49 protein-coding genes and 1 pseudogene (2 of these 50 cut by a window edge) are annotated in these 57,671 nt (G+C 74.1%); 14 read left to right on the plus strand and 36 right to left on the minus strand.

Features of this window, described 5'->3' with window-relative positions; translation table 11 throughout:
• The 6 genes from dapB to truB all read right to left on the minus strand — a co-directional run.
• A protein-coding gene (gene dapB, locus HCJ94_RS06950; protein ID WP_168000136.1) for a 4-hydroxy-tetrahydrodipicolinate reductase crosses the window boundary here: on the minus strand, positions 1–241 show its 5' end (the start). The gene continues 533 nt to the left of window position 1, outside the view; 241 of the gene's 774 nt are visible here — the first part of the coding sequence; it begins with the start codon at positions 239–241; its stop codon lies off the left edge, out of view.
• 54 nt (positions 242–295) lie between these two features.
• Positions 296–1,690, minus strand: a complete 1,395-nt coding sequence (locus HCJ94_RS06955; RefSeq protein WP_168000137.1) for a M16 family metallopeptidase — start codon at positions 1,688–1,690, stop codon at positions 296–298.
• A gap of 47 nt (positions 1,691–1,737) precedes the next feature.
• Positions 1,738–4,116, minus strand: coding sequence for a polyribonucleotide nucleotidyltransferase (locus tag HCJ94_RS06960; protein WP_168000138.1), 2,379 nt, complete (start codon positions 4,114–4,116; stop codon positions 1,738–1,740).
• A 237-nt stretch (positions 4,117–4,353) separates the two neighbouring features.
• The gene (rpsO, locus tag HCJ94_RS06965; RefSeq protein WP_155333538.1) at positions 4,354–4,623 is read right to left on the minus strand and encodes a 30S ribosomal protein S15; all 270 of its coding nucleotides are present in this window, start codon (positions 4,621–4,623) and stop codon (positions 4,354–4,356) included.
• Positions 4,624–4,878: 255 nt separating this feature from the next.
• Positions 4,879–5,808, minus strand: a complete 930-nt coding sequence (locus tag HCJ94_RS06970; protein ID WP_168000139.1) for a bifunctional riboflavin kinase/FAD synthetase — start codon at positions 5,806–5,808, stop codon at positions 4,879–4,881.
• A gap of 89 nt (positions 5,809–5,897) precedes the next feature.
• Positions 5,898–6,782: a tRNA pseudouridine(55) synthase TruB gene (gene truB, locus HCJ94_RS06975; protein WP_168000140.1), complete on the minus strand. Its 885-nt coding sequence runs from the start codon at positions 6,780–6,782 to the stop codon at positions 5,898–5,900.
• A 146-nt stretch (positions 6,783–6,928) separates the two neighbouring features.
• Here truB and HCJ94_RS06980 point away from each other — a divergent pair, with 146 nt between their 5' ends.
• The gene (locus tag HCJ94_RS06980; protein ID WP_373684202.1) at positions 6,929–7,252 is read left to right on the plus strand and encodes a hypothetical protein; all 324 of its coding nucleotides are present in this window, start codon (positions 6,929–6,931) and stop codon (positions 7,250–7,252) included.
• Positions 7,253–7,369: 117 nt separating this feature from the next.
• On the opposite strand, the gene HCJ94_RS06985 is transcribed toward HCJ94_RS06980, so the two are convergent.
• The 10 genes and pseudogenes from HCJ94_RS06985 to rimP all read right to left on the minus strand — a co-directional run bounded on the left by HCJ94_RS06985 (position 7,370) and on the right by rimP (position 17,204).
• The gene (locus HCJ94_RS06985) at positions 7,370–8,698 is read right to left on the minus strand and encodes an MATE family efflux transporter (protein WP_168000141.1); all 1,329 of its coding nucleotides are present in this window, start codon (positions 8,696–8,698) and stop codon (positions 7,370–7,372) included.
• A gap of 506 nt (positions 8,699–9,204) precedes the next feature.
• Positions 9,205–9,414, minus strand: a complete 210-nt coding sequence (locus HCJ94_RS06990) for a DUF6186 family protein (RefSeq protein ID WP_205800853.1) — start codon at positions 9,412–9,414, stop codon at positions 9,205–9,207.
• Complete coding sequence (locus HCJ94_RS06995) at positions 9,414–9,821, minus strand: hypothetical protein (RefSeq protein WP_168000143.1); 408 nt, start codon at positions 9,819–9,821, stop codon at positions 9,414–9,416. The genes HCJ94_RS06990 and HCJ94_RS06995 overlap by 1 nt, the downstream gene beginning before the upstream one ends.
• Positions 9,822–9,945: 124 nt before the next feature.
• Positions 9,946–11,010: a DHH family phosphoesterase gene (locus HCJ94_RS07000; protein WP_168000212.1), complete on the minus strand. Its 1,065-nt coding sequence runs from the start codon at positions 11,008–11,010 to the stop codon at positions 9,946–9,948.
• Positions 11,011–11,042: 32 nt separating this feature from the next.
• Entirely contained in the window at positions 11,043–11,516 is a 474-nt protein-coding gene (gene rbfA, locus HCJ94_RS07005; RefSeq protein ID WP_168000144.1) for a 30S ribosome-binding factor RbfA, read from the minus strand.
• 167 nt (positions 11,517–11,683) lie between these two features.
• Positions 11,684–11,977, minus strand: a complete 294-nt coding sequence (locus HCJ94_RS07010) for a DUF503 domain-containing protein (RefSeq protein WP_168000145.1) — start codon at positions 11,975–11,977, stop codon at positions 11,684–11,686.
• 87 nt (positions 11,978–12,064) lie between these two features.
• Positions 12,065–15,061: a translation initiation factor IF-2 gene (gene infB, locus HCJ94_RS07015; RefSeq protein ID WP_168000146.1), complete on the minus strand. Its 2,997-nt coding sequence runs from the start codon at positions 15,059–15,061 to the stop codon at positions 12,065–12,067.
• A 93-nt stretch (positions 15,062–15,154) separates the two neighbouring features.
• A pseudogene (locus HCJ94_RS07020) lies at positions 15,155–15,488 on the minus strand (YlxR family protein).
• Between the two features lie 16 nt (positions 15,489–15,504).
• Positions 15,505–16,548, minus strand: coding sequence for a transcription termination factor NusA (gene nusA / locus HCJ94_RS07025; RefSeq protein WP_168000148.1), 1,044 nt, complete (start codon positions 16,546–16,548; stop codon positions 15,505–15,507).
• Positions 16,545–17,204 carry a ribosome maturation factor RimP gene (rimP, locus tag HCJ94_RS07030; RefSeq protein WP_168000149.1) on the minus strand — a complete coding sequence of 220 codons (660 nt, stop codon included), beginning with the start codon at positions 17,202–17,204 and terminating at the stop codon, positions 16,545–16,547. Before rimP ends, nusA begins: the two co-directional genes overlap by 4 nt.
• A 268-nt stretch (positions 17,205–17,472) precedes the next feature.
• On the opposite strand from rimP, the gene HCJ94_RS07035 reads away from it, so the two are divergent.
• From HCJ94_RS07035 to HCJ94_RS07065, 7 genes are all read left to right on the plus strand, one after another.
• Entirely contained in the window at positions 17,473–17,886 is a 414-nt protein-coding gene (locus HCJ94_RS07035) for a hypothetical protein (RefSeq protein WP_168000213.1), read from the plus strand.
• Complete coding sequence (locus HCJ94_RS07040) at positions 17,883–18,332, plus strand: ferritin-like domain-containing protein (protein ID WP_168000150.1); 450 nt, start codon at positions 17,883–17,885, stop codon at positions 18,330–18,332. Before HCJ94_RS07035 ends, HCJ94_RS07040 begins: the two co-directional genes overlap by 4 nt.
• Before the next feature lie 88 nt (positions 18,333–18,420).
• Positions 18,421–19,008, plus strand: coding sequence for a PadR family transcriptional regulator (locus HCJ94_RS07045; protein WP_155333552.1), 588 nt, complete (start codon positions 18,421–18,423; stop codon positions 19,006–19,008).
• Positions 19,005–19,751 (plus strand): ABC transporter ATP-binding protein, encoded by a 747-nt coding sequence (locus HCJ94_RS07050; RefSeq protein WP_309227171.1) that lies wholly within the window; start codon positions 19,005–19,007, stop codon positions 19,749–19,751. Before HCJ94_RS07045 ends, HCJ94_RS07050 begins: the two co-directional genes overlap by 4 nt.
• A complete protein-coding gene (locus tag HCJ94_RS07055; RefSeq protein WP_168000151.1) occupies positions 19,748–22,507 on the plus strand; it encodes an FtsX-like permease family protein in 2,760 nt (919 codons plus the stop codon). Before HCJ94_RS07050 ends, HCJ94_RS07055 begins: the two co-directional genes overlap by 4 nt.
• A gap of 88 nt (positions 22,508–22,595) precedes the next feature.
• Complete coding sequence (locus HCJ94_RS07060; protein WP_168000152.1) at positions 22,596–23,087, plus strand: nitroreductase family deazaflavin-dependent oxidoreductase; 492 nt, start codon at positions 22,596–22,598, stop codon at positions 23,085–23,087.
• 138 nt (positions 23,088–23,225) lie between these two features.
• Entirely contained in the window at positions 23,226–23,948 is a 723-nt protein-coding gene (locus HCJ94_RS07065; protein WP_168000153.1) for a nucleotidyltransferase domain-containing protein, read from the plus strand.
• 14 nt (positions 23,949–23,962) lie between these two features.
• On the opposite strand, the gene HCJ94_RS07070 is transcribed toward HCJ94_RS07065, so the two are convergent.
• Positions 23,963–24,676, minus strand: a complete 714-nt coding sequence (locus HCJ94_RS07070) for a VIT1/CCC1 transporter family protein (RefSeq protein ID WP_168000154.1) — start codon at positions 24,674–24,676, stop codon at positions 23,963–23,965.
• Positions 24,673–25,530, minus strand: coding sequence for a type I methionyl aminopeptidase (gene map, locus HCJ94_RS07075; RefSeq protein ID WP_168000155.1), 858 nt, complete (start codon positions 25,528–25,530; stop codon positions 24,673–24,675). Before map ends, HCJ94_RS07070 begins: the two co-directional genes overlap by 4 nt.
• A 95-nt stretch (positions 25,531–25,625) precedes the next feature.
• Between map and HCJ94_RS07080 the strand changes: the two genes are divergently transcribed.
• The gene (locus HCJ94_RS07080) at positions 25,626–25,940 is read left to right on the plus strand and encodes an STAS domain-containing protein (RefSeq protein ID WP_168000156.1); all 315 of its coding nucleotides are present in this window, start codon (positions 25,626–25,628) and stop codon (positions 25,938–25,940) included.
• A 38-nt stretch (positions 25,941–25,978) separates the two neighbouring features.
• Here HCJ94_RS07080 and HCJ94_RS07085 read toward each other — a convergent pair whose 3' ends face one another.
• The 11 genes from HCJ94_RS07085 to pcaF form a co-directional block, all read right to left on the minus strand.
• Positions 25,979–29,602 carry a SpoIIE family protein phosphatase gene (locus HCJ94_RS07085; protein ID WP_373684203.1) on the minus strand — a complete coding sequence of 1,208 codons (3,624 nt, stop codon included), beginning with the start codon at positions 29,600–29,602 and terminating at the stop codon, positions 25,979–25,981.
• A 273-nt stretch (positions 29,603–29,875) separates the two neighbouring features.
• Positions 29,876–30,589 (minus strand): gamma-glutamyl-gamma-aminobutyrate hydrolase family protein, encoded by a 714-nt coding sequence (locus tag HCJ94_RS07090; RefSeq protein ID WP_168000158.1) that lies wholly within the window; start codon positions 30,587–30,589, stop codon positions 29,876–29,878.
• Complete coding sequence (locus tag HCJ94_RS07095) at positions 30,586–31,353, minus strand: 3-oxoacyl-ACP reductase (protein WP_168000159.1); 768 nt, start codon at positions 31,351–31,353, stop codon at positions 30,586–30,588. Before HCJ94_RS07095 ends, HCJ94_RS07090 begins: the two co-directional genes overlap by 4 nt.
• 4 nt (positions 31,354–31,357) lie before the next feature.
• Positions 31,358–32,704: an aldehyde dehydrogenase family protein gene (locus HCJ94_RS07100; RefSeq protein ID WP_373684209.1), complete on the minus strand. Its 1,347-nt coding sequence runs from the start codon at positions 32,702–32,704 to the stop codon at positions 31,358–31,360.
• A gap of 120 nt (positions 32,705–32,824) precedes the next feature.
• Complete coding sequence (locus HCJ94_RS07105; protein ID WP_168000161.1) at positions 32,825–34,189, minus strand: glutamine synthetase family protein; 1,365 nt, start codon at positions 34,187–34,189, stop codon at positions 32,825–32,827.
• Between the two features lie 62 nt (positions 34,190–34,251).
• Positions 34,252–35,046 carry a FadR/GntR family transcriptional regulator gene (locus HCJ94_RS07110; RefSeq protein ID WP_168000162.1) on the minus strand — a complete coding sequence of 265 codons (795 nt, stop codon included), beginning with the start codon at positions 35,044–35,046 and terminating at the stop codon, positions 34,252–34,254.
• A gap of 68 nt (positions 35,047–35,114) precedes the next feature.
• Positions 35,115–36,677 carry an amino acid permease gene (locus tag HCJ94_RS07115; protein WP_168000163.1) on the minus strand — a complete coding sequence of 521 codons (1,563 nt, stop codon included), beginning with the start codon at positions 36,675–36,677 and terminating at the stop codon, positions 35,115–35,117.
• A gap of 354 nt (positions 36,678–37,031) precedes the next feature.
• Positions 37,032–37,532, minus strand: coding sequence for a DUF456 domain-containing protein (locus HCJ94_RS07120; RefSeq protein WP_168000164.1), 501 nt, complete (start codon positions 37,530–37,532; stop codon positions 37,032–37,034).
• Positions 37,533–37,653: 121 nt separating this feature from the next.
• A complete protein-coding gene (locus HCJ94_RS07125; protein WP_168000165.1) occupies positions 37,654–39,816 on the minus strand; it encodes a putative bifunctional diguanylate cyclase/phosphodiesterase in 2,163 nt (720 codons plus the stop codon).
• Between the two features lie 5 nt (positions 39,817–39,821).
• The gene (locus HCJ94_RS07130; RefSeq protein ID WP_168000166.1) at positions 39,822–40,640 is read right to left on the minus strand and encodes an SAM-dependent methyltransferase; all 819 of its coding nucleotides are present in this window, start codon (positions 40,638–40,640) and stop codon (positions 39,822–39,824) included.
• Positions 40,641–40,905: 265 nt separating this feature from the next.
• Positions 40,906–42,111: a 3-oxoadipyl-CoA thiolase gene (gene pcaF / locus HCJ94_RS07135; RefSeq protein ID WP_168000167.1), complete on the minus strand. Its 1,206-nt coding sequence runs from the start codon at positions 42,109–42,111 to the stop codon at positions 40,906–40,908.
• A gap of 105 nt (positions 42,112–42,216) precedes the next feature.
• On the opposite strand from pcaF, the gene HCJ94_RS07140 reads away from it, so the two are divergent.
• From HCJ94_RS07140 to HCJ94_RS07155, 4 genes are all read left to right on the plus strand, one after another.
• The gene (locus HCJ94_RS07140) at positions 42,217–43,182 is read left to right on the plus strand and encodes a glutathione S-transferase family protein (RefSeq protein ID WP_168000168.1); all 966 of its coding nucleotides are present in this window, start codon (positions 42,217–42,219) and stop codon (positions 43,180–43,182) included.
• 288 nt (positions 43,183–43,470) lie between these two features.
• On the plus strand, positions 43,471–43,839 hold the full coding sequence (locus HCJ94_RS07145; RefSeq protein WP_240944028.1) for a DUF998 domain-containing protein: 369 nt from the start codon (positions 43,471–43,473) through the stop codon (positions 43,837–43,839).
• Positions 43,840–44,047: 208 nt separating this feature from the next.
• Positions 44,048–45,340, plus strand: coding sequence for a dicarboxylate/amino acid:cation symporter (locus HCJ94_RS07150; protein WP_168000169.1), 1,293 nt, complete (start codon positions 44,048–44,050; stop codon positions 45,338–45,340).
• Positions 45,341–45,406: 66 nt separating this feature from the next.
• Positions 45,407–46,474: an NADH:flavin oxidoreductase/NADH oxidase gene (locus HCJ94_RS07155; RefSeq protein ID WP_168000170.1), complete on the plus strand. Its 1,068-nt coding sequence runs from the start codon at positions 45,407–45,409 to the stop codon at positions 46,472–46,474.
• A gap of 139 nt (positions 46,475–46,613) precedes the next feature.
• Here HCJ94_RS07155 and HCJ94_RS07160 read toward each other — a convergent pair whose 3' ends face one another.
• From HCJ94_RS07160 to HCJ94_RS07180, 5 genes are all read right to left on the minus strand, one after another.
• On the minus strand, positions 46,614–50,129 hold the full coding sequence (locus HCJ94_RS07160) for an ATP-binding cassette domain-containing protein (protein ID WP_168000171.1): 3,516 nt from the start codon (positions 50,127–50,129) through the stop codon (positions 46,614–46,616).
• A gap of 164 nt (positions 50,130–50,293) precedes the next feature.
• The gene (locus tag HCJ94_RS07165; RefSeq protein ID WP_309227172.1) at positions 50,294–50,827 is read right to left on the minus strand and encodes a TetR/AcrR family transcriptional regulator; all 534 of its coding nucleotides are present in this window, start codon (positions 50,825–50,827) and stop codon (positions 50,294–50,296) included.
• 97 nt (positions 50,828–50,924) lie between these two features.
• Positions 50,925–53,159: a YhgE/Pip family protein gene (locus HCJ94_RS07170; RefSeq protein WP_168000173.1), complete on the minus strand. Its 2,235-nt coding sequence runs from the start codon at positions 53,157–53,159 to the stop codon at positions 50,925–50,927.
• Positions 53,156–54,046, minus strand: a complete 891-nt coding sequence (locus HCJ94_RS30895) for an ABC transporter ATP-binding protein (protein WP_309227173.1) — start codon at positions 54,044–54,046, stop codon at positions 53,156–53,158. Before HCJ94_RS30895 ends, HCJ94_RS07170 begins: the two co-directional genes overlap by 4 nt.
• A gap of 145 nt (positions 54,047–54,191) precedes the next feature.
• Entirely contained in the window at positions 54,192–55,031 is an 840-nt protein-coding gene (locus HCJ94_RS07180; protein ID WP_168000174.1) for a GNAT family N-acetyltransferase, read from the minus strand.
• A gap of 172 nt (positions 55,032–55,203) precedes the next feature.
• Between HCJ94_RS07180 and HCJ94_RS07185 the strand changes: the two genes are divergently transcribed.
• Positions 55,204–55,773, plus strand: a complete 570-nt coding sequence (locus HCJ94_RS07185; RefSeq protein ID WP_168000175.1) for a PadR family transcriptional regulator — start codon at positions 55,204–55,206, stop codon at positions 55,771–55,773.
• A 153-nt stretch (positions 55,774–55,926) separates the two neighbouring features.
• Here HCJ94_RS07185 and ispG read toward each other — a convergent pair whose 3' ends face one another.
• Together ispG and HCJ94_RS07195 are read right to left on the minus strand one after the other, a co-directional pair.
• Positions 55,927–57,099, minus strand: a complete 1,173-nt coding sequence (gene ispG / locus HCJ94_RS07190; RefSeq protein ID WP_168000176.1) for a flavodoxin-dependent (E)-4-hydroxy-3-methylbut-2-enyl-diphosphate synthase — start codon at positions 57,097–57,099, stop codon at positions 55,927–55,929.
• A 9-nt stretch (positions 57,100–57,108) separates the two neighbouring features.
• A protein-coding gene (locus HCJ94_RS07195) for a M50 family metallopeptidase (RefSeq protein WP_168000177.1) crosses the window boundary here: on the minus strand, positions 57,109–57,671 show its end. The gene runs 688 nt beyond the window's last position; the window shows 563 of its 1,251 coding nt (coding positions 689–1,251); its start codon lies beyond the right edge, outside the window — the gene reads right to left on this strand; the stop codon is at positions 57,109–57,111.

Below are 57,671 nucleotides of genomic sequence, written 5' to 3' on the forward strand. Positions count from 1 at the left end.
CCTGGTCGATGCACCAGTGCAGGTTGTCCATGACGACATCGGGGGTGGTGAAGTCGACGACCACCTCGGCCCCGGCGTCGGAGGCGTTGAACAGCCAGTCGCCCTGGTCGATCATGGCGACCAGCTCCATGTCGGGCGCCGCGTCCACGGCCCGGCACACCTCGACGCCCATCCGGCCCCGGGCACCCAGCACGCCGACCCGGATCGGCTCGTCCGCGCTCTTGTCCTGCTCGTCAGTCACGGGGCACAACCTATCCCAATCGGGACGCCGGCACCGCCGGGGTGGGGTGGTCGCTCAGGCGGCGAAGTCGGACTCGCCGAACGGGCCGACCACGGCCAGTGACATCGGCCGCCCGAGCAGCTCGGCGGCGAGGCCGTTGACGTCGTCGACCGTGACCGCGTCGACCCGGGCGAGCAGCTCGTCGACGGGCATCAGGTCGCCGTAGAGCAGTTCGCCCTTGGCCAGGCGGCTCATCCGGGAGCCGGTGTCCTCCAGACCCAGCACGAACGAGCCCTTGCTCATCCCCTTGCCCCGGGCCACCTCCGCCTCGGTCAGCCCGTCGGCGGCCACCCGCGCCAGCTCGGTGCGGGTCAGGTCCAGCACCTCGTCCACCTTGCCCGGAGCGCAGCCGGCGTAGACGGCGAACAGGCCGCTGTCGGCGTACTGGCTGGCGTACGAGTAGACCGAGTACGCGAGGCCGCGCTGCTCGCGGATCTCCTGGAACAGCCGGCTGGACATGCCGCCGCCGAGGACGTTGTTGAGGACGCCGAGGGCGAAGCGGCGGTCGTCCAGCCGGTCGATGCCGGGACAGCCGAGCACGACGTGCGCCTGCTCGGTCTCCTTCGGCTCGACGAGCGTCGTGGCGGGCTTCATGCGTACCGCCGGGGTGGCGGCCCGGAACGGCGCCGGCACCGCCGGGTCGGTGTCCAGCGGGGTGCCGCGCAGCGCCTGGCGGACCAGCTTGACCACCGCGGCGTGGTCGAGGTTGCCGGCCGCGGCGATGACGATGCGCGGGGCGGTGTAGTGCCGCCGGTAGAAGTTCTGGATCTGCCGCCGGGTCATCGGCGTGACCGTCTCCTCGGTGCCGGAGATCAGCCGGCCCAGCGGGTGGTCGCCGTAGACGGCCCGGGTGAAGAGGTCGTGGACCTCGTCGCCGGGCTCGTCGTCGTGCATGGCGATCTCTTCGAGGATCACGCCCCGCTCGGTCTCCACGTCGGCCGGGGTGAGCACCGAGTCGGCGACGAGGTCGCACATCACGTCGATGGCGAGCGGCAGGTCCTCGTCGAGCACCCGCGCGTAGTAGCAGGTGTACTCCTTCGTGGTGAAGGCGTTGGTCTCGCCGCCGACCGCCTCGATCGCCGAGGAGATCTCCAGCGCGCTCCGCTTGTGGGTGCCCTTGAACAGCAGGTGCTCCAGGAAGTGGGCGGCACCGGCCTGCGGGCCGGTCTCGTCCCGCGACCCGACGGACACCCAGATGCCGAAGGAGACGCTGCGCATCGTCGGGATCGCCTCGGTGAGCACGCGCAGGCCGCTGGGCAGGACCGTCCGGCGGACGGTCCCGCCCAGCGGGTCGTCGGTGAGCGTCCGGGTCACCGCGCGGGCGCCGCCGGCACGGCCCCCGGTCGTGCCCCGGAACGCCGCCACCCCCCGTCGATCCGGCGTAAACGGCGCGCTGGCGGCCCGACTCACGTGGTGCTCCCGGTTCGACGAGGGGTGGGTGGTGCGGTGGTTACCGGTCAGGTGTGCCGGGTGCGACGGCGCGGACGCGACTCGCCGCCGCCCTCGCCGCCCTCGCCACGGTCACCGCGCTCCGGGCCACGGCCGCCGCGCTCACCGCCACGCTCCCGGTCACCGCGGTCGCGCGGACCCCGGTCGCCACGGTCACGGCCGGCCGGCCGCTCGGCGCCCGCCTCGGCCGGGGCCGGGGCCTCGGCGCCCTCCGGGCGGACCTTGTCCAGGTAGATCTTGCCGCGCTGGTCGATGTCGGCGATCTCCACCTCGACCTTGTCGCCGACGTTGAGGAAGTCCTCGACCTTCTCGACCCGCTTGCCGTCGCCCACCTTGGAGATGTGCAGCAGGCCGTCGCGGCCCGGGAGCAGCGAGACGAACGCGCCGAACGCGGCGGTCTTCACCACGGTGCCGAGGAACCGGTCGCCGACCTTGGGCAGCGTCGGGTTGGCGATGGCGTTGATCCGCTCCACCGCCGCCTGCGCCGACGGGCCGTTGGTGGCGCCGACGTAGATCGTGCCGTCGTCCTCGATGGAGATCTCGGCGCCGGTCTCGTCCTGGATGGCGTTGATCGTCTGGCCCTTGGGGCCGATCACCATGCCGATCTTCTCGACCGGGATCTTGACGGTGGTGACCCGCGGCGCGTAGTCCGACATCGGGGCCGGGGCCTCGATCGCCCGCTGCATCACGTCGAGGATCGTCTGCCGGGCCTCGTGCGCCTGCTGGAGCGCGGCGGCCAGCACGTCCGACGGGATGCCGTCGAGCTTGGTGTCGAGCTGGAGCGCGGTCACGAAGTCCCGGGTGCCGGCGACCTTGAAGTCCATGTCGCCGAAGGCGTCCTCGGCGCCGAGGATGTCGGTCAGCGTCACGTACTGCGTCTTGCCGTCGACCTCGTCGGAGATGAGGCCCATGGCGATGCCGGCGACCGGCGCCTTGAGCGGCACACCGGCGCTGAGCAGGCCGAGCGTCGACGCGCAGACCGAGCCCATCGAGGTGGAGCCGTTGGAGCCGAGGGCCTCGGAGACCTGCCGGATGGCGTACGGGAACTCCTCGCGCGACGGCAGCACCGGGATCAGCGCCCGCTCGGCGAGCGCGCCGTGGCCGATCTCGCGGCGCTTCGGCGAGCCGACCCGGCCGGTCTCACCGGTCGAGTACGGCGGGAAGTTGTAGTTGTGCATGTAGCGCTTGGACTTCTCCGGGGAGAGGGTGTCCAGCGCCTGCTCCATGCGCAGCATGTTCAGCGTGGTGACGCCCAGGATCTGGGTCTCGCCGCGCTCGAACAGCGCCGAGCCGTGCACCCGGGGCAGCACGCCGACCTCGGCGGTCAGCGGGCGGATGTCCCGCGGGCCGCGCCCGTCGATGCGGACCTGCTCGCGCAGCACCCGGCTGCGGACCTCGGACTTGGTCAGCGACCGCAGGGCGGCGGTCAGCTCCTTCTCCCGGCCCTCGAAGCGCGGGCCGACCTCCTCCAGCATCCGCACCTTGATCGCGTCCAGGGCCTCCTCACGGACCGCCTTGCCAGCGATCTGGAGGGCCTCGGCGACGTCGGCCCGGGCGAACTCCGCCACCGCCTCGTACGCGTCGTCCTGGTAGTCCAGGAACACCGGGTACTCGAGGACCGGCTTGGCGGCCACGTCGGCCAGCTCGCTCTGCGCCCGGCACAGCTCGCGGATGGCCGGCTTGGCGGCCTCCAGACCGCTCGCCACGACCTCCTCGGTCGGGGCCGGGGCACCGTCGGCGACCAGCTTCACGGTGTGCTCGGTGGCCTCGGCCTCGACCATCATGATCGCGACGTCGCCGTCCGGCAGGGCACGGCCGGCGACCACCATGTCGAAGGTGGCCCGGGCCAGCTCCTCGTGGGTCGGGAAGGTGACCCACTGGCCGTCGACGTGCGCCATCCGGGTGGCGCCGATCGGGCCGGAGAACGGCAGGCCGGAGAGCTTGGTCGACATCGAGGCGGCGTTGATCGCCACGACGTCGTACGGGTGCTGCGGGTCGAGCGCGAGGACGGTCTCGACGACCTGGACCTCGTTGCGCAGGCCCTTGACGAACGACGGGCGCAGCGGCCGGTCGATCAGGCGGCAGGTGAGGATCGCGTCCTCGCTGGGACGCCCCTCACGACGGAAGAACGAGCCGGGGATCCGGCCGGCGGCGTACATCCGCTCCTCGACGTCGACGGTCAGCGGGAAGAAGTCGAACTGTTCCTTCGGCTGCTTGCCGGCGGTGGTGGCGGAGAGGACGACCGTCTCGCCGAGCTGGGCGATGACGGAGCCGGCGGCCTGACGGGCCAGCCGGCCGGTGGAGAAGGTGATCTGACGGGTGCCGAAGGACCCGTTGTCGATCACGGCGGTGCGGGACTCGGTGCCGAGGTTACTGCTCTCGGTCATCTGCGGTTGTGCTCCTTCGCGTGAACGGACCCGCGACGCAGAGCTGCTCAGACGGCCGGTCTTCGATCGAAGCGCCCGGGCGGTCGGCGTCGTGCCGTTTGCCCGGGGGCCACTACCGGAGACCGGTACGCTGACCGGCTCCCTGGGTGTCGGGTGGTCGCGCGGCCCTGGTTGTTCGGTGTTCCTGGTGGTGAACCGAAGCGGGGGAGCGGCCTCGTCGGCCACTCCCCCGTCACGTCACCGGCGCAGACCGAGCCGCTCGATGAGCGACCGGTAGCGGTTGATGTCCTTCTTCTGGACGTAGTTGAGCAGCCGACGGCGACGGCCGACCAGCAGCAGCAGCCCGCGGCGGCTGTGGTGGTCGTGCTTGTGCACCTTCAGGTGCTCGGTCAGGTCCGCGATCCGCTTGGTGAGGACCGCGACCTGCACCTCGGGCGAACCGGTGTCGCCCTCGACGGTCGCGTACTCCGCGCGGATCTGGGCCTTGGCTTCCTGGTCGAGCGCCATGTTCTCCCTGTTTCGATGGGTTGTTCGGCGATGTCCGTCGTGTCGGGTCTCGCCGAACGGAAACGGACGGTCCTCGCACCCGCGGCGTCGTGCAGGCACGCGAGGCCCCACGTCGGTCAGCCGACGTCTCCGTCAGCCTACCAGCAACCGGTCGGGCGGGCCGGTCAAGGGCCGCAGGCCGCTGCCGCGGCGCCCGGTCGTCCGCCGGAACGGACCGCCCGCGGACGGCCCCGCCGCCCCGCCGCCCGGCCCGCCTCAGGCCAGCGCCCGCCGGGTCCGCTCGACGTCCTCGGTGATCTGGGCCACCAGCGGCTCCACCGAGTCGTACCGGACCTGCCCCCGCAGGTGCGCCACGAAGTCCAGGGCCAGCCGCTCGCCGTACAGGTCGCCGGCGAAGTCGAGCACGTACGCCTCGACCCGCCGCTCCCGCCCGGAGAAGGTCGGGTTCGTGCCGACCGACACGGCGGCCATCAGCGGCTCCCGGTGGCCCCGTCGCACCAGCCGGGCGGCGTAGACGCCGTCGGCGGGGACCGCCGCGTACCGGTGGCAGAGCAGGTTGGCCGTGGGGAAGCCCAGCTCCCGGCCACGCTGGTCGCCGCGCACCACCACCCCTTCGAGCCGGTGCGGCCGGCCCAGCGCGGCGGCCGCGGCGACCACGTCACCGGCGTCGACGCACGAACGGATGTACGTGGAGGAGAAGACGGTCCCCGCCTCCGACACCAACGGCGCGCCCTCGACGGCGAAGCCGAAGGTGCGCCCGAGGCGTTCCAGCAGCGCCACGTCACCGGCCGCCTTGTGCCCGAACCGGAAGTTGGCACCCACCACGACCCGGGTGGCGTGCAGGTGCTCGACCAGCACGTCGTGCACGAACGCCTCGGCCGGCAGCCGGGAGAACTCCGGTGTGAACGGGACCACGCAGAGGACGTCCACGCCGAGCGCCTCGATCAGCTCCGCCTTGCGGGCGGGCTCGGTGAGCACGGCCGGGTGCGAGCCCGGACGCACCACCTCCGCCGGATGCGGGTCGAAGGTGACCACCACCGACTTGACGCCCAGCTCCCGGGCCCGTGCCACGGCGTGACCGATGGTCGCCTGGTGCCCCTTGTGGACGCCGTCGAAGACGCCGATCGTGACGACCGACCGCCCCCAGCCACCGGGCGCCGCGTCGTACCCCCGCCACCGCTGCATGCTGCTCCTCCCCTGCCGCTGGCCGACCGCCGGCCCACCGAGACTGTCCGGACACCTCGCGGCGGCTGCGGGGTCTCCCGGACAGTTTCTCAGGCCGGGGCCAGCACGATCTCCGCGCGGGCCCGACCGTCCCGCTCGCTGACGATAGCGATCAACTCCCCGGCCGGGCCGAAGACCGCGTACGGGCCGGCGATCCCGACCGGGTCCAGCGGGCCGCCGTGGGAGAGCACGCGCTGCTCGTCGGCGGTGGCGTCCCGGCGCGGGAAGAACCGCTCGGCCGCGGCGGCGAGCGGCAGGTTGACCACGTCGGGCGCGCGCTGCTCCAGCTCGTCGAGGGTGGCCGCCTCGGCCAGGGTGAAACCGCCGACGGCGGTCCGGCGCAACGCGGTCAGGTGCCCGCCGACCCCGAGGGCCAGCCCCGCGTCCCGGGCGATCGCCCGGACGTACGTGCCGGACGAGCAGGTGACGTCCACGTCCACGTCCACCACGTCGGGCTGGTCCCGCCGCACGGCGAGGACGTCCAGCCGGGAGATGGTGACCCGGCGGGCCGGGAGCTCGACGCTCTCCCCCTCCCGCACCCGCTTGTACGCCCGCTGCCCGTCGATCTTGATGGCGCTGACCGCGCTGGGCACCTGGTCGATCTCACCGGTGAGCGCCGCGAGGGCGGCCCGGATCGCGTCGTCGGTCACCTGCCCGGCCGGGGTGGTCGCGATCACGTCGCCCTCGGCGTCGTCGGTGACCGTCGCCTGCCCGAGGCGGATCGTGGCGGTGTAGCTCTTGCCGGCCCCGATCACGTAGGTCAGCAGCCGGGTGGCCCGGCCGACGCCGATCACCAGCACACCGGTGGCCATCGGGTCGAGCGTGCCGCCGTGCCCGACGCGCCGCGTCCGGGCCAGCCGCCGCACGCGCGCCACCACGTCGTGCGACGTCATGCCGCCCGGCTTGTCGACCACGATCAGTCCGTCTGCGCTCACGACCGCCAAGCCTGCCAGATGGGACGGTGCGGACCGGCAACGGGACGCCGGCCCGAAAAGGGACTGTGTCGTTCGCCTCTTCCTGCCACGATGTCCGCAGTGACGCCCGTCGGCCCGTCCGGGCGTCCGGACCACGGGGAGATTCGATGGCCACTCCGAACGAGAGCCGGACCGGCCCGGCCGCCGCCGACGACCGGCGGATGCTCCGCACTCCGCAGCAGCCGTCCTCCTTGCCGGAATGGATGCTCAACCCGCCGCCTCCGCGCCGCACGGTCGGCGACCGGTTGGCCGGCGCGGTCACCGCGCTGCCGGGCGCGGCCCGGCTCCGGCGGCGCTGGTGGGCCTGGCAGGGCCGGCGGCGGCTCCACCAGCGCTATCCGAACGCGGTGAAGGTGGCCACCTTCTTCCTCTGTTTCGCGGTGGCCCTGGCTCTGGTGCTGGCCGCCAACGCCCTCTTCGGGATGGCCTGACGCACGATCGGGCGGACGCCGCCCGCACGCCGGGCCACCCGGGTCGCCGGCCGTCCACGCATGCCGACGTCGGCTCGGCGGCCGGCCACGCGGACCGGCGGCCGTGCCCGTCGCCGGTCAGGCGCGCACCGCGCCGACCACCGCCCAGCCGCCGGAGCGCAGCCGGAGCAGCAGGGCGACCAGCCGGAGCACGACGAAGAGCGTGAGCCCGGCCCAGATCCCGCCGAGCCCCAGGTCGAGCCCGTACGCCAGCCAGATCGCCGGCAGGAAGCCGCCGAGCGCCGCCACGATGGTCAGGTTGCGCAGGTAGCGGACGTCCCCGGCGCCGATCAGCACACCGTCGAGGGCGAAGACGACACCGGCGAGGGGCTGCATCGCCACGAACCAGGGCCAGGCCACCATCGCCTGGTCGCGTACCTCCGGATCGGAGCTGAACCACCCGGGGACCACGCCGGCGCCGGCGGCGATGAGCACGGCGAACGCCACGCCGCAGACCCCGCCGAGCACGCCGATCCGGCGGGCCAGGCCGCGCGCCCCGGCGGCGTCCCCGGCACCCAGCGCCGCGCCGACCAGCGCCTGGGCGGCGATGGCGAGCGCGTCGAGCACCAGCGCCGTGAAGAACCACAGTTGCAGGGCGATCTGGTGGGCCCCGACGGCGGCCGCGCCGAAGCGGGCGGCCACCGCGGTCGCGGACAGGAAGCTCGCCTGGAAGGCGAGACCGCGGATCAGCAGGTCCCGGCTGAGCACGAGCTGCTGGGCGATCATCCGGGGGTGCGGGCGCAGGGACACCCGCTCGGCGACCAGCGCCCCGACGAAGAGCGCACCCGAGATCGTCTGGGCGACCGCGTTGGCCACCGCCGAGCCGACCAGGCCGAGCCCGGCCGGGTAGACCAGCAGCGGGCAGAGCAGCGCGGAGAGCAGGTTCGGGCCGAGCACGAACCACAGCGGGCGGCGGGTGTCCTGGATGCCGCGCAGCCAGCCGTTACCGGCGGCGGCGAGCAGCAGGCCCGGAGCGCCGAGCGCCGCGACGCGCAGCCACTGCGCGGCGGCGTCGGCCACGTCGCCGTCGGCCCCGGCGAGGGTACGGGCGAGCGCGCCGCCGCCGATCTGCATGCCGACCGCGACCGACACGCCCACCCCGAGGGCGAGCCAGGACGCCTGGGTGCCCTCGGCCACGGCGGCGGCCCGGTCACCGGCGCCGAACCGGCGGGCGGACCGGCCGGTGGTGCCGTACGCGACGACCGTGCCGAGCCAGGCGATGAGGGTGAGGACGGTGCCGCCGACGGCCAGCGCGGCGAGCGGGACGCGGCCCAGGTGCCCCACGACCGCGGTGTCGACCAGGACGTAGAGGGGCTCGGCGGCCAGCACCACGAGTGCGGGCAGGGCGAGCGCCGCGATCCGTCGTGGCGACGCGGTCTCGGGGGCGGTGGCGACCGGCTGGCTCATCGCCGCCGATCCTGACACGTGCGAGGTAAGGGCTGCAACCTCGTACGTCACTTACCAGACGGTCCATCCGTCCTGGATGGTCGATGCCCGGCGAGGCGGAGCGGGACGCCGCCGGGCATCAACCGATCCGCGCCAGCGTCACTGGCGGGTGTCCATCGAGGTCTGCAGGGCGCGGCGCATCTGCTCGCGGGCCTCGTCCGTGGTCTCGGGCTTGGGCTTGTTCGACATGAGTGGCGATCCCTTCCAGGGCGCGAGCCACCGGCACGACGGTGAAACTCACGGGCGGTCTGTGCGCCCTCAGCTCATCCGGGGTCACCGGAGCGGCTGCTGGGGCAGCGAGCCCGGGTCGGTCGGACCCTGGAGGGAGGCGGCGCCGGGTGCGGCCCCACCGCCCACGACCAGCGCCGTCGCACGGCGCCGGTCGTTTCCCAAGCTATCGTTCAGGTCCACATGCTGCGCGGTGTTCCCGGAATCTGGACAGCCGTGACGCCGGACGGACCGCTCCCTCAGCGGGCCAGGAAGTGCCAGCCGAGCCACCACCAGAAGCCGAAGACACCGATCCGGCCGACCGGCACCGACCCCACCTCGTAGCGCATCACGTACGCGCAGACCTCGCCCAGGGTGGGGATCCGGGATCCCTCGCGCCGGGCCGCCCACTCGACGACGGCGAAGAGGGCCAACGAGACCAGGAAGCCGCCGATCGCCAGCGCCCGCATCATCGCCGCACCAGCCCCCAGAACGCGGACAGCCACGCCAGCCAGGTCGCGGAGCGGACCAGCCGGTCCTCCAGCAACGGATCGGCGAGTCGGGAGAAGGTGGGGAAGCCGTCGCCGGCGGCGGCCACGAAGGTCGCGCCCTCGAACACCACGAACACCACGACCGGCAGCGTCCACCACACGGCGCCCGACTCCAGCCGGTGCGGCGCGGGCCGGCGGGGCACCCGGTTGTTCAGTCCGAGCCAGATCAGCACGCCGCCGGTGCCGAGCGTCCAGAGGTTGGCCTCGACCGAGAAGGACGGGAACCGGCCACCGACGAGCGACAGGCAGACGAGCACCGGCACGGCGACGGCGGGACGGTCCCAGGCGCGGGGCGCCTCGACGGTGAGGTCGTGGGGCTGCTCCATCCCGCAATTCTGCCCACCGTCACCGACGGCGGAAAGATGGACACTCCCCGGAGCAGACCCTGATCTTTCCCCGGCCGTCGCCCGCACCGGCACCGGGCAGCCGGTACCGGCGACCCCTCACCTTTCAGCGGCGAACGTCGATCAGCGCCGCGTCCAGCTGGTCCCGGATGGCGTCGACCACCTGCTCGGCGCCGCCCCGCCCGGTGAAGCCGGCCGCGAAGCGGTGCCCGCCACCGCCCAGCGCCACCGCCACCCGGCTGACATCCACCGCACCCTTGCTGCGCAGCGAGACCGCCCACTCGTCGGGAGACGTCTGCTTCACGACACAGCTCACGTCGGCCTCCGCGGTGCACCGTACGGAGTCGATGAGCGCCTCCAGCACGTACGGCCGCTGCCCGTGCCGCGCCAGGTCGTCCAGCGTCGCGTACGTCCAGACCAGACCCCGCCCGCCGGCCGCGGCCGGCTCCAGCCGCGCCCGGCCCAGCACCTCGCCGAAGAGCCGGACCGCGCCGAACGGCCGGGTGTCGAAGATCCGGCGGGAGATGTCGCCCGGCCGGATGCCGGTGGCGAGCAGCCGGGCCGCGAGGTGGTGCACCGCCGGGGTGGTGGCCTCGAACCGGAACGAGCCGGTGTCGGTGGTCAGCGCCACGTACAGGCACTCCGCGATCCCCGCGTCGAGCGGCACCCCGAGACGGGTCAGCAGCTCGTCGACGACCACCGAGGTGGCCGCCGCGCACGGGTCGACCAGGTTGACCGCGCCGAACCGGGTGTTCGACGCGTGGTGGTCGAGCACGAGGGCGGTGCCGGCGGTCGCCAGCCGGTCGACGAGCTCACCCAGCCGGGACTCGCTCGCCGCGTCGAAGCAGACCACCAGGTCCGGATCCGGGTACGCCTCCGCCGCCGGCACCAGCAGCTCCTCACCCGGCAGCCCGCGGAGCGTGTCGGGCACCTCCGGCGGGCCGGGGAACGTGGCCTGAAGCCGACGCACGCCGAGCCGCCGAAGGGCGAGGCCGAACCCGAGCATGCTGCCGAGCGCGTCGCCGTCCGGGTTGACGTGGCAGATCAGCAGCACCCGCCCGTCCGCCGGCACGGAGCGTACGGCGGCGACGGCGGCCGCCCACTCGGCCTCGACCGGGCCGGCCGCCGCCGGGCTGGCCTCGGTGGACGTCTCGACGGCGCCGTCGGGCACCACGTCGGTCGGGGCGCCGCCGGACGGATCGGTCACTGCCGGTCCCCGCTCCGGGGCTCGTCGGCGTCCTCGGTCTCCTCGTCCGCCTCGTCGTCCAGCCGGTACGGCTGGGCCTCGCCCGCGTACTCGGCCTTGGCCGCGAGGCGCTGCACCTCGGCATCCGCGTGGCGGGCCTGGGCCAGCAGGTCGTCGATGTGCTTGACCTGGTCCTGCACGTCGTCGAGGACGAAGGTCAGCGTCGGCGAGTGGCGGAGCCCGAGGGCCTTGCCCACCGTGCTGCGGAGCATGCCCTTGGCGCTCTCCAGCGCCGCCGCCGTGCCCGACTGGGCCGCCGCGTCACCGAGCACGGTGTAGAAGACCGTCGCGTCCCGCAGGTCGGCGGTGATCCGGGCGTCGGTGATGGTGATCATGCCGAGCCGGGGGTCCTTGATCTGGCTGCGAACCACCGACGCGACCAGTTCACGCACCCGCTCCGCGTGCCGGCGTACCTTGGCCGGATCCGACATCTCCCCACCTCCACGGCGTCCCGCTCCCGGCCGCCGCCGGGGGACGCGGAACGTCACCCGGGCCGGCCGGCCAACACCTCGAACACTACCCGCGCCACCACCGCCGCCGTGCGCCGCCGGCGGTGGTACCGGACACCCGGTGTCGGACCGGCCCGAGGGCGTGTGTCCTAGTCGTCCTCGCCGTGCAGCCGCCGGCGCACCGACAGCAGCTCGACCTCCGGCCGGGTGGCCACCAGGCGCTCGCACGAATCCAGCACCTCGCGCACGTGGGCCGGCTCGGCGGCCACCACGGCCACGCCGATCTGCGCGCGACCGTGCAGGTCGAGCGCACCCACCTCGGCAGCCGACACCTCGAAGCGGCGCAGCGCCGCCACGATCGGCCGTACGTAGGATCTCTTGGCCTTGAGCGACCGGGAGTCGCCCGGCAGCAGCAGGTCGAAGACCGCGGTTCCGGTGAACATCGCCTCGGACGATACCCGGACACACCCACACATGATCAAGGGGTTTACGCCTTTCGGCGTAAACCCCTTGATCAGTGTCTCAGCGGGTCAGGCGCGTGCCTTCTCCCGCATCTCGAAGGTCTCGATCACGTCGCCGACCTGGACGTTGTTGTAACCACCCAGGGTCAGACCGCACTCGAAGCCCTCGCGCACCTCGGTCGCGTCGTCCTTGAACCGCTTGAGCGAGCTGATGGTGAGGTTGTCCGCCACCACCGTGCCGTCGCGCAGGAGACGGGCCTTGGCGTTGCGCCGGATGAGGCCCGACCGGACGATGCACCCGGAGATGTTGCCGATCTTGGACGAGCGGAAGACCTCGCGGACCTCCGCGGTGCCGAGCTCGACCTCCTCGTACTCCGGCTTGAGCAGGCCCTTGAGCGCCGCCTCGATCTCCTCGATGGCCTGGTAGATGACGGTGTAGTACCGGATCTCCACGCCCTCGCGGTCGGCAATCTCGCGGACCTTGTTGGCGGCCCGCACGTTGAAGCCGATGATCGTGACCGCCTCGGACGAGGCGCTCGCGAGCATGACGTCGCTCTCGGTGATCGCGCCGACACCCCGGTGGATGATCCTGAGCTGGACCTCCTCGGGGATGTCGAGGTTGAACAGCGCGTCCTCGAGCGCCTCCACCGAACCGGAGACGTCGCCCTTGAGCACCAGGTTGAGCGAGGTCTTCTCGCCCTCCTTGAGCTGCTCCATGAGCGTCTCGAGGGTGGCCCGGCCCCGGGAGTTGGCGAATGCCGCCGCCCGCCGCCGTGCCTGCCGCTGCTCGGCGATCTGCCGCACCGTGCGGTCGTCCTCGGCCGCCAGGAACGTGTCGCCGGCCCCCGGCACCGCGGTCAGACCGAGCACCAGCACCGGACGTGCCGGACCGGCCTCGGCGACCTGGTTGCCGTTCTCGTCGAGCATCGCGCGAACGCGTCCGTGCGCCCCGCCGGCGACGATCGAGTCGCCCGCCCGCAGGGTGCCCTTCTGCACCAGCACCGTCGCCACCGCACCGCGGCCCTTGTCCAGGTGCGCCTCGATCGCCACACCCTGCGCCGGCCCGTCGATCGGAGCGGTCAGCTCCAGCGACGCGTCGGCGGTCAGCAGGACGGCCTCGAGCAGGTCCTCGATGCCGATGCCCGGCTTGGCGGCCACGTTGACGAACATGGTGTCGCCGCCGTACTCCTCGGCGACCAGGCCGTACTCGGTCAGCTGCTGGCGGACCTTGTCCGGGTTGGCCTCCGGCTTGTCGACCTTGTTGACCGCGACCACGATCGGCACGTCGGCCGCCTTGGCGTGGTTCAACGCCTCGATGGTCTGCGGCATGACGCCGTCGTCGGCCGCGACCACCAGGATCACGATGTCCGTGACCTGGGCACCACGGGCACGCATGGCGGTGAACGCCTCGTGACCCGGGGTGTCGATGAAGGTGATCGCCCGATCCTCGCCCTCGTGCGGGACGTGGACCTGGTACGCGCCGATGTGCTGGGTGATGCCACCCGCCTCACCGGCCACGACGTTCGCCTTCCGGATCGCGTCGAGCAGCTTGGTCTTACCGTGGTCGACGTGACCCATGACGGTCACCACCGGCGGACGGCTGACCAGGCGGTCCTCCGCCACCTCGGCGTCGAGGTCGATGTTGAACTGCGCGAGCAGCTCACGGTCCTCGTCCTCCGGGCTGACGATCTGCACGTTGAAGCCGAGGTGCTCACCCAGCAGCAGCAGGGTGTCGTCGGAGCACGACTGGGTCGCCGTCACCATCTCGCCCAGGTTGAACATCTCCTGGACCAGCGAACCGGGGTTGGCGTTGATCTTGTCGGCGAAGTCCGACAGCGAGGCGCCACGGGACAGCCGGACGACCTGACCCTGACCGCGGGGAGCACCCGAGGACATGGTCGGGGCCGACAGGTTGTCGAACTCCTGTCTGCGCTGCTTCTTGGACTTGCGACCGCGGGTCGGCTTGCCACCCGGGCGCCCGAAGGCACCCGCGGCGCCACCGCCGCGACCACGACCGCCACCACCCGGACGACCGGCACCACCGGCCGGAGCGCCCGGACGGAAACCGCCGCCGGCACCACCGCCGCCACCACCGGGACCGCCGCGGTAGCCACCGCCACCGCCGGCGCCACCACCGGGACCGCCGCGGTAGCCACCGCCACCGCCGGCGCCACCACCGGGACCGCCGCGGAAGCCGCCACCGCCGCCGGGACGACCGGCGCCGCCGCCGGGACGACCGGCACCGGGGCCGCCGGGGCGACCCGGACGCTGGCTCGGCATGGAAGCCGGGCTCGGCCGCGGCGGCATGGAAGCCGGGCTGGGCCGCGGCGGCATCGACGCCGGGCTCGGGCGGGGACCGCCCGCACCGGCGGCCGGCGGCCGCTGCTGCTGCCCGCCCTGGATGCCGAACGGGTTGTTACCGGCGCCACGCGCCGGCGGACGGCCACCAGGCCGACCACCCGGGCCCGGGGTGGGCCCACCGGGACGACCGGCGGCCGGGGCCCCCGGCCGGGGCGGCATGGCACCCGGACCCGGACGCGGGCCGGGGCGCGGGCCACCCTCCGTCGGCGGTTCCCGACGGACGTTCTCCCGCTGCTGCTGCCGGGCAGCCTGCGCGGCCTTGACCGCGGCCTCCTGCTCGGCCTTCAGTGCGGCGGCACGCGCCTCGGCGGCCGCCACCTCGATGTCGTGGGCGCTCGCCGGCTTCGCGACCGGTGCCGCAGGCTGCGGCGGGCCCGGAACCGGTCCCTTGGGCTTCGGCCCAGGGGTCGGCGCACCCGGCCGCCGGGGCGGCATCGGCTTGGCCGAGACGCGGGGCGCACCCGGGGCCGGCGACGGGGTCGGGGTCGACGGCGGAGCCGACGGAGCGGCCGCCTGCGGGGCGGCCGGCGCCGGGGCACCGCCGTTGTTGACGAATGCGCCACGCAGCCGTCGGGCGACGGGCGCCTCGACGGTGCTGGACGCGGACTTGACGAACTCGCCCATCTCCTTGAGCTTGGCGAGAACGGTCTTGCTTTCGACCCCGAGCTCTTTTGCAAGCTCGTGTACGCGGGCCTTTCCTGCCACTGCACTCCTCACTCCGAGGTCGTGCGGGCAGCACCCGCAGCGACCTCACTCGTGCACTTGAAGCCTGGTCATTTCAGGGACTTCATCGTGTGCTCATGTCGGTCGTCCTACCTTGCTAGCGACCCGCGCCCGGTCGGGTTTGACCGGACGTCGTGGTTGGCGCATCGAGATGCGCCGCGAGCTCACCGGGGTCGAGGACCCCGGTGACGCGCAGCGCCCGCCCGAAGGCGCGACGCCGCACCGCCTGCGCGAAGCAGGCCGGATCCGGGTGCACGTGTGCCCCCCGACCCGGCAGCCTGCGGGCCGGATCGGGCCGGAGGCTGTGTCCAGCCTCGTCACCGATCGCGACGATCCGCAGCAGATCACTGGCCGGCGCACGGCGCCGGCAACCCACACAGGTGCGCTCGGGCTGCGCGCGTCGTGCCACCGGGGAAAGTCTACCCCTAGCTCCCGGAGATCGCGCCGCCCGGCTCCGGGACCTGATCGACTCCCCCGCGCCCGGCCGGGCCGGTCTGCTCGGCGTCGGATCGAATGTCGATCCGCCAACCGGTCAACCGGGCCGCAAGTCGGGCATTCTGCCCCTCACGGCCGATGGCGAGCGACAACTGGAAGTCCGGCACGGTCACCCGGGCCGTACGGGTGGCCAGGTCGACCACGTCCACCCGCAGCGCCTTGGCCGGCGACAACGCGTTGCCGACGAAGGTCGCCGGGTCGTCCGACCAGTCGATGATGTCGATCTTCTCACCGTGCAGTTCGCTCATGACGGCCCGCACCCGCTGCCCCATCGGCCCGATGCACGCCCCCTTGGCGTTCACGCCGGGCGCGGTGGAGCGGACGGCGATCTTCGTACGGTGACCTGCCTCACGCGCGATGGCGCTGATCTCGACCGTCCCGTCGGCGATCTCCGGCACCTCCAGGGCGAAGAGCTTCTTCACCAGCGCCGGGTGCGATCGGGACAACGTGATCTGGGGACCGCGCATTCCCTTGGCCACGTGCACCACGACGCAGCGGATCCGCTCGCCGTGCACGTACCGCTCGCCGGGCACCTGCTCCGACTGGGGCAGGACGCCCTCCAGCTTGCCCAGGTCGACGGTGACGATGCCCTTCTCGGCGCGCGCCTCGTGCGCCTGGACCACACCGGTGACCAGGTCGCCGTCGCGGCCCACGTACTCGCCGAAGTGGGCCTCGTCGGTGGCCTCCCGCAGCCGCTGGAGGATCACCTGCTTGGCCGTCATGGCCGCGATCCGGCCGAAGTCGTGCGGGGTGTCGTCCCACTCCCGCACCACGCTGCCCTCGGAGTCCACCTCCTGCGCGTACACCAGGGCCGCGCCGGTCTTGCGGTCGATCTCCACCCGAGCGTGCGGCTCCGCACCCTCGGTGTGCCGGTACGCGGTCAGCAGCGCGGTCTCGATCGCCGCGAGGATCGTGTCGAACGGGATCTCCCGCTCGCGCTCCAGTGCGCGCAGCGCCGCGAGGTCGATGTTCACCTCTCCTCGTCCTCCACATCGTCGTCGTCGAAGTCGTCGGTGTCACCGAACTCGTCGGCCTCGTCCACCTCGTCGAGGCGCGTGAACTCGACCTGCACCCGCCCGGGGCCCAGGTCGGCGTACGTCCATTCCGCGCGGCCGGCGTCGGTCTCCAGGACCACCCGCTCGTCGTCGGCCTCGACCACCCGCCCGGTGACCTGGCGGTCGCCGGCGCCCTCGCCGCCGCGCACGGTCACCTTGACGAGCCGGCCGGTGTTGCGCCGCCAGTGCCGGGGAAGGGTCAGCGGCCGGTCCACGCCGGGCGAGCTGACCTCCAGCTGGTACTCCCCGGCCACGATGTCCCCGCCCGCCTCCTCGGCGGCGTCGAGGGCGGCGGAGACGGCCCGCGAGACGTCCGCGACGGCGTCCAGGTTGATCCCGCCGTCGGCGTCCACGATCACCCGCACCACGTGCCGCCGGCCGGCCCGGGACACCGACAGGTCCTCCAGGTCGTACCCGGTGTCGGTGACGACCGGCTCGATGACCTCGCGCAGGCGGGCGCGCCGCGCGGCGAGGTCGCCGCCGCGGGCGGCGCCGTCGGTGCCCCGCGGGCCGGCCGCGCGCCGCGGTCGCCCCGTCGGCCCCGTCGGCCGGGTGGCACGGCCACGCTGGGTCATCTGGCGCCCCTTCTGCTGGTCGCGGCGCCCGGTCCGGTCGCCACGACGGTACGCCACCGGGGCGGACGCACCGGTGGTTGCGCAGAGCGTAACGCGCCGTCCGCCCGCCGGCCCGGCCGGCGCACCGAGGCCAATGACCACGCCGCCGGCGAGGATGGTGTTGACTTGGCCGGTGGCGACGGGCAGAACGACAGAGCGCGACGGGACAACCGGGCATTCCCGGCGAAACGTGATCCGGGCGGGTGCCCTCCTGGCGCTCGGCAGTGCCCTGGCACCGCTCACCGGCTGTGATCCATTCGACCGCGACGGTGAGCCGGCCCCGGGGCCCGACCCGCTCGCGCCGCTGGTCGACGAGGCGCTCGCGCTCGCCGCGGCGTACCGGGAGGCGGCCGCCGCCCACCCCACGCTGGCCGAGCGGCTGACGCCGATCGCCGAGGCGCACGCCACCCACGCGGCGGAACTTGCCCGGGTCGCCCGGATGACCCTGCCGTCGGCCACCGCCACCGGGGCACCCGCCGAGCCGACCAGCGACCCCGACGCCGCACTCGCCACGCTGCGCGAGCGCGAGAAGACGGCCCGTGAGGCGGCGACCCGCGCCTGCGCGGAGGCACCGGCCGACCGGGCCGCGCTGCTCGCGTCCGTCACCGCCGCCCGCGCCGCGCATCTGGAGGCACTCCGGTGACCACACCGACCCCCACCGCCGGCCCCGCCGCCGCGCTCGGCGCCGCGCTCACCGCCGAGTACGCCGCCATCTGGGCCTACGGCCCGATCGGGGTACGCCTCACCGGCGCCGCCCGGAAGGCGGCCCGCGACGCCGAGGCGGCGCACCGCCGACGCCGCGACGACCTCGTGCTCCACCTCAGCACCGCCGGCGGCGCCGTCCCCGCCGACCGGGCTGGTTACGCCCTGCCCTTCCCGGTGACCGACGCGGCGAATGCACTGCGACTCGCCGTCGAGGTGGAGGAACGGACGGGGGCGTTCTGGCGGGCGGCGGTGGCCGCCACCACGGGCACCGACCGGGAACGCGCGCTCGCCGCGCTGGTCGACTGCGCCGTCCGGGCCACCCGGTGGCGCCGGACGGCCGGGATCACGCCGCTGACGGTGCCGTTTCCGGGCCGGCCCGCCTGACGGACCGCCCGGAATCCGGCAGCGACCGCGGCGGCCCGGCCGGCGCTCCGGTTGCCGGCGACATACCAGGTATGCATACTCCGGAACCATGTCCATCCGTCACGGGCTGCTCGCCCTGCTCGAACGCGGCCAGATGTACGGCTACCAGCTGCGCTCGGCGTTCGAGGAGTCGACCGGGTCGACCTGGCCGCTGAACATCGGGCAGGTCTACACCACGCTCTCCCGGCTGGAACGGGACGGGCTGGTGCGGTCGCTCCCGGAGAGCGAGGCCGGGCAGCGCCCGTACGAGATCACCGACGCCGGGCGGGCGGACCTGGCGCTCTGGTTCGCCACCCCGATCAGCCGTGCCGACCGGCCCCGCGACGAGCTCGCCATCAAGCTCGCCCTCGCGCTCACCACGCCCGGCGTCGACGTGCGGTCGGTGGTGCAGACCCAGCGCGCCGCCACCATACGGACCCTCCAGGAACTGACCCGGCTCAAGTACGCGAGCGACCGGCCGGAGGACCTGCCCTGGCGTCTGGTGCTGGACGCGATGGTCTTCCAGGCCGAGGCCGAGGTCCGCTGGCTGGACCACTGCGAGAGCAGCCTGGTGCGGCACCGGCCGGCGGCACCGGCGGCCGGGCACGACCCCGCCGCCGAGGCGGTGGAGCGGACCGACGAGAGGGCCCGGCGGTGAGCCCGGCGGGGGACGAGGCGCGCGTCCCCGTGCTCGACGTCCGCGACGTGCACCGCACCCACGGCAGCGGCCCGGCCGCCGTCCACGCTCTGCGGGGGGTGAGCCTCACCGTCCACGCCGGGGAACTCGTCGCGGTGATGGGTCCGTCCGGGTCGGGCAAGTCCACGCTGCTCGCCCTCGCCGGTGGGCTGGACGGCCCGACCGCCGGGGACGTCCACGTCGAGGGTCAGCGGCTCGGCGGGCTTGATCGGCGGCGCCTGGCCCAGCTGCGGCGGCGCCGCATCGGCTACATCTTCCAGGACCTCAACCTGCTCGGCAGCCTCACCGCCGTCGAGAACGTCGCGCTCCCCCTGGAACTCGACGGCGCCGGCGTGCGACGGGCCCGCCGGCTCGCGCTGGACGCGCTCGCCGAGGTGGGCCTGCCGGAGCTGGGCGACCGCTTCCCGGACCAGCTCTCCGGCGGGCAGCAGCAGCGGGTGGCCATCGCCCGCGCGCTCGTCGGCGAACGACGGCTCGTCCTGGCCGACGAGCCGACCGGCGCGCTGGACTCGCAGACCGGCGAGGCGGTGCTGCACCTGCTGCGCCGCCGGGTCGACGCGGGAGCGGCGGGGGTGCTGGTCACCCACGAGGCGCGGCACGCCGCCTGGGCGGACCGGGTGGTGTTCCTGCGCGACGGCGTGCTGGTCGACTCGACGGCGCCGCTGGGCGACGTCGAGCAGCTGCTGACCGGCAGCGGCCGGTGAGCCCGGGCCGGCGCGGCACGAGGCTCGCCGCGGCGGCCGGCTCGTGGTGGGTCGCGCTACGGATCGCCCGGCGGGAGGCGCGCCGCGCCCGGGGCCGGACCGCGCTGGTGCTCGCGATGATCGCGCTGCCCGTGCTGGTCCTCTCCTTCGCGGCGACGACCTGGGACATGTCCAATGTGACCCGGCCCGAACGCGCCGCGCGCCAGCTCGGCGCCGCGGACGCCGAGCTGCTACCGGTGGCCCGTAACCCGGTCACGCAGGCTCCGTGGGGCGACGGGTGGGGACAGCGTGGCGACGACCTCGTCCCACCCGGTCGGGTCACCGCGGAGCAGGTCACCGCCCTGCTCCCACCCGGTACGCGCGTCCTGCCCATCCTGCGGTGGACGTTCTTCGAGGCCCGCGTGGGGGACCGCGTCGAGGACGACGTGTCCGGCCGGGTCGTCGACCTCACCGATCCGCTCGGGCACGGCCTGGTGCGCGTCCACGCCGGCCGCGCGCCGACCGCGCCCGGCGAGATCGCGGTCAACCCGGCCGCCCTCCGGCGGCTCGACGCCCGCCTCGGCGGGACGGTCACCGCCGCCGATGGCCGTCGCACCTGGACGGTGGTCGGCGTGGTCGAGTTCCCCGATCAGCTGAGTCCCCTGGTCGTACTGCCGCCCGGTCCCCAGGTCGAGGAGGGGGCGACCTGGCTGGTGGACCTGCCGGGCGCCGTCGGTGACGATCTGTTCCGCCGGCTCAACGAGCAGGGGTACGTGGTGCAGGCCCGCGTTCCCGGACCGCCCCCGGAGGACGGTTTCACACCGGGCGAGCCGTCCTGGATCACCTCGGTGGACGTGGCGGACGCGGGCGGCGTCGTACTGGTCAGCGGGCTCGCCCTGCTCGAGGTGGTGCTGCTGGTCGGACCCGCCTTCGCGGTCGGCGTCCGCCGGCGGCGGCGGGACCTGGCGCTGGTCGCGGTGGCCGGCGGTGACGCCGCGGACCTGCGCCGCGTCGTCCTCGCGGACGGGGTGGTGCTCGGAGCCGTCGGCGCCGGCGGCGGCCTGGCGCTCGGCGTCACCGCGGCCGTCGCCGCCCGACCGCTGGTGGAGGTGTACGTCTTCGGGGAACGCTTCGGCGGGTACCGGACCCCACCCGCGCTGCTGCTGGCCATCGCCGCGGTCGCCGTGCTGGCCGGGGTGCTCGCCGCGCTCGTGCCGGCCTGGACCGCCGCCCGGCAGGATGTGGTGGCGGGGCTGGCGGGCCGGCGTACGCCACCGGCGTACCGGCGCCGCTGGCTGGTCGCGGGGGTGGCGCTCACGGCCGGCGGGGCGGCGCTCGCCGCCACCGGAGCGGTCGTGTGGACACACCCGACCGTCATCCTCGCCGGCCTGGTCCTCGGCGAGCTGGGGCTGGTCCTCGCCACGCCGGCGCTGGTGGGGCTGCTCGCCCGGGTCGGCCGGATCCTGCCGCTGGCACCGCGGATCGCCGTGCGGGACGCCAGCCGCAACCGCTCGTCGGCCGCCCCGGCGATCTCGGCGGTGATGGCGGCGGTCGCCGGCAGCGTCGCGCTCGGCGTCTACCTGGCCAGCGACGAGGCCCGCAGCAACCAGTCCTGGCGCCCCGGCCTGCCGGCCGGGACCGTGCTGGTCACCAGAGCCGATTCGCCGGAGCAGGCCACGAGCCGACTCACCGGCCCGGCCGCTGTGCCGGAGGGGAAAGCCGGTCTGCCCGAGAGCGCGGTCGCCGCCGCGGCCCGGACCCACCTCCGTGGCCAGGGGCTGGCACCGCTGGTGGAGGTCGGGTGCGCGGCGGCGGACGACCCCTGCCACGTCACCCCGGTGCTGCCACCCGATCGGGCCTGCCCGTGGGCGGCGGGGGGCCGGCTGACCGAGGCGGACCACCGGCGGGCCCGGGCCGACGAGCGCTGCCGGCGCGGGCCCGAGGACCCCTGGGGCCCGTACTTCACCGTCACGATCGACGACGGCCGCGCGCTGCCGCTGCTCACCAGTGCCGGGACGGCCGACGCCGCGGCGGCGGCCGCGGTGCTGCGCGCCGGCGGCGCGGTGGTGACCGACCCGCGTTACCTGGTCGACGGGCGGCTGGAAGTCGTCGTCCGCGACGGCCCCGAGGGCGCCGTCACCGTCCGCGCGACCGTGCCCGGCTACGCGCTGCGCGCCCCCCGACTGGCGGTGGACCGGCTGCTGCTCTCCCCCGGCGCGACGACCCGCCTGGGCTTGACCAGCCAGCCGGTCGGCTGGGCGTTCAGCACCGACCACGCGGCGGACCGGGACCGTCGGGACCGGTTCGTCGCCGCGCTGCGACCGCACGGGGCCGTGTCGATCGGCTACGAGGAGGGTCCGCCCGCGAGCGACACCCGGCCGCTCCTGCTGCTGCTCGCGGCGGCCTCCGGTGTGATCACCCTCGGCGCCGCCGGTGTCGCGACCGGCCTGGCCGCCGCCGAGGGACGCGCCGACCTGTCCACACTGGCCGCCGTGGGCGCCGCGCCGGCGGTACGCCGGATCCTCTCCCTGTGCCAGGCCGGGGTGATCGCCGTCCTCGGCTCGGCTCTCGGCATCGTCGCCGGCCTCGGTTCGGCGCTCATGATCCTGGTCGCGACCAACCGGCGGTACGTGAACAGCTGGCCGGTCGAGGAGCCGTACCCCCTGGTCGTGCCCGGCACCACCCTGGCCGTGCTGGTGGTGGTGCCGCTGGTGGCGATGCTCGGGGCGGGCCTGTTCACCCGCTCGCGGCTACCGGTCGAACGTCGTCTCGACTGAGGGTGACCGCCCCCGCTCGGCGGCGACCGTCCGTCGTCACCGCCCCCGGGGGGTGTCCTCCCGGCGGCCGGACCGGCACACTGTCCCCGTGTCCGTACTGGGAACCCTCACCCGCCGGGTCGGTCACCACCGCTGGTTCGGCGCCGCTGCCCGCCTGCTCGTGCCCGCCGACCGCGTCGTCGGCCGCCTCACCCGGGGGCGGGTGGTCGCCCTGGGCCTCATCCCCTCGCTGGTCATCACGACCACCGGTCGCCGCTCCGGCAAGCCCCGCAGCAACCCGCTGCTGTACGTGCCGGACGGCGACGCGTACGTGGTGATCGGGTCCAACTGGGGGCAGACCCACCAGCCCGGCTGGGCGCTGAACCTGCTCGCCCACCCGACCGCCGAGGTGGACGTCAAGGGCCGCCGGGTTCCGGTGCGCGCCGAGGTCGCGGAGGGCGCCGAACGGGAACGGCTCTGGCAGCTCCTGGTGACCGAGTGGCCGGCGTACCGCACGTACGTGGAGCGGGCCGGGGGCCGGGAGATCCGCATCTTCCGGCTCGTGCCCACCGGGCCCGGCGGACCGTCCGGCGCGGCCTAGGGTCAGCGTCCCGCCCCACCGGCTACCACCCGCCGGCCCCGGGGCCCCGGCGCGTCTCGCGACGGTACGTCGGGACACGGCCTAGGGTGGTGCCCGTCCGGCGGTGGCCGAGGTCCGGCGGGACGTGAGGTGAGCGGCGTGCACTCCGAGGACGGCGAGGCGTACCGGGACGATCCACGGTGGGCGGTCGCCGAGCGGGTCGCGGACGCGGCGCGCCGGCGGTTCCCGGCGGACGTCCTCGCGGTGGCGGTGCACGGCCCGTTGGCGCACGGCGACGACGACGGCGGCGGGGACGGCGAGGTCGGCCTGCTGGTCGTCACGTACCGGCCCGGCGGCCGACCCGCGGCGACCCGGCGGGTGGACGGGGTGCTCGTCGACCTGACCGTCGCCGCCGCCGACGACTACCTCCAGCGGGCGCGGGCGCTCACCCCGCTCTGGCCGCTCACCGCCGACCGGTACGTGACCACGCGCGCCCTGCACGACCCGACCGGTTGGTTGCGCACGCTGCGCGACGAGCACCTCGGGCGCCTGGCCCGGGCCCGGCCGGCCGAGTTCAGCGCCGCGGCCCGGCAGGCCTGGTACCGGGGCAGCGCGGCGCACGCCCGGGCCCTCCGGCTGGCCGAGTGGTACGAGACCGACCAGGCCCTGCTCATGCTCGGCGAGGCGCGGCTCGCGGCGGCGACGGTGAGCGGCCTGCTCAGCCGCACCTACTTCCGGGACCCCGGCGACGCGGTGCGCCGGACCGGGCTCGCCGGGGCCGACATGACCGAGGTGGGCACGGTGCTCGCCAAGCAGGCCGAGGAGCTGGCCGCGCGCGGTCGCCCCGTGGACGGCACCGTGGACGACCTCCTCGACGGCTGACGCCGCCCGCCGTGCTACAGCGCGCTCTGGACGCCGATCAGTGTGCCGATGGCGTACGTCGCGGCGGCGGCCAGCCCGCCGAGCAGGAGCTGGCGCAGGCCGCTGGACCACCAGGGCCGGTTGGTGAACCGGGCGACGACCGCCCCGGCCACGAAGAGCCCGAACCCGCCGACGCCCAGGGCCAGCCAGAGACTGGTGAGCCCGAGCAGGTACGGCAGCAGCGGCACCAACGCGCCGACCGAGAAGAACAGGAACGACGAGATCGCCGCCGCCCACGGGCTGGGCTGGTCGTCCGGGTCGACGCCCAGCTCCTCCCGGACGTGCACCCGCAGGGCCTCCTCCGGGTTGCGGCGCACCGCCTCGGCGACCTGCATCGCGAGATCCCGGGGCAGGCCCCGCGCGACCCACGCGTCGGCCAGTTCCCGCGCCTCGGCCTCGGGGTGCCGTTCCAGCTCCCGGCGCTCCTTGGCCACCTCGGCGGCCACCTGCTCGTTGGCGGAGCGGACGCTCGTGTACTCGCCCAGCCCCATCGAGATGGCACCGGCCACCAGGCCGGCGGTGCCGGTGAGCACGACGGTCCGCGGCGACACCCCGCCGCCGCCCACGCCCGCGATCAGGGCGATGTTCGTCACCAGGCCGTCCATCGCACCGAACACCGCCGGCCGCAGCCAGCCGCCGGACACGTCCGCGTGGTGCGCCTCGCGCAGCGCCGCCGGGGTGTCGGTCACGGCAACGTCAGGATCTCGTGCCCGTCCTCGGTCACCACGATGGTGTGCTCGAACTGGGCGGTCCACTTCCGGTCCTTCGTCACGACCGTCCAGCCGTCGTCCCACATGTCGTACTGGTAGGTGCCGAGGGTGATCATCGGCTCGATGGTGAACGTCATGCCCGGCTCCATCAGGTCAGTGGGGCGGGGGCTGTCGTAGTGCGGCACGTAGAGCCCGCTGTGGAAGGATTCCCCGATGCCGTGGCCGGTGAAGTCGCGGACCACGCCGTAGCCGAAGCGCTTCGCGTACGACTCGATGACCCGGCCGATCACGTTGATCTGGCGGCCCGGGGCGACCGCGCGGATGCCGCGCATCATCGCCTCGTGGGTGCGCTCGACCAGCAGCCGGGCCTCCTCGCTCACCTCGCCCACGCAGAAGGTGGCGTCCGTGTCGCCGTGCACCCCGTTGAGGTACGCCGTCACGTCGACGTTGATGATGTCGCCGTCCTGGAGCACGGTGGAGTCGGGGATGCCGTGGCAGATCACCTCGTTGAGGCTGGTGCAGCAGGACTTGGGGAAGCCCTTGTAGCCCAGGGTCGACGGGTAGGCGCCGTGGTCGCAGAGGAACTCGTGCACCACCTTGTCGATCTCGTCGGTGGTCACGCCCGGCTTGCAGTGCTCGCCCGCGAGCTGGGTGGCCTGCGCCGCGAGGCGCCCGGCGATCCGCATCTTCTCGATGGTCTCCGGGGTCTGCACGTGCGACCCGCGCCACTCCTGGGGACGCTTCTTCCCCACGTACTCGGGTCGGGGAATGTGGGCGGGCACCTGCCGCCACGGGGAGAGCGTGCCTGGGGTCAGCGGCGCACGGACGGTCATGCCGCAAGCCTATCGCCGCGCCGTCGGGCGACCCCCGCCACCGCCGGTCGCGGCCGGTTGTTGCCCCGCCAGGTCGGCTGTGCCATGGTGTCTGCGTGGATCAAGGGGGCGCACCTCCCGTCTTCTCCGCGAGCGCGGAGCTCGACGGTGATCACCTCCATGTGGTCGTGACCGGCGAGGTCGACATGGCCACGGCCGACACGATGCTCCAGACGGCCCTCCGGGAGCCGGCCCGGCGGGTGACGCTCGACCTGCGGGCCGTCACCTTCTTCGACTCGGCGGCGATCCACGCGGTGGTCCGGCTCGCCCAGAAGTTCCCGGACGCCCTCACCGTGCTGCCGTCCCGGCAGGTCGCCCGGGTGCTGGAGATCTCCGGCCTGGGCGAGCAGGCCTGGTACCGCTCCCCCTGACGCGGCGCCCCGGCCGGGGACGCCGGCGCACGTCCTAGCTAGGGCCTGTCCTGCAGCCGCCGGCGAAGCGTCACTTCCGTCCCGTCACCGGTACGGCGGACCGACAGCTCCCCCAGTGCCCGGATCAACGACAGCCCACGGCCCCGGAAGCCCGAGCCGCTCGACTCCCGCCACCGACCGCTGTCGCGGATCGTGGCGACCACCGTACGGTCCTCGATGGTGACCTCGACGCTGATCGTCGGCTCGGCCGGCTCGACGGGGTGCTCGATGGCGTTCGCGGCGGCCTCGGAGACGGCCACCGTCAGGTCGAACAGGTCGGTGTCACCGACGCCGTGCGCGACGAGGAAGTCCTCCAACCGCTTGCGCAGGACGCTCAGCCGGGTCGGGTCGGCCGGGAGCCGCAGGGCGAACCGGTTGAGTTCGGCGGCCTCCAGCGCGAGGACCGCGACGTCGTCGCGGCGGGGCCGCTCGGCGACCCGCTCGACGACCGCGTCGACGAGGTCGGCGACGTGCTCGCGGGGCGCCGCCGCGTCCCGGCGGAGCAGCGCGAGCGCCGCGTCGATGCCGTGGTGCCGGTCCTCGATGAGGCCGTCGGTGAACAGCAGCAGCCGGCTGCCCGGGGCCAGCTCACCGTCGACGGTCCGGTACGCGGTGTCCGGGATCGCCCCGACCGGCGGTCCCAGGGCGCGGTCGTGCAGGAACGCCACGTCGTCTCCTCGGATCACAAGCGGGGACGGGTGACCGGCGCTGGCGTACCGGAGCCGGCCGGTGCGGGGGCTGAACGACAGGCACACCACGGTGGCGAAGGAGCGGTCGTCGGTGGAGCCGACCAGCCGGTTCAGCCGGGTCAGGGAGGCGCCCGGGTCGAACCCCTCCAGCACGTACGCCCGCAGCGCGTTGCGGAGCTGGCCCATCGCGGCGGCCGCCCGGACCCCCTTGCCGACGACGTCGCCGATGACGAGCACGAGCGTGTCGTCGCCGAGCGCGACCACGTCGTACCAGTCGCCGCCGACCTCGACGTCGGTGGTGCCGGGCAGGTAGCGGCTGGCGACGACGGCGCCCGGCAGCTGCGGCAGCGAGCGGGGCAGCAGGCTGTGCTGGAGAGTGGTGGCGATGCGGTGTTCGGCCTCGTAGAGCTGGGCGTTCTCCAGCCGGACGCCGACCAGGCGGGCGAGCTGGGTGAGCGCCGCCTCGTCGGTCTCCGCGCCGTCGCCGTCCGATCGCCAGACGCGCAGCTCGCCGAGCTGCTCACCGGCGGTTCCGGTCAGCGGCAGGACGAACGACGGATCGAGCGCCGTCACGCCGCCGGCGTCGGCCTCGTACCGGGCGCCGGTGGCGCTGACCACGACCCGGGCGGCCTCGGCGAGACTGAGCGCGTGCCGGGCGGCGACCTGGAGCACGTCTCCGGTGGAGCGGGCGGTGTTGACCGCCACCGCGGCGTCGGCGAGAGCCCGGAGCCGGCGGATGATCTGGCCGCGCAGCTGGCCCAGCTCGACGTTCGCCCGGACGCGGGCGACCAGCTCCTGCCCGGAGAAGGGCTTGGTCAGATAGTCGTCGGCGCCGACGGACAGGCCGGCCACCGCCTCGGCGGAGCCGGCCCGCGCGGACAGCAGCACGATCGGCACGTGCCGGGTACGCGGGTCCGCGCGGAGCGCCGCGACCAGCCCGAAGCCGTCCAGCCGGGGCATCATCACGTCGGTGAGCACCAGGTCGAACGGGCTCTCGACGGCCAGTCGCAGCGCCTCCACGCCGTCGGTGGCCGTGACCACCTCCCACGACGGGGCGAGCAGCCGGGTGACGTGCTCCCGCAGGTCGGGGTTGTCGTCGGCCACCAGGATCCGGCCGGCGGCGGCCGCCCCGCCGGCACCGGGAGCGGCGACGCCGTCCGCCTGGGCGGGAGCGCCGGTCCAGAGTGCGCTCTCGGCCACGTGCAGCTCGGCCTGCGCCAGCTCGCTCGGGAAGGCGTCCTCGGCCTCGGCGATCCGCTCCGCGGGCAGGTGCGACGAGCCGAACGGCACCGTCACGGTGAACGTGCTCCCCTCGTCCACCGTGCTGCGCACCTCGACCCGCCCGCCGTGCATCTCGACGAGCTCCCGGACCAGGGCCAGGCCGATCCCGGTGCCCTCGTGCGTCCGGGAGCGGACCCCGGGCACCCGGTGGAACCGCTCGAAGACGTGCGGCAGCTCCTCCGGCACGACGCCCACGCCGGTGTCGGCGACCTCCAGCCGGGCCGCGCCGTCGACCGGCCGGACCCGGACCTGGATCTCGCCGTCGAAGGTGAACTTGACGGCGTTGGACACGAGGTTGAGGACGATCTTCTCCCACATGTCCCGGTCGACGTAGACCGGCGCGGGCAGCGGTGGGCAGTCCACCACCAGCCGCAGGCCGGCCCGCTCGGTGGCGGAGCGGAAGGTGCTGGCCAGCCGGGACGTGTACCCGGCCAGGTCGGTCGGCTGGTAGCGGGCGGCCAGCCGGCCGGACTCCAGCCGGGAGAAGTCGAGGACCGTGTTGACGAGCTTGAGCAGCCGCAGCGCGTTGCGGTGCATCATCGTCAGCCGGTCCGTGTACGCCTCCGGCAGCGCCCGGTCGGCGAGCAGGTCCTCCAACGGGCCGAGCACCAGCGTCAGCGGCGTGCGGAACTCGTGGCTGATGTTGGCGAAGAAGTTGGTCTTCGCGCGGTCGAGCGCGGCGAGCTCGGCGGCGCGGGCGCGTTCCTGCTCGTACGCCTGCTGCTTGTCGACCGCCCGCGAGATCTGCGCGGCCACCAGGTGGAAGAAGGTGCGGTAGTCGTCGGAGAACTGGAGCCGGGGTGAGAGTCCGACGACCAGCGTGCCGAAGACCTCGTTGGCGGCGGTGATCGGCAGCACCAGCGCCCGGTCGGCGACGGTGACCCCGTCGAGCAGCTCCGCCACCGGGACGCCGTTGCGGGGGTTCGCGCCGGCGAGGTCGGTGAGCAGGACCGGGGACGGTGGGGTGACCGACGCCGGGTCGAGACCGCTGGCCCCGGCCAGGGCGAGGCGGCCGGCGTCGTCCCGAAGGTGGATCAGGGCGAACGGGACGTCCGCCCGGTGCCGGTCGAGCACCCGGGCCGCGCTCCGGCCCAGCTCCGCCGTGCTGGTCACCTCGGCCAGCTCACCGCCGAGCTCCGCGAGGGCCCGCAGGCGCCGCTCGCCGAGCACCCGGCCGGTCGTCTCGGACACGATGCAGAAGACCCCGGCCACGTGCCCGTCTGCGTCGCGGACCGGGTCGTAGGAGACGTCGAAGTACACCGTCTCCAGGAAGCCGTGCCGGTCGATGACGAACGGATGGTCCTGGCCGTAGTACGGCTCCCCGGTCGCGCGTACGCCCGCCAGCACGGGGCCCAGGACGTCCCACGTCTCCGCCCAGTGCTCACTGGCCGGCTGCCCGATCGCGTTCGGGTGCTTGGCGCCGATGGTCGGCCGGTAGGCGTCGTTGTAGAAAGCCCGGCTCTCCTCGCCCCAGAAGATCACCAGCTGCGAGCGGGAGGCGAGCATCGTGCTGACGGCATGGCTGAGCGCGGACGGCCAGGTGTCGGGTGTGCCGAACGGGGTGGTGGACCAGTCGAAGTGGCGCAGCCGCTCACCCATCTCGCCCCCCGCCGCGAAGGCCGCCTCGAGCAGCGGGGGCAGAGTCCTGTCCATGGGACTCTCGGAGGAGTGTCCCCGCTTCCCGCCCTCCTGGGCCGAGCTCATGCAGCCTCCCGATCCGGCCGTTGCCCGCCGCGGCCCGATGATCCATCGGGCGTGCCCGCCTTGGTACCCAGACGGACCCGCAACGTAACGCACCGAGCGAGTCGTACGCTGCTGACGCGGCCCACGCCGCACCGGACGCCGTCCCCGGCCCGGGCCGCGACCCCCTCGCGGCAGGTCCCGGACACCCGGCCGGACCGGGCCGCGGGGGTGACGCCGGACGCCCTATCCGGGGCCGGCCTCCACGCGGGACCTCGCCGCCGCCCGCACCAGCGCGCTGATCGGCCGGGGGTCGGGTTCCTCCTCCGGATGCCACTGCACCCCGAGCAGGAAGGGGCGGTGGCGGTCCTCCACCGCCTCGACGACGCCGTCGTCGGACCATCCGGTCACCGTCAGGCCACCCGGGTCGGCCACCGCCTGGTGGTGGTAGGAGTTCACCCGGTCGATCCCGGCCATCACGGTCGCCGCCAGGCTGCCCGGCGCGAACCGCACCGGGTGCGCCCCGTACACCCCGGGTGCGGGGCGGTGCCGGTCGTGACCCACGACGTCGGGAAGGTGCTGGTGGAGCGTGCCGCCGGCGGCGACCACGAGCAGTTGCATCCCCCGGCAGACGCCGAGCACCGGCAGGTCGGCGGCGAGCGCCCCGGTGAGCAGGGTCAGTTCCCCGGCGTCCCGCGCCGGCCGGGGGTCGGTACGCGGTGCGGGAACCTGGCCGTACCGGGCGGGGTCGACGTCCGGCCCGCCGGCCAGGAGCAGCCCGTCCAGCACCCGCAGCACGCCCGCGTCCAGGTCGTCCGGCGGCAGCACCACCGCCCGGCCCCCGGCCGCGGTCACCGCCGCCACGTACGCCTCCGGCACCAGCACCGCCGGCACGTCCCGCCACGTCGCCCAGCTCGCCGGCTCGACGTAACCGGTGACGCCGATCAGGGGCCGGGTCACAGCGGGGTCACGTACGCGCCGGTGATGCCGCCGTCCACGACGAACTGCGCGGCGGTCATGAACGAGGCGTCGTCGCTGGCCAGGAAGGCGACCGCGGCGGCGATCTCCTCCGGTTTCCCGAACCGCCCCATCGGCACGTGCACCAGCCGGCGCGCGGCCCGCTCCGGATCCTTGGCGAAGAGCTCCAGCAGCAGCGGGGTGGCGATCGGCCCCGGACAGAGCGCGTTGACCCGGATCCCCTCCCGGGCGAACTGCACGCCCAGCTCCCGGGTCATCGCCAGCACGCCGCCCTTGCTCGCCGTGTACGCGATCTGCGAGGTGGCCGCCCCCATCAGCGCGACGAACGAGGCGGTGTTGATGATCGACCCCTTGCCCTGCCGCCGCATGTGGGGGATCACGTACTTGCAGCACAGGTAGACGCTCGTGGTGTTGACCCGCAACACCCGCTCCCAGGCGTCCAGGCCGGTCTCCAGGATGGAGTCGTCGTCCGGCGGCGAGATCCCGGCGTTGTTGAACGCGATGTCCACCCGCCCGTGCCGGGCGACCACGCCGTCGAAGAGGTCCCGGACGGCGGTCTCGTCGGCCACGTCGGCCGCGACGAAGTCGCCGCCCACCTCGTCGGCGGCCCGCTTGCCCGCCTCCGGGTCGATGTCCACGCAGACGACCCGGGCGCCCTCGGCGGCGAACCGCCGCACCGTGGCCAGCCCGATCCCGCTGCCCGCTCCGGTGACCACGGCCACCCAGTCCGTCAACCGTCCCTGCACGGCGTCACTCTCCCGTCGCGATGAACACGTTCTTGACGTCGGTGAAGGCGTGCAACGCGTCCGGACCCAGCTCGCGGCCCAGGCCGGAGCGCTTCATCCCGCCGAACGGGGTCCAGTACCGCACCGACGAGTGCGAGTTGACGCTGAGGTTGCCCGACTCCACCGCCCGCGCCACCCGGATCGCCCGGCCCACGTCGCGGGTCCAGATCGAGCCCGACAGGCCGTACTCGGTGTCGTTGGCCAGCCGGACCGCCTCGGCCTCGTCGTCGAACGGCAGCACCGACACGACCGGGCCGAAGATCTCCTCCCGCCAGTGCCGGTCGGCCGGCGAGTCGGCGAGCAGCACCGTGGGCGCGTACCAGAAGCCGGGGCCGTCCGGGCGGGAGCCGGTGAAGGCCACCTTCGCGCCGTCGACGTACCCGGCCACCCGGTCGCGCTGCCCGGCGGAGATGAGCGGGCCCATCTCGGCGGTCTCGGCGGCCGGGTCCGCCACCCGCAGCGCCCGCACGGCCGGTTCGAGCAGTTCCAGGAACCGGTCGTACACCGGGCGCTGGACGAGGATCCGCGACCGGGCGCAGCAGTCCTGGCCGGCGTTGTCGAAGACGGCGTACGGGGCGGTCGCCGCCGCCTTCTCCAGGTCGGCGTCGGCGAAGACCAGGTTGGCGGACTTCCCGCCCAGCTCCAGCGTCAGCCGCTTCACCTGGGCGGCGCAGCCGGCCATGATCCGGGTGCCGACCTCGGTGGAGCCGGTGAAGCAGATCTTGCGGACGGCGGGGTGGGTGACGAACCGCTCCCCCACCACCGATCCCGCCCCGGGCAGCACGGTGAACACGCCCTCGGGCAGGCCCGCCTCCCGCCCCAGCTCGGCGAGGCGCAGCGCGGTGAGCGGGGTCAGCTCGGCAGGCTTGAGCACGACGGTGTTGCCGGCAGCGAGGGCGGGGGCGAAGCCCCAGGCGGCGATCGGCATCGGGAAGTTCCACGGGACGATCACCCCGACCACGCCCAGCGGCTCGTGGAAGGTCACGTCGAGGCCACCGGGGACGGGGATCTGCCGCCCGGTCAACCGTTCCGGCGCGCCCGCGTAGTAGTCGAGCACGTCCCGGACGTTGCCCGCCTCCCAGCGCGCGTTGCCGATCGTGTGCCCGGCGTTGCGCACCTCCAGCCGCGCCAACTCCTCGACATGCTCGTCGACGAGGACAGCGAACCGCCGCAACACCCGCGCCCGCTCCCCGGGGCCGACGTCCCGCCACACCTCGTACGCGGCGGCGGCCCGCCCGATCGCCGCATCGGCCTCGTCGCTCGACGTCGCCGGCACGGTGGCGACAACCTCCCCGGTGGCGGGATTCACCACGTCAGTCACGCGCCCCACCCCTCCCCTCCTCGCCGATCTTGCAGTTCCTGCCCCGACAAAGGCCACGTACCGGAACGAATCAGGGGCCGAAAGTGCAAGATCGCGGAGGACCGGGGGGCGCTACAGGCGTTCGAAGCCACGGAACAGCTCCCAGTCCGTCACGGCGGCGTCGAACGCCGCCAGCTCCACCCGTGCCTGGTTGGCGTAGTGCGCCACTACCTCGTCGCCGAAGGCGTCCCTCGCCAGACTTGAGTCGCGCCAGAGGTCGTGGGCCTCGCGCAACGTGCCCGGCACCCGCTCCGCCCGCATGTCGTCGTACGCGTTGCCGGTGCACTCCGGACCCAGCTCCAGCTTCTGGTCCAGGCCGTGCACCGCGCCGGCGACCAGCGCGGCGATCGCCAGGTACGGGTTGACGTCGGCGCCGGGCACCCGGTTCTCCACCCGCATCCCCTCGCCGTGACCGACCAGCCGCAGGGCGCAGGTGCGGTTGTCGGTGCCCCAGCGCAGCGCGGTCGGGGCGAACGACCCCGGCTGGTAGCGCTTGTACGAGTTGACGTTCGGGGCGAACAGGAGGCTGAACTCCCGCATCGTGGCGAGCAGCCCGGCCAGCACCCGTTCCCCGGTCGGCGACAGGTGCGCCGGCCCGTCGCCGAGCATCGCCGACCGCCCCTCGGTGTCCCGCAGCGAGAAGTGGATGTGGCAGGAGTTGCCCTCCCGCGCGTTCGGCTTGGCCATGAAGGTGATCGACATGCCCTCCTGGGCGGCGATCTCCTTGGCGCCGTTCTTGTAGATCACGTGGTTGTCGGCGCAGGTGACCGCCTCGTCGTACCGGAAGGCGATCTCGTGCTGGCCCAGGTTGCACTCGCCCTTGGCGCTCTCCGGCGTCAGCCCCGCCCCGGCCATCTCCGTGCGGATCCGCCGCAGCAGCGGCTCGACCCGCGCGGTGCCGAGCAGCGAGTAGTCCACGTTGTACTGGTTGGCCGGCGTGAGGTCCTGGTACCCGCGCCGCCAGGCCTCCTCGTACGAGTCCCGGTACAGCACGAACTCCAGCTCGGTGCCCGCATACGCGGTCAGCCCGTACGCGGCCAGCCGGTCGAGCTGCCGGCGGAGGATCTGTCGGGGCGAGGCGACGACCGGGCCGGAGCCGTCCAGCCACTCCAGGTCGGCCAGGGCCATCGCCGTGCCGGGCTGCCACGGCACCCGGCGCAGGGTCGCCAGGTCGGGCACCATCGCGAAGTCGCCGTAACCCCGTTCCCAGCTGGACATCGCGTACCCGTCGACGGTGTTCATGTCGACGTCGACGGCGAGCAGGTAGTTGCAGCCCTCGCTGCCGTGCGCGACCACCTGGTCCAGGAAGTACGGCGCGTGGAACCGCTTGCCCTGCAACCGCCCCTGCATGTCGACCAGGCCCAGCACGACGGTGTCGATCTCGCGCTCGGCGACGGCGACCCGCAGCTGTTCGAGAGTGAGCGGAGCGTTCCTCATCTGCGAGCCTCCATACGAAAGGTCTACTACCGAACCTTTGCATCCGTCAATGGCCAGCCGCCTCAGGTCAGCAGCCCGCGCAGCAGCTCCGCGGTGCCGTCGCAGTGCTCCTCCATCACCGCCCGGGCACCGCTCGCGTCACCGGCCAGGATGGCGTCGACGATCCGGGCGTGCTGGGCGTCGGAGTGGTCGAGGTTCCGGGTGATCACGGGGATCGCGGCGAGGAGCCGGTCGAGGGTCAACTGCACGTCGGCGACGGCCGCGGCCAGTGACGGCGAGCCGCTGGCCGCGGCGATCACCAGGTGCAGCCGGGAGTCCGAGACGCGACGGGTGGCCGGATCGCGGTCCCGGGAGGCGGCCAGGGCACCGACGAGGTGCTGCCGCTCGGTGGCCGACAGGCTGCGGTTGGCGGCCAGGGCCGCCGCGCCCGACTCCAGCACCCGCCGGAAGTCCAGCGCGTCGTGCAGCCGGTCGCCCATCTCGCGGGCCAGTTCGCCCGCGTCCGGCCGCCCGCCGCCCGCATCCGGTGCGGGCTGCGCCGAGCGGACGAAGGTCCCGCCGGTCCGCCCCCGGCGGGACTCCAGGTAACCGGCGTCCCGCAGGGCCGCTATCGCGTCCCGCAGGGTCACCCGGCTGACCTGGAGCCGCTCCGCCAGTTCGCGCTCGGCGGGCAGCCGCTCGCCGACCCGCACCATGCCCAGCTTGATCGCCTGGACGAGCCGGGCGACGGTGATCTCGAAGGCGTTGCCGCCGCGTACCGGTCGCCACACCGGTAGCGCCGGCTCGGTCTCCGCGCCCGTCTCCCGCGTCCATGCCGCGGCGACGCCCGGCTCGGCGGCACCGGCATGGATCCTCATCGGCCGTCCCTCCAGGGTGTCCAGGGTGGCGGGCGCCCGGAGCACCCGCCACCCGGGCAACGTACGCCCTAGTCAGTGGGCTCGGTGACGGGCTCCGCGCCCGTCGCCGGCCTGGGGATCGCCGGGTCCGCCACGTTGTGGCGGGGGCCGGTGAACCAGTGTCGCGCACTGAGCACCCACCACAGCCAGGCACCGCCGAGCACGACCCCGACCGCGACGATCGTGTAGTTGAACGTGGTGGCGGTGACGGGGGTGCTGGTCGGAAGCACGAACAGCACGCAGATGATCGCGACCCAGACGATCGCGATCCACCCGACCGCCGCGCTCCACCGGCCCAGGTTCCACGGGCCGACCGCGAAGTCCGGCGTGCGCCGGCGCAGGAAGACCGGTGCCACGTACGCGATGTACAGGCCGATCACCGCGATGGACGTGGCCGCGAGATACGCCGTGGTGTTCCACAGGGACGGCAGGACCAGCAGGGACGAGCAGGCGACACAGAGCCAGATCGAGTTCGTCGGCGTGCCCGTACGCCGGTTGACGCGCTTCCAGATCCGGGAGCCGGGCAGCGCGCCGTCACGGCTGAACGCGTACGCCATCCGCGAGTTCGCCGTGACCGACGCCATGCCGCAGAAGAACTGGGCGACCACGCAGATGAAGAGCAGGAAGGTGCCGAGGTCGTCCCCGGCCGCGTCGATGAAGATCTGCGCCGGCGGCAGGCCCAGATCGGTCGTCCGCTGGGCCTCGTAGTCCTGGATGGACCACGTGATGGCGAACAGGAGCACGAAGCCGGCGATGACCGAGACCACCACCGACATCACGATGCCGCGGGGCGCGGACCGCGCCGCGTCGTGCGTCTCCTCCGCCACGTGGGCGCTGGCGTCGTAGCCGGTGTACGTGTACTGCGCCATCAGCAGACCGATCAGCACCGCGTACCCGGCCGCGCCGGCGAAGGTGAAGCCGGTCTCGTTGCGCACCTCGAGGAAGACCTCGGAGATGGGCTTGTGCTGGTCCGGCACGGTGGCGAGCACGGCGACGATGACCGCCACGCCGACGAGGTGCCACCAGGCGCTGATGTCCGAGAGGACCCGCACGAGGTTGACGCCGAAGGTGTTGAGCAGGCCGTGGGCGACGATGATGACCAGGAAGATCAGGAAGGTGCGTTCGGCCGTCACCTCCATGTCGAACGTGAGGCTCAGGAAGGCCGAGGTGGTGATCGCCGCACCGAAGTCGATCGCGGCGGTCACCGCCACCTCGCCGAGGAAGTTGAACCACCCGACGAACCAGGCCCACGCGGCCTTGTTCCGCTTCGCCAGTGCGGCGGCCCACCAGTACAGCGCCCCCGCCGTGGGATAGACCGAACAGATCTCGGCCATGGCCAGCGCCACGAAGATCACCATGACGCCGACGACGAGCCAGCCCAGGGTGATCGCCAGCGGGCCACCGGCCGTCATGGCGATGCCGTACGAGGTGATCGCACCGGCCAGGATGGAGATGATCGAGAACGAGACCGCGAAGTTGGAGAAGCCGGACAGCTTCCGGCGCAGTTCCTGCTTGTAGCCCAGCTGTGCGAGGCGTTCCTCGTCGGTGACCGGGGATGGTCGGGGTACGCCGTCCTGGATCGTTGAGCTCATCGATGCCTCCTTGGACCGCGGGGATGAAGGCTGTGACGTACGCCACTTCTGACGGGATGATGAGCCCCCGCCCTGACGCAGGTCAATGGAGATCGACCAAAAATCCTTCAGAACCAGACCATTAACCGATGCCCGATACGTGCCGGCCCTCGTAAATGCGTTGCCGGTCGGGCGGCGACGACCGCATGCTTGACGTCGTGACCAGGCCCGATCACCACGGGCCACCGCCGGGCGCTCGGCAACGCCCGGTCCGCGGCGGCGCGGGGCACCCACCATCTCTCTCTCACGCACGGCGCTCCGCCGTGCCCGACGGGTCCCCCGCGCCGCCGCCCCTCCCCGGCCGCGGGCCGCCGCTCAGGCGAACAGCAGGCCGGCGACCCACAGGCCGGCCACGGTCAACCCGGCGAGGAACTCCACCAGCATCGAGAGCCCGGCCGCCTTGAGGGCGTGCACGGTGGACGGCCACGCGAGCGCGTTGCTGCCCAGCCGCAGCCGCTCGGCGCCCCACACCCCGGCGACGAAGCCGAGCACCAGCCCCACCACCGGGATCGCGAAGAAGCCCACCAGCCCCAACAGGCCGCCGGCCAGCAGCGAGGACGTGGGCACGCCGCTCTGCTTGAGGTTGCGCCCCGGCCAGGCGTACTTGACCACCGCCCCGCCGGCGGTCACGACCGTGGCGAGGGCGAGCACCACCCAGCGCCCCGGCCCGGCACCGCCGAAGACGGCCCAGACCAGCACCCCGCCCCAGCACAGCGGCAGCGCCGGGAGGCCGGGCACCACCACACCCGCCAGCCCGGCCAGGATCGCCAGCCCGGCGACCAGGGTGACCACCGCCTGCGTGTCCGTCAGCCCCACGCCGCCACTCTCCCGCACGCAGGACCGGCCGCTGCGCCCGGCACCCGGCCACCGCTTTCCGCGCGGCTCCGCAGCGGGGCGTCGGCCACCCGGCCGCCGCGCCCGCCCGGGCGTACGCCCGTCACGCCCCCTCCCCGCGGAGCCGGGCGGTGATCTCGGTCGCCGGCACCGGCGGACCGAACCAGCGACCCTGCCCGGTGTCGCAGCGCAGCGCCCGCAGCCGCTCGGCCTGCACCTCGGTCTCCACCGCCTCGGCGGTCACCCACAGCTCGAGGGCGTGCGCCAGCCGGACCAGGGCGTCCACGATCCGCTCGTCCCGGTGGCCGGCCGCCGCCTCCGGGCCGTCGCCGCGGATCCCCTCCACGAACGGGCCGGCCAGCTTCAGGCAGTGGATCGGCAGCCGGCGCAGGTACGCCAGGTTGGAGTACCCGGTCCCGAAGTCGTCGATCGCGAGCCGTACGCCCAGCCCGGCCAGGCGGTGCAGCGACCGCAGCGGCTCTCCGGCGGTGCCCATCACGGCGCTCTCGGTCAGCTCCAGCTGCAACAGGTCGGCGGGGAGCCCGCTGCGCGCCAGCGCGTCGGCCACGGTGTCCACGATGGCCGGATCCTCCGCCTGCCGGGCGGCGAGGTTGACGCTCACCACGAGGTGCGCCTCGGGGAACTCGCGCCGCCACGCGTCCGCGTCCCGGCAGGCCTGCCGCAGCACCCACTCGCCGAGCCGGACGATCAGGCCGGTCTCCTCGGCGAGGCCGATGAACCGGTCCGGGCCGACCAGGCCCAGCTCCGGGTGCTGCCACCGGACGAGCGCCTCGACGGCCACCGTCGAGCCCTCCAGCAGCGACACGATCGGCTGGTAGCGCAGCACGAACTCGCCCCGGTCCAGGGCTGCCGGCAGCCCGGCGACCAGCGCGGAGCGGGCGATGTCCTGTGCGCTGCGCTCCGGGTCCCACACCGCCCACCGGCCCCGCCCCTCGGCCTTGGCCCAGTACAGCGTGGTGTCGGCGGCCTTCATCAGCTCCGACGCGCTGGTCGCGCCGACCGGGCACTCGACGATGCCGACGCTCGCGGAGACCGCGAGCTGGTGGTCGCCGATGCGGACCGGGGCGGCGACGGCGGCCAGGGCGGCCTCGGCCACCGCCACCACGTCGTCGATCTCCTCCGCGTCGTCGACCAGGATGACGAACTCGTCACCGCCCATCCGGGCGACCAGATGGCCGCGACCGGCGACGCAGTCGGCCAGCCGGCGGGCGATCGCCACCAGCAACCGGTCGCCGAGGTCGTGGCCGAGGCTGTCGTTGACCGCCTTGAAGCCGTCCAGGTCGAGGAAGCAGAGGCCGACGCGGCGCTCGGCGTCGGCGGTGTCGAGGACCAGGCCGAGGGTCTCGAAGAAGAGGGTCCGGTTGGGCAGGCCGGTGAGCGGGTCGTGCAGCGCCTGGAAGCGGAGGCGCTGCTGGAGCTCGTACCGCTCGGTGATGTCCTCGACCATCGCGACCGTGAACCGGGGGCGGCTGTCGTCGTACCGGATCAGCGAGACGGCCAGGTCGGTCCAGACGACGCTGCCGTCCTTGCGGTAGTAGCGCTTCTCGACCCGGGCGGAGTCGTGCTTGCCCTCGATCAGCTCCTGGTACAGCTCCCACATCCCGGCCGCGTCGTCCGGGTGGAACAGCGACGCCACGTTGATCTGCCGCAGCTCCTTGATGGAGAAGCCGAGCATGTCCGCGAACGCCTGGTTGACGTCGAGGATCTGACCATCGACGCCGGCGATGCCGATGCCCATGGCGGCACCGGTGAACACCGCCCGGAAGCGGGCCTCACTGTCCCGCAGCGCCTGCTCCACCTCGTCCCGGGCCTGCCAGGCGGACCGGGCGATCCGCTCCTGCTGGGCGAAGGTGCGGTCCCGCAGCGCCCGGGCGAACCCGGCCGCGAGCGCGCCCTGCAGCGCGGCGACGCGGTCGGCCGTCCCGTCCGTGGGTACCCGATCGGGCAGCACCTGGGCCAGGAAGCGGTCGCCGAGGGCCTGCACGGACCAGTCGAGCACGCCCGGTTCGGTCAGGTGCGCCTCGACCAGCGCCCGACCGATCTCGGCGGCCGGGCGGGTCGAGAACGGCTCGGCGAGCAGAGCCCGCGCCAGCCCGACGGTGTGCTGGTGCAGCAGCCGCTCGGTCTCACCGGCGCTCAGCGGCACGAAGCCGAGCCGGCGCACGGCACGGGCCCACTCGGCCGCGTACCCCTCCGCGCCGGCCCGGCTGACGTCGTGCCCGCCCGGCTCCGGGACGGCGGCCACCTCGATCAGCCGGCGGGCCGGTCGTACCGGGCCACACCGCCGAACGCGCCGAACTGCTCCGGCTTGTCGTCCACGTCGGACGGCGAGTCGGGCCGCCACAGCGGCATGTGCACCACGCCCGGCTCGAGAATCGTCCAGTCCCCGAAGAAGCTGGTGATCTCGGCGCGGGAGCGCAGCGTGATCTCGGTGTCCGTCCGCGCCGACAGCCGCTGGGCGTCGAGCATCTCCTGCGGCTGGTCCTCGTACGTGGAGTGGGAGATCACGAGGTGGCTGCCCGGTGCGGCGGCGGCCCGGAGCGTGGCCAGGATGTCGCCCGGCCGGTCGGCGTCCGGGATGAAGTGCACCACCCCGGCGAGCAGGATGCCGAGCGGCCGGTTGAAGTCGAGCAGGCCGGATTCGCGGGACTCGGCGAGGATGCGCTCCGGCTCCCGCAGGTCGGCGTGGATGACCCCGGTCAGGTCGTTGCCGGCCAGCAGCTCCCGGCTGTGCGCCACGGCGACCGGGTCGATGTCCACGTAGACCACCCGGGCCTTGGGGTTCGCGGACTGGGCCACCTCGTGGACGTTGCCGACGGTCGGGATGCCGGAGCCGATGTCGAGGAACTGGTCGATGCCGGCGTCCAGCAGCACGCGCACGGCGCGGCGGAGGAACTCCCGACCCGCACGCATCGTGCCCGCCAGGTTCGGGGTCATGCTCGCGATCTGCTCGGCGAGCTGCCGGTCGATCTCGAAGTTGTGGGCACCGCCCAGGAAGTAGTCGTACACCCGGGCCGCGCTGGGCCGGGAGAGGTCGATCTCGGCGGGAAGTCCGTCCGGCATCTGCACTGTGCTGCACCCCAAGTCGTCGCCGCGGTGCGGGAGGGAACCGGTGTCGGGCGCGTCCGGACACACCGAGGCCCACCGGCCGACCCGCGGATCGTGTGGTGCTCACCACTCTAGGCGCGCCCCATCGCGTACGGGAGATCCAAGTTCCCCACTTCGCCGACCCGCCGGCCGGACGACGTCATCGCGCCGCCCCGCCGTCACAGACGGAAAGTGACCCGCCACAGTGGCCGGTGACGCCTCCGCCGGGGTGTGCGGGGCGGCCAGGTCAGCCGGCGGCCTCCAGCAGCAGCGAGATGCCCTGGCCCACACCGACGCACATCGTGGCGAGCGCGCGCCGGCTGCCGCGGCGACGCAGCTCCAACGCGGCGGTCAGGGCCAGCCGGGCGCCACTCGCGCCGAGCGGGTGCCCGAGCGCGATCGCGCCGCCGTTCGGGTTGACGTGCTCGGCGTCCTCGGGCAGGCCCAGCTCGCGCAGCACGGCCACCGCCTGCGCGGCGAACGCCTCGTTCAGCTCCACCACGTCCACGTCGCCCAGCGCCAGACCACGCCGGTCGAGCAGCTTGCGGGTGGCCGGCACCGGACCGACCCCCATGATCCGCGGAGGTACGCCGGCCGCGGCGGCCCCGGCCACCCGGGCCAACGGGGTGAGCCCGTACCGGGCGACCGCCGCCTCGGACGCGACCAGCAGCGCCACCGCGCCGTCGTTGACACCGGAGGAGTTGCCCGCGGTCACCGTGCCGCCCTCGCGGAACGGTGTGGGCAGCGCCGCGAGCTTCTCCAGCGACGTCTCCCGAGGGTGCTCGTCGACCTCGACCAGCTTCGTCTCCCGCCGACCGGCGGGGGCGGTGACCGGCACGATCTCCTCGGCGAACCGGCCGTCGGCCTGCGCCTTCGCGGCCCGCTGCTGGGAGCGGTACGCGAACCCGTCCTGGGCGGCACGGTCGACGCCGTACTCGGCGGCCACGTTCTCCGCCGTCTCCGGCATCGAGTCGATGCCCCAACCCTTCCTCATCAGCGGGTTGACCAGTCGCCAGCCGATGGTGGTGTCGTACACCTCGGCGGTGCGGGCGTACGCGGTCTCCGCCTTCGGCATCACGAACGGCGCCCGGCTCATGCTCTCCACGCCACCGGCCACCACGAGGTCGGCCTCGCCGGCGACGATCGACCGGGCAGCGGACGCGAGGGCGTCGAGGCCCGAGCCGCAGAGCCGGTTGACCGTGGTGCCGGACACCTCCTCGGGCAGGCCACCGAGCAGCGCCGCCATCCGTGCCACGTTGCGGTTGTCCTCGCCGGCCTGGTTGGCGCAGCCGAGGATCACGTCGTCGGTGCGGGCCCAGTCCACCGAAGGGTGGCGGGCGACCAGCTCGCGGATCACGTGCGCGGCCAGGTCGTCGGGACGGACGCCGGCGAGCGCGCCGCCGTACCGGCCGATCGGGGTGCGGACACCGGCCACCAGGTATGCCACGGTCATCGCGAGTCCTTCGGGGGTGGGAAGGCGGGGCGGGAGCGCCGCACCGTGCCGGGGTGGCGCTCCGGGGGCCAGGATATCCACGCCCGGACGGGATAGGTTGACGGCATGGCTCGGGCCCAGTTCAGCGCAGAGACCAGTCGCGGTGGCGAGTTCGTACGCCAGCCCAACCGGTTCACCGGTCGGGTCACCCCGCATTCCACCTCCGCCCCGGGAGGCGGGCCGGACGACCAGGACCGCTGGCCGCTGGAGCCGGGCCGCTACCGGTTGATCTGGTGTCGTGCCTGCCCCTGGGCGCACCGGGCCCGCATCGTCCGCAGCCTGCTCGGGCTGGACGACGTGATCTCCCTCGGCACGGTGGACCCGATCCGGGACGAGCGGGGTTGGCGGTTCACCCTCGACCCGGACGGGTTCGACCCGGTGCTCGGGATCGGCTACCTCTCCGAGGCGTACCTGTCGAGTGACCCCGACTACACCGGCCGGGTCACCGTGCCGGCGCTGGTCGACACGCTCACCGGCCGGGTGGTCACCAACGACTACCCGCAGCTCACGCTCGACTTCTCGACCGAGTGGCGGCGGTTCCACAAGCCGGGGGCACCGGACCTGTACCCGGCGGAGCTGCGACCGGAGATGGACGCGCTGATGGCGGAGATCCACCGGGACGTCAACAACGGGGTCTACCGGTGCGGGTTCGCCACCTCGCAGTCCGCGTACGACGAGGCGTTCCGGGCGCTCTTCGCCCGGCTGGACGCGCTGTCGGAGCGGCTGACCGGCCGACGCTACCTGATGGGTGACTCGATCACCGAGGCCGACGTCCGCCTGTTCACCACGCTGGTCCGCTTCGACGTGGCGTACCACGGGCACTTCAAGTGCAACCGGCACAAGCTGACCGAGATGCCGGTGCTGTGGGCGTACGCGCGCGACCTGTTCCAGACGCCGGGCTTCGGCGAGACGGTGGACTTCGACCACATCAAGCGGCACTACTACGCCACCCACAAGATGATCAACCCCAGCGGGATCGTGCCGCTCGGTCCGGACCTCTCCGGCTGGACAACGCCCCACGGACGTGGCTGACCGGCGCCGGGTCACCGCGACCGCACGCCGGTCCCCGGCCGGCACCGCCGCCGTGGCTGCTCGCCGGGCTGCCGCGGCGGCCGCGGCCGGCAGCATCGTCGCCGGGGTCGTCGCGGTGACCGTCGCCGTGGTCGCCGGTCCCGGCCCCGGCCTGACCGGGTACGTCAGCGAGGCGGGCGTGGCCGGCAGCGCGTACGCCCCGGCGTACCGGATCGGGGTCTTCGCCCTCGCCGCGGCGTTGCTGCTGCTCGCGACGGCGCTCCGGCGGGGCTGCGGCCGGCGGCGGCGCTGCTCGCCGCCGGCGGCCTCTTCACCCTGCTCTCCGGTGCCGTCACGTGCAGCGCCGGCTGCCCGTTGCCGCCGTTCGAGCGGGCCACCGTGGCCGACCTGGTGCACGGCGGGGCCAGCATCGCCGCGACGGCGGCGGTCGTGTTCGCGATGCTGGCGGTGCTGCTCTCCCCCGCCGCGCACCCGCCGCTGCGCCGGATCGCCGGCACCGGCGTCGCCCTGGCGCTGCCGCTGGCCGGTGCGATCGGCCTGGCGATGCTGACGGTCGGCCGGAGCGGCCTGGTGGGCGTCCTCGAGCGGGTGCTGCTGGCGGTGGCCGCCGCCTGGGGGCTGGCCACCGCCGCCGCGCTCGGCCTGACCCGACGGTGACCGGACCCACGCTTGTAAGGAGCGTCACGCCGGTCGATCCTTCCACCTGTCGGTTCGCCGGGAGTAGCGTCGGCGGGCGATGACCAACGTCTGGAATCTCACCGTGCGCCTGTACGTCGACCTCCGACTGCAGGCCAGCGGCGTCTGTCCGGCGCGGCTTCTCCCCTGACGCCGCCCTGACCGACCCTCCTCCAGACTTGGACCCTTCGTGCGCAAGATTCCCTTCTCCGTGCAGATCCTGCTCGGCCTCGTTCTCGGCGTGGCGCTCGGTTTCCTCGCCCGCGCCAACGACCTGAGCTGGCTCGCCAGCACCCTCGACACCGTCGGCGGCCTGTTCGTCCAGCTGCTCAAGCTGGCTGTGCCGCCGCTCGTCTTCACCGCGATCGTGGTCAGCGTGGTCAGCCTGCGCGGCGTGACGAACGCCGCCCGGCTGGCGCTGAAGACGCTGCTCTGGTTCGGCGTGACCGCGCTGATCGCGGTGAGCGTCGGCATCGGGCTCGGCCTGCTCACCGACCCGGGCCGCGGCGTCACCCTGGACACCGCCGCCGCCACCGCGCCCAAGAAGACCGGCTCGTGGACCGACTTCCTCACCGGCATCGTGCCGACCAACCCGGTCGGCGCGTTCGTCGAGGGCAACGTGCTCCAGATCGTCTTCCTCGCCCTCGTCGTCGGCGCCGCCGCGCTGCTGGTCGGCAAGGCCGCCGAGCCGTTCGTCGAGCTCAACCGCGCGCTGCTGGAGATCGTCCAGAAGGCGTTGTGGTGGGTGATCCGGCTCGCCCCGATCGGCACCCTGGGTCTGATCGGCAACGCCGTCGCCTCGTACGGCTGGGACCTGCTGGCCCCGCTCGCGCGCTTCACCACCGCCGTGTACGTGGGCTGCGCGATCGTGCTGTTCGTCGTCTACCCGCTGCTGCTGGTCGGCGCCGCCCGGCTCAACCCCCTGCGCTTCTTCGCCGGCGCCTGGCCGGCGATCGAGCTGGCGTTCGTGTCCCGCTCCTCGGTGGGCACCATGCCGGTGACCCAGCGCTCGGTCGAGCGCCTCGGCGTCCCCCGCGAGTACGCGTCCTTCGCGGTGCCCTTCGGGGCCACCACGAAAATGGACGGCTGCGCCGCGATCTACCCGGCCCTGGCCGCGATCTTCGTGGCACAGGTCTTCGGGGTGGACCTGGGCGTCACGGACTACCTGCTGATCGCCTTCGTCTCCGTGGTCGGCTCGGCGGCGACCGCCGGCCTGACCGGTGCGATCGTCATGCTGACCCTGACCCTGAGCACGCTCGGCCTGCCGCTGGCCGGCGCGGGCCTGCTGCTGGCCATCGACCCGATCCTCGACATGATCCGGACCGCCACCAACGTGGCCGGCCAGGCGCTCGTGCCGACGATCGTGGCCGCCCGGGAGGGCACCCTCGACCGGACCGCGTACGACTCGGCCGGCCGGCGGGACGCCGTCGGGCGCGAGCCGCTGCCGGCCCGGGACGAGGACCTGGCGCCGGTCCCGGCCTGACGACCCCGTCCGCGACGGAGGACACCTCTCCGGTGTCCTCCGTCGCGCTGTCGAGAGGATGACCACATGACCGCCCTCTTCACCCCGCTCGCCCTGCGCGCGGTGACCCTGCCCAACCGGGTCGCCCTCGCGCCGATGTGCCAGTACTCCGCCGGTCCGGACGGCCTGCCGACCGACTGGCACCTCGTACATCTCGGCACCCGTGCCGCCGGCGGCGCCGGTCTCGTCCTGACCGAGGCCACCGCGGTGCTGCCCGAGGGCCGGATCAGCCCCCAGGACACCGGGCTCTGGTCCGGCGCGCACGTCGACACGTGGCGCCCGGTCACCGCGTTCGTCGCCGCGCAGGGCGCGGTGCCGGCGGTGCAGCTCGCGCACGCCGGCTTCAAGGCGTCCACGTACCGGCCGTGGGCGCCGCGGCGGGGTGGCGTTCCGGACGCCGAGGGTGGCTGGACGCCCGTCGGCCCGGGCGCCGAACCCTTCGTCCCCGACTACCGGCGCCCGACCGCGCTGGACGGGCCCGGCATCGCCGGAGTGGTCGACGCGTTCGCGGCCGCGGCCGGTCGCGCCGTCGACGCCGGCTTCCGGGCCGTCGAGATCCACGCCGCGCACGGCTACCTGCTGCACGAGTTCCTGTCGCCGCTGACGAACCGGCGTACCGACGAGTGGGGCGGCGACCGCGCCGGCCGGATGCGTCTCGCCCTCACGGTGGCGCGGGCGGTCCGCGCGGCTGTCGGCGAGGACGTGCCGGTGCTGGCCCGGATCTCGGCCACGGACTGGGTGGACGGCGGCTGGTCGGTCGACGACAGCGTCGTCCTCGCCGGTGAGCTGGCCGCCGCCGGCGTCGACCTCGTCGACTGCTCCTCCGGCGGGGCGTCCCCCGACGCGACGGTCCCCGTCGGCCCGGGCTACCAGGTGCCGCTGGCCGCCCGGATCCGCCGGGAGGCCGGCGTCGCCACCGGCGCCGTGGGCCTCATCGTCGAGCCGGAGCAGGCCGAGCAGATCGTGGCGACCGGTGAGGCCGACCTGGTGCTGCTCGGCCGGGAACTGCTCCGCGACCCGTACTGGCCGCACCGCGCCGCCGCCAAGCTCGGCGCCACCCCCACCTGGCCCTCCCAGTACCTCCGCGCCACCTGACCCGCCCCCGAACCCCGGACCCCGGAGCCCCGACCCCGGTTGATCATGGAGTTAGCGGCTCATTCCGCCCGCTTTGTCCCCGCTAACTTCATGATCGACGCGGGTCGGCGGCGGCCGCCGGGGCGGGGCGGGGCGGGGCTCAGCCGGCCAGGTGGGACCAGGTTGGTTCGAGGTCGCGCCAGGGGCCCTGGGCGGCGACGCGGCCGTTCTCCAACACCACGACGTGGTCGGCGCGGACCAGCGCCGCCCGCTTCGACGTCGAGCCGACCACCGTCACACCGTGCCTGCGCAGCGCCTCCCACAGCGCCAACTCGGTGGTGACGTCCAACGCGGACGACACGTCGTCGGCCACCAGCAGTTCGGTACGCGGCGCGAGCGCCCGGGCCAGCGCGAGGCGCTGGAGCTGCCCGCCGGAGAGCCGGGTGCCCTTGTGCCCGATGACCAGCCCGAGGCCGGCCCCGGACGCCGCCAGGTCGTGGTCGAGCTGGGCGGTCGACACCGCTGCGGCGGCGTCCACCGGGTGGCCGAGGGTGATGTTGTCGGCCACCGTCCCGGACAGCACCCGGGGCAGCTGGCCGACGTAACCCACCTGGTGCGGGCGCAGGAACAGCTCCGGTTCGGTGACCGGCTCACCGTTCCACGTCAGGTGACCCGTGTGCGGCGCGATGCCGGCCAGGGCCCGCAGCAGTGACGACTTGCCCGAGCCGACCGGCCCGACCACCAGCACGAGCTGGCCGCGCTCCACGGTCAGGTCGACGTCCCGCACGGCCGTCGTGCCGTCGGTGTGCCGGACGCCGAAGCCGGACAGCTCCAGCCGGCGCAGCGGATGCCGGGGCGGCACGGCCGGTGCCGGCGCCTCCCCGGTGGCCAGGTCCACGTCGGGCACGGCCGCCGAGTACGCGGTCACCCCGGCCATCGCCATCGTCCGGCGGGTCCACACCCGCGCGGACGGCACCTGCGAGATCAGCGACGCCGTGGTCCACGCGAACCAGCGCGCCGCGGCGAGCGTGGCCACGGCGACCAGGGTCGCCCCCGCCGACAGCGTGCCGGTCAGGAACAGCGCCCAGGCGCCGATCGGCAGCAGCCCGCTGACCAGCGACGGCGTCGACCGGGACCACACCTGCACGGAGATCTCCCGCCGCTGCCGCTCGCTGCGCGTCACGTCCAGGTCGGCGAGGTGGGTGAGCACCGGCCGGGTCGCGCCGGCCAGCTTCACCGTACGGGCGGCGGACAGCGAGGAGACCAGCGCGGTCGCGAACGCCGCCCGCGCCGCCACCGTCTCCCGCGCGCTACGTTCCAGGCGCGGCCCGAACAGCGTCGCCGCCAGCCCGGACACCAGCATCGTCCCGGCGAAGAACAGCCCCGGTACGGCGCTGCCGGAGATCGCGGTCATCGCCACCAGCAGCACGAGTGCGGCGGCCTGGTCCAGCAGGTTGTCGGCCAGCTGCACGACCCGTTCGGTGTCGCCGCCCTGGGCCACCACCTCGGCGGGCGTGTGCGTGCTGACCCGCCGGGGGCCGGTCTGCCCCTGCACGAGGCGCAGGCTGATCCGCAGCATCTGCCGGACCCACCACCCCGGGAACCAGATGCTCGTGTACCAGGGGATCGGCAGCGTGACCAGCAGCCCGGCGGCGATGCCGAGCGCCGGCAGCCACGGGTCGCCGACGCCGTCGACCACGTCCGCCCAGAGCCACGGCAGCACCGGGCCGTCCAGCCCGATCAGCACCAGCACCACGAACAGCGCCAGCGCCGCCAGCCCGTACCGCGGATCGTTGAAGACCAGCCGCGTGATCTCCCGCAGCGTCCCCGCGAACGTCGCGGCCGGCGGCGGCGTGCGGTCCTCGGGCGCGGCCTCCGGCGCCGGTGGTGCGGTGTCGGCGGGCGGGGTGCGGTCCCTCGCGCCGGCCCCGGACGACGCGTCCGGCTCCGGGCCCTCCAGCAGGTCGAGCCCGCCGCTCCGGCCGCGCGTGCCGCCCCGGGCGTACGCGGCGGTGTGGCTGGTGGCGAGCAGCTCGGCGAAGCGCTCCGACTCCCGCAGCGGCCCCGCCTCGACCACCGCGCCGTCGGCGAGCACGACCACCTCGTCGCAGTGCCGCACCGAGGAGAGCCGGTGCGCGATGACGATGCCGATCCGGTCCCGCAGCAGCCGCTCGGTGGCGCGCTGCACGCGCGCCTCGGTGACCGGGTCGAGCCGCGCGGTGGCCTCGTCGAGGATCACCACGTGCGGATCCCGCACCAGGATCCGGGCGAACGCGACCAGCTGCTCCTGCCCGGCGGAGAGCACGTGCCCGCCCTCGCCGAGCCGGGTGTGCAGCCCCTCGGGCAGCTCGGCGATCCAGGTGGCGAGACCCAGCTCGTGCAGCGCGCGGGCGGCGTCGTCGAGCAGGGCCGGGTCGAAGAGCGCGACGTTCTCGGCGAGCGTCCCGGCCAGGATCTCGGTGCGCTGCGGCACCACGGCGACCCACCGGCGGAGCTGCTCGACGTCGAGGTCGCGCAGGTCCCGGCCGCCGAGGAAGACCGTCCCGGGCGGCACGTCGACGGCCCGCGTGAGCACCTTGGCCAGGGTCGACTTGCCGGAGCCGGTCCGGCCGACCAGCGCGTACGAGCGGCCGCGGGTGAAGGTCAGGTGGACGTCGCGCAGGGCGGGCCCCCGGGTGCCGTCGGCCGCCGGGTAGCGGAAGGTGAGCCCGCGGACCGCCAGGTCACCGTCGAGCGGGTCCAGGCCGCCGGTGGGTTCCTGCGGGGAGTCCTCCAGCAGCTGCACGCGGCCCCAGGCGCCGAGCGCGTACTGCAACTCGGGCACCATCCGGCTGACGTGCTCGACGGTGGCGCCGAACGCGATGGCGAGCAGCCACACCGCGGTGAGCCGGGCGCCGTCCATCCGGCCGGTGGCCAGGGCCCACGCCCCGGCGAGCACCACCGCCGCGATCCCGGCCCGGGTGACCCCGGCCGCCACGGTCGTCACCTTCGCCGACATCCGCCAGACCCGCAGGCCGCGGGAGAGCACAGCCGCCGCCCGCGTGGCGTAGAGCCGGAGCACGTACGGCTGGGCGAGGCTGGTGCGGACGTCGTCCTGGCCGTGGATCGCCTCCTCCATCACCGCCGCCAGGTCGGACCAGGCCTCCTCCTCGGCCATCCGGGCCGGCACGATCCGGGCGGTGGGCCGGCGCAGGCCGACGACAAGCGCACCGGCCAGCAGCAGCATGGTGATGCCGGCCGGCCACCACACGCCGATCGCGACGGCGGTGGAGAGCACACCGACCGCCAGCATCTGCGCGATGCGTACGCCCTGGGCCCGCACCGCGGCCGCGACCTGGTAGACGTCGCCGTCGATGCGGTCGAGCAGCTCGCCGACCGGCGTGGTCTCCAGGGTGGGCAGGTCCTGCCCGAACGCGACCCGGCACAGCCGGCGCCGGACGGCGGCGGACCAGTCCGCGGTCACGCCCGCCATCAGCAGGCTGACGACGAGGTCGCTGACGACGGCGGCGACCAGCGCGGCGGCCAGGAGGGTGAAGTACCCGGTGGACCGGTGCAGCAGGACCGGCCCGGCCAGGGCCGCGGCGGCCGCCTGGCCGCCGGCGCCGAGCACGACCAGGACGGTCACGATCGCCATGCGGCGGGGCGACGTGGCCCACATGTCGCGGAGCAGACGCACGGCGAGACCCCTAACGGCAGACGGTGGCGGTAGGACCAGCCTCGCCCGAGTCGACCCGGCCGATCAACGCATTTACCCGTCGATGCGTCGCCGCAGGGTGACGCACGGTGTCGCGTCAAGAGAGGGCCCTTCCGCTACCGGAGGCGTTGGGAAGGGGCCCTTCCTCACACCTCGGCGACCCGCCGCACGATGCTGAGCAGGGCGTCCTCGACGTCCTCCAGCGGGCGCTCCGGCTGGAAGACGAGCCAGTCCACGGCGACCACCAGGCCGACGCCGAACAGCGCCGACGAGGCGGTACGCACGTCCAGGTCCGCCGGCAGGTCCCCGCTCGCCACGCCCGCCCGTACGGTCTCGGCGATCACCTCGATCGCCTCGCCGCGCAGCAGCCGGAGGGTCTGCTGCCACTCCCGGTTGGTCCGCCACATCTCCGACAGCAGCAGCTGGGCGAAGGCGCGGTAGCGGCGGATGTACTCCAGCTCGGCGCGCACCAGGGCCGCCAGCGCCTCTCGGGGCGGCAACCCGGCCACGGCGGCGCGGAACTCCGCGGTCAGCAGACCGATGCCGTGCCGCAGCAACTCCTCGAAGAGGACCGTCTTGGACTGGAAGTTGTAGTAGACGGTGCCCTTGGCGACGCCGGCGCGGGCGGCGATGTCGTCCACGGTGGTGGCGGAGTAGCCCTGCTCGGCGATGAGTTCCACGGCCGCCTCGAAGAGTCGCTGACGGGTGTCCTCCCGCCGCCGGCTCCGTCCGTCCGTCGCTCGCTCTCCCCGTGCACCCCACGCCACCTGTGCATCCTCACATGGCCAGCTCCGGGTGCAGGGTGGCCGGGGTCAGCCGGCGCGCCCGCCGCGCGGCGAGCCCGGTGAGCACGAGCGCGCCCGCCCCGAACGCGACCAGCACGAGCACTCCGGTCACCACCGGCCCGACCGCCCCGCCGTTGATGGTGTGGCGCAGCGCCGTGACCAGGTAACTCATCGGCAGCCACGGGTGGATCGCCTGGAAGAAGCCGGGCGAGGTCTCCACCGGGTAGGTGCCGCCGGACGAGGTGAGTTGCAGCATGAGCAACGCGAGGGCGGCCAGCCGCCCGGCCGGGCCGAGCTGGGCGCCGAGCCACTGCACGATCGCGGTGAAGACGAGCGAGACCAGCGCCAGCACCCCGAGGGTCGCGGCGGGCCGCGCCGGGGCCAGCCCGAGCGCCAGCGTCAGCACCGCGAAGAGCACCCCGGCCTGGGCCAGGCCGATCGCCGCGGCGGGCAGCCAGCCCGCGAGCGCGACCCGCCAGGCCGCCGCACCGGACATCACGTGCCGCCGGTTGAGCGGGCGCAGCAACAGGTACGTGATCATCGCGCCGACCCAGAGAGCCAGGCCGAGGAAGTACGGGGCGAAGCCCACGCCGTACGAGCCCGCGGCGTTGTGTGCGGTGCGGTCCAGCGCCACCGGATCCCCGAGGACGCCGGCGCGGGCGTCCGCGTCGTCGTACCCGGGGATCTTCCCGGCCCCGGCGGTGAGCCCGTCGGCGAGGTCACCGGCGCCCGTGCCGAGCCGCGTCAGCCCGTCGGCGAGTTCCCCGGCGCCGCCCTCCAGCCGGATGAGCCCGTCGGCGAGCCGTTCGCTGCCGGCGCCGAGCCGCTGGAGGCCGCCGTCGAGTTCCCGGGCACCGCTGGCGAGGCGGAACAACCCGCCGTGCAGCTGGTCGGCGCCGGTGGCCGCCGCGCCCAGGCCGTCCCGCAACCGGGCGCTGCCCTCGGCGAGGGTGGTCAGGCCGTTCGCCAGTTCGTCCACCTTCGCGCGCGCGGCCGCGACGTCGTCGGCGAGGTGCGGGGCGGCCGCCGCGATCTCGCGCGCGGTCGCCGCCACCGTGGTCATCCGCTTCCGCAGGGCGGCGAGGTCCGTCCGTTCCAGCCCGGCCACCACCGCCTCGGCCGCGGCGACCGCCTGGTCGGCGGCCCGGCGGGCGGCGACCACGGCCGGGTCGTCGGCCAGCTCGGGGTGGGCGGCGACGAGGGCGTCGAGCCGGTCGCGGACCGCCCGGGCGGCGGCGACCGCCTCCTCGGCCCGGGCGGGCAGCACGTCCAGCCCGGCGGCCAGCGCCTCGGCGCCCTCGGCCACGGCGGTCGCGGAGGTCTCGATCAGCTCCGCGTTCTCCCGCAGCACCGGCTCGACCCGGTCGGCCGCGGCGTCGACCCGGTCGGCGACGACGCGGGTGGCGGAGGCGGCCCGGGCCGTCCCGTCGGCGAGCTGCACCGCCCCCGTCCGCAACTGCCCGAGCCCGTCGGCGAGGTCGCCGGCGCCGCGTACGCCCTGGTTGAGGCCGCCGGAGAGCTGGCCCGCACCGTCCGTGGACGCGTCCAGTCCGTCGGCGAGCCGGCCGGCACCGCCGACGCTCCGGTCGAGGCCGTCGGCCAGGGTTCCCGCGCCGCCCGTGGCCGTGCCCAGTCCGTCGGCGACCTTCCCCGCGCCGTCGGCCGCCCGGGCCGTCTCCGACTTGAGGTCCGTGAAGCCGACCAGCATCTTGGCGAAGTAGCCCTCGGCGGTGCTCTCCGCGGCGGCCGCGCGGATCTCGCCGAAGGCGGTCCGGGCGAGCAGCCCGGAGAGGTAGTTGGTGGAGTCGTCGCTGACCAGCTTCAGCCGCCCCTGGCGGGCCGGCCGCGCGGGGTCCGGGCCGGCGGCGAGCGTGGCGGAGAAGTCCGCCGGGATGGCGAACACCAGGTGGTACCGGCCGCTGCGCAGCCCGGCGGCGGCGTCCTCGGCGTCGGTGACGTGCCAGCCGAACACGCGCCGGTCGAGCAGTTCGTCGGTGAGGTCCTGCCCGGCGCGCACGGTGCTTCCGTCGCTCGCGGTGGCCGGGCGGTCCGCGTTGACCAGCGCCACCGGGATGCGGTCGAGCTTCGCGTACGGGTCCCAGAAGGCGTACAGGTAGAGGGCGCCGTAGAGCAGCGGGATGACGGTGAGCACGGCCAGCGCCGCCCGGGGCAGCCGGCCCCGCGTCATCCGGCGCAGCTCGAAACGGGCCAGTCGGAACACGCTCACGGGGTCACCTCGACGGTCTCGACGTCGGTCACGGAGGGGGTCGTGTCGCGGGGCGGGGGCGGCTGGGCTCTGGTCGGCGGCTCGGCCTCGACGGGCGGCTGGCCGGCGGGCTCGGCGCCGGTTGGCGGCTCGGCCCCGGCGGGCGGCTCGGGTGCGGTCGGCGGCATGGGTGGCAGTGGAGGGCGAGTGTCGCGGGTCAGGGCGGTGGACAGGGAGGGCACCGGCGGTGGGTCGCCGAGGCGGTGCACGATCGCCGGGCTGTCCGGTTCGACGGTGCGGGCGGTGGCGATCACCGCGTACCCCCGGTCGGCCAGGTGGCTGAGCGCCGCCCAGAGCCAGGCGCGCTCGGCGGGGTCCGACCCGGCGTCCACGTCGTCGGCGACGATCAGCGCCGGGCCGCTCAGCGTGGCCAGGACGAGTCCGAGCACCTGGCGCTGCAACGGTGTCAGGTCCCGGCCCCGGGTGGCCGGCTCGAAGGGCACGTCGTCGGTCAGGCCCGCGCCGGCGATCGCGGTGGCGAAGGCGTCCCGCCGGTACGCGCACCGGGCCCGCAGGGCCGCCACCGGCACCAGTTGGCGACGGCGGTGCGGGACCGGCCCGAGGAGCAGCAGCCGCTCCCGGACGTGCTCGGCGACGGTCAGCGCGGGATCGGGCTCGTGCACACCGGGGACGTGGCCGAGTGCGGAGGTGCCGTGCGGGAGCAACCGCCCGTGCGTGGTGGGGAAGCGCCCGGCGAGGGCGAGCAGCAGGGATGTCCGTCCGCTGCCCGGCGGCCCGACGACGGCGTGCAGGTCGCCGCGGGCGGCGGTCAGGTCGACGTCCCGGAACACCCAGCCGCGACGCGTACGCAGTCCCAGTTCGCGCGCCTCGACGACGACATCTCCCACGGGCACCCCTTGGACTGACCGGTCAGTACAAAAACATGCCCAGCATAGTGCCGGTCGTCCGGTTCGGAACCCCTCGACCGACGTGATCCGGGCCATCCGACGGCACGCGGACAGGCGTCAGGCGTCACGCGTCACGCGTCACGCGTCAGAACAGCACGGTGGCCAGGGTGCCCACCGGGCGGAAGCCGCAGCGCTCGTACACCCGCCGGGCGGGCAGGTTGAAGTCGTTGACGTACAGGCTCACGGTCGGCGCGACGCGCCGCAGCGCGTCCCGGACGACGGCCGCCATGGCAGCCGTGGCGATCCCCCGGCCCCGCCACTCCGGGGCCACCCAGACGCCCTGGACCTGCGCGGTCCGCCGGGTCACCACCGCCAGCTCGGCCTTGAACACGACCGCGCCGTCGACGAAGCGGGCGTACGCCCGGCCGGCCCGGACCAGGTCCTCCACCCGGCGGCGGTAACCGCGTCCGCCGTCCTCGGCCAGCGGCGAGACACCCACCTCCTCGGTGTACATCGCCACCGCAGCCGGGAAGAGCCGGTCCACCTCGCCCCGGCGTACGCGGCGCACGTGCGGGTCGACCGGAACGCCGGGCACCGCGTCGGTGGCGAGCAGCGGCTGGTTGGGGCGGACGTCCCGCGCCGGCCCCCAGGTCGAGGAGAGGCGGTCCCACAGCCCGAGCACCTCGTCCGCCCGCCCGACGATCGAGGAGCACAGTCGCTCCTCCCCGGCGAGCAGGTCGGCGAAGGCGGCGACGGCCGGCTCCGTGGCGAGCACCGGGGTGAGGTTGCCGCCGAGCCAGCAGACCGACTCCAGGTGGCGGCGGCTGCCGTACCCGAGGACCCGCCCCTCGGCGCGCCACCAGGCGAGGCCCCGCGCGGCGACCCGCTCGGCGACCTGCGCGCCCGCGTACGGGTCGAGGTCGAGCAGGCGTTCGACCGCGCGGCGCTCCGATTCCCCCAGTTGCCGTACCGGCGCCGTCAGCACGGCTACCAGCCTGCCAGATCGGCGGGGGCCGTGTAGGGCGACCGGCTCAGCGGGCCGGGACCGGCAACCGCCGAGCCCGGGACGGCGGCGAATCCCTCAGACGACTTGTCGCCGATGCATTGCCGATATATCGTCGATGCATCAACGACAGTCTGACGAGAAGGAGTGTCCGATGGGATTCCACCGACGGATGCACGCACTGCACGAGGCGCGGATGCGAGGGTTCGGCTTCCCGCCGTTCCCGCCCGGGCCGCCCTTCCCGCACGGCCACGGCGGGCGGGGTCGCGGTGGCCGGGGCCGCGGCCGGCGCCCCAACGTCCGTGCCGCCGTGCTGGCCCTGCTCACCGAGCGGCCGATGCACGGCTACGAGATGATCCAGGAGATCGACTCGCGCACCGGCGGGGCCTGGCGGCCCAGCCCCGGATCGATCTACCCGACCCTCCAGCTCCTGGAGGACGAGGGCGTCATCGCCGCCACCGAGGAGGGCGGCGGGCGGAAGCGGTTCACGCTCACCGAGCAGGGCCGTCCCGAGGCCACCGAGGCCGCGCAGACGCCGCCCTGGGCCGAGGTCGCCGAGGCCACGGTGACGAACTGGCACGACGTCCGGGAAGCCGGCACGCAGGCCATGCACGCCCTGCGGCAGGTGATGATGACCGGCACCGACGACCAGCGGGAGCGGGCCGCCCAGGTGCTCGACGAGACCCGCCGCAAGCTCTACGCGATCCTCGCCGAGACGGAGTGACCAGCACCGGGCGCGGGCCCGCGCCTCGCGGCGCGCGCCGCAGCCCTCGAACAGGGAAAGAGTGGCCATTCCACGTGACACGTGGAATGGCCACTCTTTCCGTAGAGGTGCGTCCACCGGGACGCCCGCACGGCGGGCTGCCGGTGGGGACGGTCAGTGAACCGTGACCGTCGCGCCGCCGGTCAGGCCGCGCAGCTCCTCGGGCAGCTCGGCGCCCATCTCCTCGGCCAGCCGGAGCGCCTCCTCGATGAGCGTCTCCACGATCTGCCCCTCGGGGACGGTCTTGATGACCTGGCCCTTGACGAAGATCTGACCCTTGCCGTTGCCGGAGGCGACCCCCAGGTCGGCCTCGCGGGCCTCACCGGGGCCGTTCACCACACAGCCCATGACGGCCACCCGGAGCGGCACCGGCAGCCCCTCCAGGCCGGCGGTGACCTCCTCGGCGAGCTTGTAGACGTCGACCTGGGCGCGCCCGCAGGACGGGCACGAGACGATCTCCAGGCCGCGCTCGCGCAGCCCGAGCGACTCCAGGATCGCGGCACCGACCTTGATCTCCTCGACCGGCGGGGCGGACAGCGACACCCGGATGGTGTCACCGATGCCCTCGGCCAGCAGCGCCCCGAAGGCCACCGCGGACTTGATGGTGCCCTGAAACGCCGGCCCGGCCTCGGTGACACCGAGGTGCAGCGGGTAGTCGCACTTCTCGGCCAGCTGCCGGTACGCCCGGATCATCACCACCGGGTCGTTGTGCTTCACGGAGATCTTGATGTCCCGGAAGCCGTGCTCCTCGAACAGCGAGCACTCCCACAGCGCCGACTCGACCAGCGCCTCCGCGGTGGCCTTGCCGTACTTGGCCAGCAGCCGCTTGTCCAGCGAGCCGGCGTTGACGCCGATCCGGATCGGGACGCCGGCGTCGCCGGCGGCCTTGGCGATCTCCTTGACCTTGTCGTCGAACTGCCGGATGTTGCCCGGGTTCACCCGGACGGCCGCGCAGCCCGCGTCGATCGCGGCGAAGACGTACTTCGGCTGGAAGTGGATGTCGGCGATGACCGGGATCTGCGACTTGCGCGCGATCGCCGGCAGCGCCTCCACGTCGTCCTGGCTCGGCACGGCGACCCGCACGATCTGGCAGCCGGACGCGGTCAGTTCGGCGATCTGCTGGAGCGTCGCGTTGATGTCGGCGGTGAGGGTGGTGGTCATCGACTGCACGGACACCGGCGCACCGCCGCCGACCGGCACCGAGCCGACCATGATCTGGCGGCTCGCCCGGCGCGGCGCGAGCGGCGGGGGCGGTACGGCGGGGATACCGAGGCTGACAGCGGTCACTTCAGGCACTCACCTTGAGAAGATCGTGATCGGGTTGACGACGTCCGCGGTGATGGTCAGCAGCGTGAACGCGCCACCGATGAGGATCACCGCGTACGTGAAGGGCATGAGCTTGAGGTAGTCGACCCGGCCCGGGTCGGGGCGGCGCAGCCGCGCGTACACCCAGGAGCGGGCCCGCTCGAACCAGGCGATGGCGATGTGACCGCCGTCCAGCGGGAGCAGCGGCAGCAGGTTGAACACGCCGATGAAGAAGTTCAGCGAGACGAACAGCATGAAGAACAGCAGCCAGGCGTTGTTCTCCACCGCCTCGCCGCCGAGCCGGCTGGCGCCGACCACGCTGATCGGGGTGTCGACGTCACGCTCCCCGCCGGTGATGGCGGTCCACAGCGCGGGGATCTTCTGCGGGATCCGCTGCAACGCCTCGAACGTGTTCACCGCCATGTCCCCGGTGAAGTCGGCGGTCGCGCCGAACGCGGCGACCGGGCCGTACTCGATGCGGGTGGGCGTGCTGGGAACGAGGCCGACGCCGAGCGCGGCGACCGGCCCGACGGTGCCCTTCGGGTCGTCCAGCG

Origin of the sequence: Micromonospora thermarum, assembly GCF_012034245.1 — a bacterium.
Classification (GTDB): Bacteria; Actinomycetota; Actinomycetes; order Mycobacteriales; family Micromonosporaceae; genus Micromonospora; species Micromonospora thermarum.

Bases quoted from the DNA above. Each gene is read 5' to 3' on its own strand.
- HCJ94_RS06960 (WP_168000138.1), bottom strand. From the start codon at position 4,116: ATGACCGAGAGCAGTAACCTCGGCACCGAGTCCCGCACCGCCGTGATC.
- rpsO (WP_155333538.1), bottom strand. From the start codon at position 4,623: ATGGCGCTCGACCAGGAAGCCAAGGCCCAGATCCGCGCGGAGTACGCG.
- HCJ94_RS06970 (WP_168000139.1), bottom strand. From the start codon at position 5,808: ATGCAGCGGTGGCGGGGGTACGACGCGGCGCCCGGTGGCTGGGGGCGG.
- HCJ94_RS06980 (WP_373684202.1), top strand. From the start codon at position 6,929: ATGGCCACTCCGAACGAGAGCCGGACCGGCCCGGCCGCCGCCGACGAC.
- HCJ94_RS06985 (WP_168000141.1), bottom strand. From the start codon at position 8,698: ATGAGCCAGCCGGTCGCCACCGCCCCCGAGACCGCGTCGCCACGACGG.
- HCJ94_RS06990 (WP_205800853.1), bottom strand. From the start codon at position 9,414: ATGCGGGCGCTGGCGATCGGCGGCTTCCTGGTCTCGTTGGCCCTCTTC.
- HCJ94_RS06995 (WP_168000143.1), bottom strand. From the start codon at position 9,821: ATGGAGCAGCCCCACGACCTCACCGTCGAGGCGCCCCGCGCCTGGGAC.
- rbfA (WP_168000144.1), bottom strand. From the start codon at position 11,516: ATGTCGGATCCGGCCAAGGTACGCCGGCACGCGGAGCGGGTGCGTGAA.
- HCJ94_RS07010 (WP_168000145.1), bottom strand. From the start codon at position 11,977: ATGTTCACCGGAACCGCGGTCTTCGACCTGCTGCTGCCGGGCGACTCC.
- rimP (WP_168000149.1), bottom strand. From the start codon at position 17,204: ATGACCCAGCGTGGCCGTGCCACCCGGCCGACGGGGCCGACGGGGCGA.
- HCJ94_RS07045 (WP_155333552.1), top strand. From the start codon at position 18,421: ATGTCCATCCGTCACGGGCTGCTCGCCCTGCTCGAACGCGGCCAGATG.
- map (WP_168000155.1), bottom strand. From the start codon at position 25,530: ATGACCGTCCGTGCGCCGCTGACCCCAGGCACGCTCTCCCCGTGGCGG.
- HCJ94_RS07085 (WP_373684203.1), bottom strand. From the start codon at position 29,602: ATGGACAGGACTCTGCCCCCGCTGCTCGAGGCGGCCTTCGCGGCGGGG.
- HCJ94_RS07105 (WP_168000161.1), bottom strand. From the start codon at position 34,189: ATGAGGAACGCTCCGCTCACTCTCGAACAGCTGCGGGTCGCCGTCGCC.
- HCJ94_RS07110 (WP_168000162.1), bottom strand. From the start codon at position 35,046: ATGAGGATCCATGCCGGTGCCGCCGAGCCGGGCGTCGCCGCGGCATGG.
- HCJ94_RS07115 (WP_168000163.1), bottom strand. From the start codon at position 36,677: ATGAGCTCAACGATCCAGGACGGCGTACCCCGACCATCCCCGGTCACC.
- pcaF (WP_168000167.1), bottom strand. From the start codon at position 42,111: ATGACCGTGGCATACCTGGTGGCCGGTGTCCGCACCCCGATCGGCCGG.
- HCJ94_RS07140 (WP_168000168.1), top strand. From the start codon at position 42,217: ATGGCTCGGGCCCAGTTCAGCGCAGAGACCAGTCGCGGTGGCGAGTTC.
- HCJ94_RS07155 (WP_168000170.1), top strand. From the start codon at position 45,407: ATGACCGCCCTCTTCACCCCGCTCGCCCTGCGCGCGGTGACCCTGCCC.
- HCJ94_RS07185 (WP_168000175.1), top strand. From the start codon at position 55,204: ATGGGATTCCACCGACGGATGCACGCACTGCACGAGGCGCGGATGCGA.